General features: G+C 53.7%; 52 protein-coding genes and 1 riboswitch (2 of these 53 cut by a window edge). Of the genes, 22 read left to right on the top strand and 30 right to left on the bottom strand.

Features of this window, described 5'->3' with window-relative positions:
• Both ppa and fbp read right to left on the bottom strand, forming a co-directional pair.
• A protein-coding gene (gene ppa / locus D6M16_RS10945; RefSeq protein WP_027251823.1) for an inorganic diphosphatase crosses the window boundary here: on the bottom strand, positions 1 to 348 show its 5' portion. 183 nt of this gene lie to the left of the window's left edge; 348 of the gene's 531 nt are visible here — the first part of the coding sequence; it begins with the start codon at positions 346 to 348; the stop codon falls past the left edge of the window.
• 146 nt (positions 349 to 494) lie between these two features.
• Positions 495 to 1,511 carry a class 1 fructose-bisphosphatase gene (gene fbp / locus D6M16_RS10940; RefSeq protein ID WP_120511803.1) on the bottom strand — a complete coding sequence of 339 codons (1,017 nt, stop codon included), beginning with the start codon at positions 1,509 to 1,511 and terminating at the stop codon, positions 495 to 497.
• 193 nt (positions 1,512 to 1,704) lie between these two features.
• Here fbp and mpl point away from each other — a divergent pair, with 193 nt between their 5' ends.
• Positions 1,705 to 3,075 (top strand): UDP-N-acetylmuramate:L-alanyl-gamma-D-glutamyl-meso-diaminopimelate ligase, encoded by a 1,371-nt coding sequence (gene mpl, locus D6M16_RS10935; RefSeq protein ID WP_120511968.1) that lies wholly within the window; start codon positions 1,705 to 1,707, stop codon positions 3,073 to 3,075.
• Positions 3,065 to 3,685, top strand: a complete 621-nt coding sequence (locus D6M16_RS10930) for a flavin prenyltransferase UbiX (RefSeq protein WP_120511802.1) — start codon at positions 3,065 to 3,067, stop codon at positions 3,683 to 3,685. The genes mpl and D6M16_RS10930 overlap by 11 nt, the downstream gene beginning before the upstream one ends.
• 1 nt (position 3,686) lies before the next feature.
• On the opposite strand, the gene D6M16_RS10925 is transcribed toward D6M16_RS10930, so the two are convergent.
• From D6M16_RS10925 to argR, 4 genes are all read right to left on the bottom strand, one after another.
• Positions 3,687 to 4,127 (bottom strand): universal stress protein, encoded by a 441-nt coding sequence (locus D6M16_RS10925; protein ID WP_120511801.1) that lies wholly within the window; start codon positions 4,125 to 4,127, stop codon positions 3,687 to 3,689.
• A 71-nt stretch (positions 4,128 to 4,198) separates the two neighbouring features.
• Positions 4,199 to 6,802, bottom strand: coding sequence for a TRAP transporter permease (locus tag D6M16_RS10920; protein WP_120511800.1), 2,604 nt, complete (start codon positions 6,800 to 6,802; stop codon positions 4,199 to 4,201).
• Positions 6,803 to 6,962: 160 nt separating this feature from the next.
• Positions 6,963 to 7,931 carry a TAXI family TRAP transporter solute-binding subunit gene (locus D6M16_RS10915; RefSeq protein WP_120511799.1) on the bottom strand — a complete coding sequence of 323 codons (969 nt, stop codon included), beginning with the start codon at positions 7,929 to 7,931 and terminating at the stop codon, positions 6,963 to 6,965.
• A gap of 281 nt (positions 7,932 to 8,212) precedes the next feature.
• Positions 8,213 to 8,683: a transcriptional regulator ArgR gene (argR, locus tag D6M16_RS10910; RefSeq protein ID WP_027251817.1), complete on the bottom strand. Its 471-nt coding sequence runs from the start codon at positions 8,681 to 8,683 to the stop codon at positions 8,213 to 8,215.
• Between the two features lie 370 nt (positions 8,684 to 9,053).
• Here argR and mdh point away from each other — a divergent pair, with 370 nt between their 5' ends.
• Positions 9,054 to 9,992, top strand: a complete 939-nt coding sequence (gene mdh, locus D6M16_RS10905) for a malate dehydrogenase (RefSeq protein ID WP_046222209.1) — start codon at positions 9,054 to 9,056, stop codon at positions 9,990 to 9,992.
• 102 nt (positions 9,993 to 10,094) lie between these two features.
• Here the strand turns inward: mdh and D6M16_RS10900 are convergent, their stop codons facing one another.
• Positions 10,095 to 10,286, bottom strand: a complete 192-nt coding sequence (locus D6M16_RS10900; RefSeq protein WP_120511798.1) for a hypothetical protein — start codon at positions 10,284 to 10,286, stop codon at positions 10,095 to 10,097.
• A 208-nt stretch (positions 10,287 to 10,494) separates the two neighbouring features.
• Positions 10,495 to 11,466 (bottom strand): octaprenyl diphosphate synthase, encoded by a 972-nt coding sequence (gene ispB / locus D6M16_RS10895; protein ID WP_046222211.1) that lies wholly within the window; start codon positions 11,464 to 11,466, stop codon positions 10,495 to 10,497.
• Between the two features lie 277 nt (positions 11,467 to 11,743).
• On the opposite strand from ispB, the gene rplU reads away from it, so the two are divergent.
• The 6 genes from rplU (at position 11,744) to folA (ending at position 15,569) form a co-directional block, all read left to right on the top strand.
• Positions 11,744 to 12,055 carry a 50S ribosomal protein L21 gene (gene rplU, locus D6M16_RS10890; RefSeq protein WP_027251813.1) on the top strand — a complete coding sequence of 104 codons (312 nt, stop codon included), beginning with the start codon at positions 11,744 to 11,746 and terminating at the stop codon, positions 12,053 to 12,055.
• Positions 12,056 to 12,073: 18 nt separating this feature from the next.
• Positions 12,074 to 12,334, top strand: coding sequence for a 50S ribosomal protein L27 (rpmA, locus tag D6M16_RS10885; protein WP_027251812.1), 261 nt, complete (start codon positions 12,074 to 12,076; stop codon positions 12,332 to 12,334).
• Positions 12,335 to 12,525: 191 nt separating this feature from the next.
• Positions 12,526 to 13,707: an Obg family GTPase CgtA gene (gene cgtA / locus D6M16_RS10880; RefSeq protein WP_120511797.1), complete on the top strand. Its 1,182-nt coding sequence runs from the start codon at positions 12,526 to 12,528 to the stop codon at positions 13,705 to 13,707.
• A gap of 115 nt (positions 13,708 to 13,822) precedes the next feature.
• Complete coding sequence (locus D6M16_RS10875) at positions 13,823 to 14,602, top strand: threonine/serine exporter family protein (RefSeq protein ID WP_120511796.1); 780 nt, start codon at positions 13,823 to 13,825, stop codon at positions 14,600 to 14,602.
• Complete coding sequence (locus D6M16_RS10870) at positions 14,599 to 15,072, top strand: threonine/serine exporter family protein (protein WP_162940977.1); 474 nt, start codon at positions 14,599 to 14,601, stop codon at positions 15,070 to 15,072. Before D6M16_RS10875 ends, D6M16_RS10870 begins: the two co-directional genes overlap by 4 nt.
• A 14-nt stretch (positions 15,073 to 15,086) precedes the next feature.
• Complete coding sequence (folA, locus tag D6M16_RS10865; protein WP_120511795.1) at positions 15,087 to 15,569, top strand: type 3 dihydrofolate reductase; 483 nt, start codon at positions 15,087 to 15,089, stop codon at positions 15,567 to 15,569.
• A gap of 79 nt (positions 15,570 to 15,648) precedes the next feature.
• Here folA and D6M16_RS10860 read toward each other — a convergent pair whose 3' ends face one another.
• A complete protein-coding gene (locus D6M16_RS10860) occupies positions 15,649 to 16,266 on the bottom strand; it encodes a LysE family transporter (RefSeq protein ID WP_120511966.1) in 618 nt (205 codons plus the stop codon).
• Positions 16,267 to 16,389: 123 nt separating this feature from the next.
• Between D6M16_RS10860 and D6M16_RS10855 the strand changes: the two genes are divergently transcribed.
• Complete coding sequence (locus tag D6M16_RS10855) at positions 16,390 to 17,286, top strand: LysR family transcriptional regulator (protein WP_120511794.1); 897 nt, start codon at positions 16,390 to 16,392, stop codon at positions 17,284 to 17,286.
• Positions 17,287 to 17,313: 27 nt separating this feature from the next.
• Here D6M16_RS10855 and D6M16_RS10850 read toward each other — a convergent pair whose 3' ends face one another.
• The 6 genes from D6M16_RS10850 to lptD all read right to left on the bottom strand — a co-directional run bounded on the left by D6M16_RS10850 (position 17,314) and on the right by lptD (position 24,084).
• Positions 17,314 to 18,123, bottom strand: a complete 810-nt coding sequence (locus D6M16_RS10850; protein ID WP_120511793.1) for a symmetrical bis(5'-nucleosyl)-tetraphosphatase — start codon at positions 18,121 to 18,123, stop codon at positions 17,314 to 17,316.
• Between the two features lie 12 nt (positions 18,124 to 18,135).
• Positions 18,136 to 18,519 carry a Co2+/Mg2+ efflux protein ApaG gene (apaG, locus tag D6M16_RS10845; RefSeq protein ID WP_120511792.1) on the bottom strand — a complete coding sequence of 128 codons (384 nt, stop codon included), beginning with the start codon at positions 18,517 to 18,519 and terminating at the stop codon, positions 18,136 to 18,138.
• A 74-nt stretch (positions 18,520 to 18,593) separates the two neighbouring features.
• Complete coding sequence (gene rsmA / locus D6M16_RS10840) at positions 18,594 to 19,406, bottom strand: 16S rRNA (adenine(1518)-N(6)/adenine(1519)-N(6))-dimethyltransferase RsmA (protein WP_120511791.1); 813 nt, start codon at positions 19,404 to 19,406, stop codon at positions 18,594 to 18,596.
• A complete protein-coding gene (gene pdxA / locus D6M16_RS10835) occupies positions 19,403 to 20,395 on the bottom strand; it encodes a 4-hydroxythreonine-4-phosphate dehydrogenase PdxA (RefSeq protein ID WP_120511790.1) in 993 nt (330 codons plus the stop codon). Before pdxA ends, rsmA begins: the two co-directional genes overlap by 4 nt.
• Positions 20,382 to 21,686, bottom strand: a complete 1,305-nt coding sequence (gene surA / locus D6M16_RS10830; RefSeq protein ID WP_046222222.1) for a peptidylprolyl isomerase SurA — start codon at positions 21,684 to 21,686, stop codon at positions 20,382 to 20,384. The genes pdxA and surA overlap by 14 nt, the downstream gene beginning before the upstream one ends.
• A gap of 58 nt (positions 21,687 to 21,744) precedes the next feature.
• Entirely contained in the window at positions 21,745 to 24,084 is a 2,340-nt protein-coding gene (gene lptD / locus D6M16_RS10825; protein WP_120511789.1) for an LPS assembly protein LptD, read from the bottom strand.
• A gap of 295 nt (positions 24,085 to 24,379) precedes the next feature.
• Here lptD and djlA point away from each other — a divergent pair, with 295 nt between their 5' ends.
• Positions 24,380 to 25,240, top strand: coding sequence for a co-chaperone DjlA (gene djlA / locus D6M16_RS10820; RefSeq protein ID WP_120511788.1), 861 nt, complete (start codon positions 24,380 to 24,382; stop codon positions 25,238 to 25,240).
• Positions 25,241 to 25,252: 12 nt separating this feature from the next.
• Here the strand turns inward: djlA and D6M16_RS10815 are convergent, their stop codons facing one another.
• The 3 genes from D6M16_RS10815 to rapA form a co-directional block, all read right to left on the bottom strand.
• Entirely contained in the window at positions 25,253 to 26,206 is a 954-nt protein-coding gene (locus D6M16_RS10815) for a D-2-hydroxyacid dehydrogenase (RefSeq protein WP_120511787.1), read from the bottom strand.
• 123 nt (positions 26,207 to 26,329) lie between these two features.
• Positions 26,330 to 27,022 carry a bifunctional tRNA pseudouridine(32) synthase/23S rRNA pseudouridine(746) synthase RluA gene (rluA, locus tag D6M16_RS10810; protein ID WP_120511786.1) on the bottom strand — a complete coding sequence of 231 codons (693 nt, stop codon included), beginning with the start codon at positions 27,020 to 27,022 and terminating at the stop codon, positions 26,330 to 26,332.
• Positions 27,023 to 27,111: 89 nt separating this feature from the next.
• Positions 27,112 to 30,027, bottom strand: coding sequence for an RNA polymerase-associated protein RapA (gene rapA / locus D6M16_RS10805; RefSeq protein ID WP_120511785.1), 2,916 nt, complete (start codon positions 30,025 to 30,027; stop codon positions 27,112 to 27,114).
• Positions 30,028 to 30,314: 287 nt separating this feature from the next.
• On the opposite strand from rapA, the gene D6M16_RS10800 reads away from it, so the two are divergent.
• A complete protein-coding gene (locus D6M16_RS10800; protein WP_120511784.1) occupies positions 30,315 to 31,691 on the top strand; it encodes a PhoH family protein in 1,377 nt (458 codons plus the stop codon).
• A gap of 37 nt (positions 31,692 to 31,728) precedes the next feature.
• On the opposite strand, the gene thiQ is transcribed toward D6M16_RS10800, so the two are convergent.
• The 8 genes from thiQ to leuA form a co-directional block, all read right to left on the bottom strand.
• Positions 31,729 to 32,454 (bottom strand): thiamine ABC transporter ATP-binding protein, encoded by a 726-nt coding sequence (gene thiQ / locus D6M16_RS10795; protein WP_162940976.1) that lies wholly within the window; start codon positions 32,452 to 32,454, stop codon positions 31,729 to 31,731.
• Between the two features lie 3 nt (positions 32,455 to 32,457).
• On the bottom strand, positions 32,458 to 34,071 hold the full coding sequence (gene thiP / locus D6M16_RS10790) for a thiamine/thiamine pyrophosphate ABC transporter permease ThiP (protein ID WP_120511783.1): 1,614 nt from the start codon (positions 34,069 to 34,071) through the stop codon (positions 32,458 to 32,460).
• A gap of 16 nt (positions 34,072 to 34,087) precedes the next feature.
• Entirely contained in the window at positions 34,088 to 35,071 is a 984-nt protein-coding gene (gene thiB, locus D6M16_RS10785) for a thiamine ABC transporter substrate binding subunit (RefSeq protein WP_120511782.1), read from the bottom strand.
• A gap of 115 nt (positions 35,072 to 35,186) precedes the next feature.
• Positions 35,187 to 35,289: riboswitch (TPP riboswitch) on the bottom strand.
• A gap of 102 nt (positions 35,290 to 35,391) precedes the next feature.
• On the bottom strand, positions 35,392 to 36,171 hold the full coding sequence (locus D6M16_RS10780; protein ID WP_420812232.1) for a DUF547 domain-containing protein: 780 nt from the start codon (positions 36,169 to 36,171) through the stop codon (positions 35,392 to 35,394).
• Positions 36,172 to 36,322: 151 nt separating this feature from the next.
• A complete protein-coding gene (gene leuD, locus D6M16_RS10775) occupies positions 36,323 to 36,925 on the bottom strand; it encodes a 3-isopropylmalate dehydratase small subunit (RefSeq protein WP_120511781.1) in 603 nt (200 codons plus the stop codon).
• A 17-nt stretch (positions 36,926 to 36,942) separates the two neighbouring features.
• On the bottom strand, positions 36,943 to 38,382 hold the full coding sequence (gene leuC, locus D6M16_RS10770; protein ID WP_120511780.1) for a 3-isopropylmalate dehydratase large subunit: 1,440 nt from the start codon (positions 38,380 to 38,382) through the stop codon (positions 36,943 to 36,945).
• A 26-nt stretch (positions 38,383 to 38,408) separates the two neighbouring features.
• Positions 38,409 to 39,500: a 3-isopropylmalate dehydrogenase gene (gene leuB / locus D6M16_RS10765; protein ID WP_120511779.1), complete on the bottom strand. Its 1,092-nt coding sequence runs from the start codon at positions 39,498 to 39,500 to the stop codon at positions 38,409 to 38,411.
• Between the two features lie 2 nt (positions 39,501 to 39,502).
• Positions 39,503 to 41,053, bottom strand: a complete 1,551-nt coding sequence (leuA, locus tag D6M16_RS10760) for a 2-isopropylmalate synthase (protein WP_120511778.1) — start codon at positions 41,051 to 41,053, stop codon at positions 39,503 to 39,505.
• A 485-nt stretch (positions 41,054 to 41,538) separates the two neighbouring features.
• On the opposite strand from leuA, the gene D6M16_RS10755 reads away from it, so the two are divergent.
• The 4 genes from D6M16_RS10755 to D6M16_RS10740 all read left to right on the top strand — a co-directional run bounded on the left by D6M16_RS10755 (position 41,539) and on the right by D6M16_RS10740 (position 46,504).
• Positions 41,539 to 42,054 carry a phosphatase PAP2 family protein gene (locus tag D6M16_RS10755; protein ID WP_162940975.1) on the top strand — a complete coding sequence of 172 codons (516 nt, stop codon included), beginning with the start codon at positions 41,539 to 41,541 and terminating at the stop codon, positions 42,052 to 42,054.
• Positions 42,051 to 43,163, top strand: coding sequence for an MJ1255/VC2487 family glycosyltransferase (locus D6M16_RS10750; protein WP_120511777.1), 1,113 nt, complete (start codon positions 42,051 to 42,053; stop codon positions 43,161 to 43,163). Before D6M16_RS10755 ends, D6M16_RS10750 begins: the two co-directional genes overlap by 4 nt.
• 320 nt (positions 43,164 to 43,483) lie before the next feature.
• Positions 43,484 to 44,440: a transcriptional regulator LeuO gene (gene leuO / locus D6M16_RS10745; protein WP_120511776.1), complete on the top strand. Its 957-nt coding sequence runs from the start codon at positions 43,484 to 43,486 to the stop codon at positions 44,438 to 44,440.
• A 243-nt stretch (positions 44,441 to 44,683) separates the two neighbouring features.
• Complete coding sequence (locus tag D6M16_RS10740) at positions 44,684 to 46,504, top strand: AMP-dependent synthetase/ligase (protein WP_120511775.1); 1,821 nt, start codon at positions 44,684 to 44,686, stop codon at positions 46,502 to 46,504.
• Positions 46,505 to 46,860: 356 nt separating this feature from the next.
• Here D6M16_RS10740 and D6M16_RS22205 read toward each other — a convergent pair whose 3' ends face one another.
• Positions 46,861 to 47,052, bottom strand: coding sequence for a hypothetical protein (locus D6M16_RS22205; protein WP_162940974.1), 192 nt, complete (start codon positions 47,050 to 47,052; stop codon positions 46,861 to 46,863).
• 55 nt (positions 47,053 to 47,107) lie between these two features.
• Between D6M16_RS22205 and D6M16_RS10735 the strand changes: the two genes are divergently transcribed.
• From D6M16_RS10735 to D6M16_RS22595, 3 genes are all read left to right on the top strand, one after another.
• Positions 47,108 to 48,826: an acetolactate synthase 3 large subunit gene (locus D6M16_RS10735; RefSeq protein WP_120511774.1), complete on the top strand. Its 1,719-nt coding sequence runs from the start codon at positions 47,108 to 47,110 to the stop codon at positions 48,824 to 48,826.
• A complete protein-coding gene (ilvN, locus tag D6M16_RS10730) occupies positions 48,826 to 49,320 on the top strand; it encodes an acetolactate synthase small subunit (RefSeq protein WP_027251784.1) in 495 nt (164 codons plus the stop codon). Before D6M16_RS10735 ends, ilvN begins: the two co-directional genes overlap by 1 nt.
• A gap of 197 nt (positions 49,321 to 49,517) precedes the next feature.
• Complete coding sequence (locus D6M16_RS22595; protein ID WP_276131395.1) at positions 49,518 to 49,649, top strand: hypothetical protein; 132 nt, start codon at positions 49,518 to 49,520, stop codon at positions 49,647 to 49,649.
• Between the two features lie 96 nt (positions 49,650 to 49,745).
• On the opposite strand, the gene pykF is transcribed toward D6M16_RS22595, so the two are convergent.
• On the bottom strand, positions 49,746 to 51,158 hold the full coding sequence (pykF, locus tag D6M16_RS10725) for a pyruvate kinase PykF (RefSeq protein ID WP_120511773.1): 1,413 nt from the start codon (positions 51,156 to 51,158) through the stop codon (positions 49,746 to 49,748).
• 640 nt (positions 51,159 to 51,798) lie between these two features.
• Positions 51,799 to 54,147, bottom strand: a complete 2,349-nt coding sequence (locus D6M16_RS10720) for a winged helix-turn-helix domain-containing protein (RefSeq protein ID WP_120511772.1) — start codon at positions 54,145 to 54,147, stop codon at positions 51,799 to 51,801.
• Positions 54,148 to 54,369: 222 nt separating this feature from the next.
• On the opposite strand from D6M16_RS10720, the gene D6M16_RS10715 reads away from it, so the two are divergent.
• Genes D6M16_RS10715 through D6M16_RS10705 form a run of 3 tightly spaced genes read left to right on the top strand, consistent with a single transcriptional unit; the run spans position 54,370 to position 56,595 of the window.
• Positions 54,370 to 55,056 carry a cytochrome c biogenesis protein CcdA gene (locus tag D6M16_RS10715; RefSeq protein WP_120511771.1) on the top strand — a complete coding sequence of 229 codons (687 nt, stop codon included), beginning with the start codon at positions 54,370 to 54,372 and terminating at the stop codon, positions 55,054 to 55,056.
• Between the two features lie 11 nt (positions 55,057 to 55,067).
• Positions 55,068 to 55,571 carry a TlpA family protein disulfide reductase gene (locus tag D6M16_RS10710; RefSeq protein ID WP_162940973.1) on the top strand — a complete coding sequence of 168 codons (504 nt, stop codon included), beginning with the start codon at positions 55,068 to 55,070 and terminating at the stop codon, positions 55,569 to 55,571.
• A 34-nt stretch (positions 55,572 to 55,605) separates the two neighbouring features.
• Entirely contained in the window at positions 55,606 to 56,595 is a 990-nt protein-coding gene (locus tag D6M16_RS10705) for a peroxiredoxin family protein (RefSeq protein ID WP_120511769.1), read from the top strand.
• Here D6M16_RS10705 and pdxR read toward each other — a convergent pair.
• Positions 56,587 to 57,671, bottom strand: partial view of a MocR-like pyridoxine biosynthesis transcription factor PdxR gene (gene pdxR, locus D6M16_RS10700; RefSeq protein ID WP_120511768.1) — the 3' portion only. 391 nt of this gene lie beyond the right edge of the window; the window shows 1,085 of its 1,476 coding nt (coding positions 392-1,476); its start codon lies beyond the right edge, outside the window; the stop codon is at positions 56,587 to 56,589. The two genes, D6M16_RS10705 and pdxR, sit on opposite strands and share 9 nt — an antisense overlap.

Raw genomic sequence — 57,671 nt, 5'->3', positions numbered from 1 at the left:
TTTGGTCAGCTTGCTGTGCGGTACTGCAACCACTTTCGCATCTTCACCTGACTCATCAGTCATCTTCAGAACGCCAACCGGACGACAACGGATCACGGCACCCGGGTGCAGCGGGTAAGGTGTCGGAACCAGAACGTCAACCGGGTCACCGTCCAGAGACAGAGTGTGGTTAACATAGCCATAGTTGCATGGGTAGAACATAGGCGCAGACATGAAACGGTCTACGAATACCGCGCCAGAGTCTTTATCGACTTCGTATTTGATTGGATCAGCGTTTGCCGGGATTTCGATGACAACGTAGATGTCTTCTGGCAGTTCTTTACCTGCAGGGACGTTGTTCAGGCTCATGATGAATTCCTTAATAGTTTCAGATGATTTTGTCGCCGGGAATTATAACCAGTCGCTGTGAAAAAAACAGCTTCTAACACCAAGAGGGAGAGATGCGGGGTCAGACAGGAAAAATGCCCGGTGCTGTGACCGGGCATAACAAGGGATTACTCGGCGTCCGGGAAGGCTTCCAGGAAGCTTTCTACTTTGCGAACCATTTTGGTTGAGCCGACAAAGAAAGGTACGCGCTGGTGCAGTTCAGTCGGTTTGATTTCCATGATGCGATTTTTACCGTCAGAGGCAATACCGCCCGCCTGCTCGATCAAAAACGCCATCGGGTTGCACTCGTACAACAAGCGCAGCTTACCGTTGGGGTGGGTCGCTGTGCTTGGATACAGATAAATACCGCCTTTTAGCAGGTTGCGGTGGAAATCGGCAACCAGAGAGCCAATATAGCGCGAGGTATAAGGGCGGTTATCTTCCGGCACGTTTTCCTGACAAAACTTGATGTACTTTTTCACGCCTTGCGGGAAGCGGAAATAGTTACCTTCATTGATGGAGTAGATTTGGCCATCATCCGGGATCGTCATATTTTCATGCGACAGGCAAAATACCCCCAGTGACGGGTCATAGGTGAAACCATGAACGCCGTTGCCTGTGGTGTACACCAGCATGGTGGATGAACCATAAATGATGTAGCCCGCCGCTACCTGTTTGTCGCCAGGCTGCAGGAAATCTTCGATCTCGGCCGGGCCGCCAACCGGGGTAACGCGGCGGTAAATGGAGAAAATCGTCCCGACGGAAACGTTTACGTCAATATTCGAAGAACCATCCAGTGGGTCCATCAATACTACGTACTTTGCTTCGCGGTTCAGTTCTTTATTGAATACCACGAGTTCATCTTCTTCTTCGCTGGCCACACCGCAGACCTGACCGCGGGCTTCCAGTGCAGCTTTGAATTTCTCGTTGGCATACACATCAAGTTTCTTTTGGGCTTCACCTTGGACATTCTCGCTGCCAACGTCACCGATGATATCAACCAAGCCGGCTTTGTTGATTTCACGGTTGACGATTTTGGCCGCCAGTTTAATGGAACCCAATAGAGAAGACAGTTCACCGCTGGCATGGGGGAAGTCATGCTGATTCTCGACAATGAACTCGCCAAGGGTTCTAATATCGGACATATACAATCCTTGCATCGTGTTGTCATGGGGGGATAAATATTCGGTACAATGCCTCTTTTCGGGCAATTGAACTGTACCCTTGGCCATTGGCCAGTTATTGTTTGATGCAATTGTATCTAAAGATCTTTTTTATGGTAACGAAGTAACACTGAAGCGTGGTCGTGACCAATATTTATTTTATGAGCTGACAGTTATGCATATCCATATTCTCGGAATTTGCGGCACTTTTATGGGCGGAGCCGCCATGTTGGCCAAGCAGCTTGGCCATAGAGTGACCGGCAGCGATGCCAATGTCTATCCGCCTATGAGCACAATGCTGGAGTCTCAAGGTATTGAAATTATTCAGGGATATGATCCTTCTCAGCTGGAGCCCGCACCGGACTTGGTGGTGATTGGCAATGCCATGAGCCGGGGAAATCCATGCGTTGAGTATGTGCTGAATAAAAATCTGCGTTATACCTCCGGCCCGCAATGGCTTCAGGAATTTTTGTTACATGACCGCTGGGTACTGGCGGTTGCGGGGACCCATGGTAAGACCACGACAGCCAGTATGCTGACCTGGATTCTGGAAGACTGCGGTTACCAGCCCGGTTTTCTGGTGGGCGGCGTACTGGGAAACTTCGGTGTTTCCGCACGCTTAGGCGAGAGTTGCTTCTTTGTGGTTGAAGCGGACGAATACGACAGTGCTTTTTTCGATAAGCGTTCTAAGTTTGTTCATTATCGACCACGTACTTTGTTAATGAACAATCTGGAGTTCGATCACGCCGATATTTTTTCGGATCTGGCCGCCATTCAGCGCCAGTTTCATCATCTGGTCCGCACTGTGCCGGGCGAAGGCAAGATTTTGGCTCCTCACGGCGTGCCTGCCATTGATGAAACGCTGGCGATGGGGTGTTGGAGCGAGCTGGAATACAGTGGTGAAAACGGTGACTGGCAAGCGAAAAAACATCAGCCGGACGGCAGTGAATTTGATGTCATTTTTGGCGGTAAAACCGTGGGCACTGTGCGTTGGGATCTGATAGGGGATCACAACGTCAGCAACGCTCTGATGGCAATCGCCGCCGCGCGGCATGTGGGGGTGATCCCAGAACTGGCTTGCGAGGCACTGGCGCGCTTTGTCAATACCAAGCGCCGGCTGGAGCTGAAAGGGGAGCAGAATGGCGTTAAAGTGTATGACGATTTCGCCCATCACCCGACAGCTGTTGAACTGACTTTGGGCGGCTTGCGCGCTAAGGTTGGTGATGCACGCATCCTGGCGGTGCTGGAGCCGCGCTCGAACACCATGAAACTGGGCGTGCATAAAGCCGATTTAGCCCCGGCACTGGCAGCGGCGGATGAGGTTTTCCTGTTCCAGCCCGACACAATTCCCTGGTCGGTACAGGAGATCGCTGATCTTTGTCCGCAACCTGCGGTGTGTGACGCCGATATTGATGCACTGGTCGGGCACATAGTGGCTGCCGCCCGCCCTGGCGATACTATCCTGGTGATGAGTAATGGCGGCTTTGGCGGTATTCATGACAAGCTGCTTGCCGCTCTGGCACAGGGAGACAAAAATGCAGGATAAGCGTATTACACTGGCCTGGACAGGGGCATCCGGTGCCCCTTACGGACTGCGTTTGCTGGAGTGCCTGCTCGCAGCGGATTATCAGGTTTACTTATTGATTTCATCCGCAGCGCGTGTGGTTCTGGCTACCGAACACGGCCTGAAACTGCCTGCGGGTCCTGAAGCGGCACAGGCCGCTCTGGCGGAGCACCTGAATTACCGGGGTGATAAGCTGACGGTTTGCGGCAAGGAAGACTGGTTTTCTCCGGTGGCGTCTGGCTCTGCCGCTCCGAAAAAAATGGTGGTCTGCCCGTGTTCCGCGGGCACACTGGCCTCGGTGGCTCACGGTCTGTCGGATAATCTGCTGGAACGCGCCGCAGATGTGGTGCTCAAAGAGCGCGGTCAGTTGCTGATGGTGGTCAGGGAAACCCCATTTTCTTCCCTGCATCTGGAAAACATGCTCAAGCTCTCTAACCTGGGGGCGACCATCATGCCAGCCGCCCCTGGCTTTTATCATCAGCCCAAGTCCATCGATGATCTGGTCGATTTCATGGTGGCGCGCATACTGGATCACCTTGGCGTTGAGCAAGGACTGGTTCCGCGTTGGGGCTATGATCATCGCCCGTCCTGAATCATAAACCCGGTGGTTTAATTATCAGGATATTGCCGGGCGCATTTTCCACCACTTTAGCCGCCACTGAGCCCAGTACCAGTTTATCTATCGTGGATCGCTGGTGGCTGGGCATAATGATGAGATCGGCTTTCACCTGGCGGGCGTGATCCACTATGGTGGACCAGACTTTCCCTTCCGACACGGTTTCTATATGGCGGATATCGCCGGGAATATGTTGTTCGGCGAAATGTTTCAGTCTTTGCTGGGTGTCCTGCAGCATTTTACGCGCGGCATCTTTGGGAAAGTAGCTGGAAACTAAAGCCATATGAATACCCGGCAGGACGTTGAGCAAGTGCACAACAGCATCTGATTGTCGGGCATGCCAGACGGCAAGCTCAACCGCTTTATCACCAAAGCCGTCCTCATTAAGATCGACAGGCACCAGAATGTGGGTGTACATGGCATCCTCTCTGTCAGGCAGCCACAGGCCCGTGTTGGCTCCTGTGGCTGAATTACTGTGCTGACTAGAGTTTAGTCCTGTTCCGCATTTTTGTGTGTGTCACCTTTGACGACGGCATCAAGTTTGGCTTTTCGCCGCTGATTCCAGCCCAGTAAGGCCAGCAAAGCCAGCGTTGGTACGAATACCCACTCCTTCATTGGCCGGGCGGCTGGCAGGCTGACAGTGACAATTTCCCAGCCAAAATCAATACCTGCCTGCTCGGCCGGGCTGCCAAATTCAACCAGTTCAACCATCATCTTCTCGCCTTCCTGCTTGAGCATCAGACCGGTTGAGGCAATTTTTTCATTCGGATCAACCGCATCCTTATCAAACGGCAGCAGCACGTGCTTGGTCACTTCATCGCCCAGCAAATCCATTCCCGTTGCCTGCACTTCCAGAGGCTCACCAATAGCCAGTTTATCGGCAGCATCAACGATCAGGGTGCCCGGCATTTCGTGTTTGGGCGGATAGACCATGTCCCACCAGAAACCAGGGCGGAACAATGAGAAAGTGATCAACAGCAGCAGAATGCTTTCCCACCATTTTACTTTGGTAAACCACCATCCCTGGGTTGCCGAAGAGAAGGTCAGCATGGCAATAACAGCGGATGCCACGGTCAGAAACAGGTGCCACCAGGTATCAATGTCCATCAGCAAAAGCTGAGTATTGAAAATGAACATGAAGGGCAGAATGGCGGTCCGGATATCATAGGTGAACCCCTGAATACCGGTACGGATAGGATCGCTTTTCGCAATCGCGGCGGCAGCAAACGCAGCCAGGCCGACCGGCGGGGTATCATCGGCCAGAATACCGAAATAGAACACGAACAGATGCACGGCCAGCAGCGGAATGATCAGGCCATTTTCAGCTCCCAGGGTGACAATAACCGGCGCCATCAGGGTCGAGACCACTATGTAGTTCGCCGTGGTGGGCAGCCCCATACCAAGGATCAGGCTGATCACCGCGGTAAACAGCAGCATCAGCATGATGTTACCGCCCGAGATGAACTCGACGAAGTCGGTCATCACAAGGCCAACGCCCGTCAGCGTCACCACGCCAACAATAATACCGGCCGCGGCAGTGGCGACACCGATACCTATCATATTACGCCCGCCGGTGACCAGACTTTCCAGCAGATCGTGCCAGCCCTGTTTACCTGCCTCTATCAGCGTCTGCTCTTTGGTAAAGATTGCCATGAGCGGACGCTGGGTCAGCAGGATGAAAATCATAAACACCGTTGCCCAGAAAGCCGATAAGCCCGGCGAGAAACGCTCAACGGTCAGACACCAGACCAGCACAACGATGGGCAGCAGGAAGTACAAACCGGATTTCACTGTGGGACCGGGATCCGGTACTTCGGTCAGTTCCTGATCCGGATCTTCCAGCAGATGATCCCGATAGTTGGCCGCCAGACGCACCAGGGCGATATAAGCGATCAGGATCACTACCGCGATAATAGGTGTCGCGGCGGCGCCAAATACATCTTTGGTCCAGCCGATGCCGTAATAGACTATGGCACTGAGCACCATGAGGCCGACTATGGTACCAACAAAAGAGGTCAGCTTTTGCGCCAGGGTAGGCTGATAATGGCGGGGCAAGCCTGACATGCCGGCTTTACAAGCTTCCAAATGGACGATGTAAAGCAGGGCAATATAGGAGATCAGGGCCGGCAGTATGGCCGCCTTAATTACTTCGACGTAAGAGACACCGACATATTCCACCATCAAAAATGCTGCAGCCCCCATGATGGGCGGCGTGAGCTGGCCGTTGGTCGAGGCTGCTACCTCAACAGCCCCGGCTTTGTAGCCAGGAAAGCCGACCCGTTTCATCAGCGGGATAGTAAAGGTACCTGTCGTGACCACGTTGGCAATGGACGAGCCGGATACCAGGCCGGATAAACCGGATGCGACCACGGCTGCTTTTGCCGGACCACCGCGCATATGACCAAGTAACGAAAAGGCAACTTTGATGAAATAGGCGCCTGCACCTGCCCGTTCGAGCATCGAGCCAAACAGTACGAACAGGAAAACAAAGGCGGTAGAAACGCCCAGCGCCACCCCGAAGACGCCTTCAGTGGTCAGCCATAAGTGCGACATCGCTTTGTTAAGGCTGGCACCTTTGTGTGCAATGACATCCGGCATGTAAGGGCCGGCAAAGGTGTACAGCAGGAAAACAGAGGCAACCACCATCAGCGGAGGGCCCAGTGCCCGTCGTGTGGCTTCCAGAAGCAACAGCATGCCTACCACCGAAGTGACGACATCCAGCGTGGTCGGAGCGCCAGAACGGCCAGACAGTGCTTCGTAAAACAGGTAGATATAGGCGGCAGAAAAACTGGCCAGCAGCGCAAGAATCCAATCTTGCAGGGGAATGTGATCCCTGGGGGAGCCCTTCAGGGCAGGGAAGGCAGTAAAGGCCAAAAAAATGGCAAATGCCAAATGGATAGCACGCGCTTCGGTATCGTTGAAGATGCCAATATCAAAGATAAAAGGGAGGGGGGAGGCATACCAAAGCTGGAATAATGACCAGCAAAGAGCGACAACCCACAGAATTTGCCCCTGTAACCCTTGGGGGCTACGTGCGCCGGTATCCGCCTGTGCCACCATGTCCTGGACATCGTCATGGTTGGTTTTTGTCATGCTACTTCCTTATTTCAGGAGCGATCCGTAATTAACTGTTTGAGGTTTCAGTTTTTATTGTAGTCTGGCTAATTGATCTGACAGTGAGCATTTTTGTGCTCCGACAGACAAAAAGTGCACCGTCAAGACGGTGCACTTTGCAGGATGAACAGCTGTAGGCTTATTTGATCAAACCCACTTCTTTGTAGTATTTCTCTGCGCCCGGATGTAACGGGATAGAAATACCGGCTTTGACCATGTCTTCTTTTTTCAGGTTGGCAAAGCTTGGGTGCAGGCGAGTGAATACATGGAAGTTCTCAAACACGGCTTTGACCAGCGCGTAGACGGCATCATCCGATACTTTAGTTGAAGAAACTAAAGTCGCGGCAACACCAAAACTGTTGACGTCACTATCGGTACCACGGTACATACCGCCCGGTACGATGGATTTCGCATAGTAAGGATTATCGGCAACCAGTTTGTCGATAGCAGCACTAGTTGCTGGAATCAGCTTGGCATCACACGAAGTCGTCGCTTCCTTGATTGATCCGTTTGGATGGCCGACTACGTAGACAAAGGCATCGATTTTGTTATCACACAGTGCCTGAGAGCGCTCAGAACCTTTCAGCTCGGCGGCCAGTTTGAAGTCATCCTTATCCCAACCCATGGTGTTCATGACCACTTCCATCGTGGCGCGGTCGCCGGAACCCGGGTTACCAATATTGACGCGTTTGCCTTTCAGATCGTCCAGGTTATTAATGCCTGAATCTGTGCGGGCAATAATATTGAACGGCTCTGTGTGCAGTGAGAAAACAGCACGCATTTCTTTATACGGACCTAACTCTTTAAACTCACTGGTGCCGTTATAGCCGTGATATTGCCAGTCAGACTGCACCACGCCGAAGTCCAGTTCACCGGCACGCATAGTGTTCACGTTGTATACGGATCCGCCGGTTGATTCGACAGAGCAGCGAATGCCATTGGTTTTACGATCGTTGTTCACCAGCTTACAGATAGCACCGCCGGTAGGGTAATACACACCGGTGACAGAACCTGTACCTATTGTGATGAACTCTTCCGCTTGCGCCAATCCTGAGCTAAGAACGGCGGCAGATAGTGCGCTGACTTTTAACAGTTTTGTAAACGCCATTGTGATCCCTTCCTATTGTGTTATTTCTTATCAGTGGTGCAGGTACACGGCCCGCAATGCTTTAAACAAATCAAAGAGATAATAGCAAACGATCGGCGTATTATTGAAATAATGTAAAAACCTTTTTGTTAAAAAGTAATGAGAATGCGACAACTGACCATCTTTCAGAGCATAACTATCCACTGAAAAACTGGGTAACCAAGCAGGAAAAGACGGGGCGGGGAAGGGGGAGAAGCACGCCCTCTCAGGATGAACGGAGAGAGCGTTGCCTGAAGATTGACTTACTTACTGTAATCAAACAGCGAGCAGACAGAGTCGAAGAGTTCTTCGGCGGTTGTTGTCAGGGTTGGCGTGATGAAAATCGTGTCATCCCCCGCCACAACACCCAGAATACCTTCGGCGCGGCCCAGTGAGTCAAGCAGACGGGCGATCACTTGCGCAGCGCCCGGGCCGGTGTGAATCACGACCATGGCATGGTTATAACCCACTTCCATGACCAGTTCTTTCAACGGACTGCTGATGGTTGGTACGCCCAGCTCTACGGGCAGGCAATACACCATTTCCATTTTAGCGTTGCGGGTACGTACCGCGCCGAATTTGGTCAGCATCCGTGACACTTTCGACTGATTAATGTTATCGAAGCCCTGCGCTTTCAAGGCATCGACAATCTCACCTTGAGAGCTGAATTTTTCTTCCTTGAGTATGGATTTGAATGCTTTTATCAAGCGTTCTTGTTTATCAGAACTACGCATAAGTAAATTTCATGTACAGGGAGAGGGTCCGTATTTTGTCACAACCTGTTGGCTGGTAGCAAACAATGTTCATTCGAACTTGGAACTAGGTTACTGTTAATAGCTTAGCCGAGTGCATAACTATTAAATAAATCCACTGTTGAGACAGTGTCGAGCTTTTTCGGAGAAAGGAAAAGTCAACCCGCTCCCTGCGCAACTTCGCAAAGCTGAGGGGGTATGATTGTATTTCGTTTAGGCTTGCTATACCGTCTTGGTGCCCGAGAAACTGAGAGACATTAGTAAGGGTTTGAAACATTGGGTATATGGCCTGAATTCTATCTGAAGGGGTCTGTCTGATGAACCCTGACTTCTATCGTAAAGGAGAACGAAAATGAAAGTTGCTGTTATTGGTGCGGCTGGTGGTATCGGCCAGGCTTTGGCTCTGCTACTGAAGAATGAACTGCCTGCCGGCTCTGACCTGGCACTTTATGATATTGCCCCTGTTACCCCTGGTGTTGCTGCTGACCTGAGCCACATCCCAACTCCTGTTTCTATTAAAGGTTATGCTGGTGAAGATCCAACGCCTGCACTTGAAGGTGCGGATGTGGTACTGATCTCTGCTGGTGTCGCCCGTAAACCAGGTATGGACCGTGCGGACCTGTTCAACGTCAATGCTGGTATTGTTAAATCACTGGCAGAAAAAATTGCGGTTGTCTGTCCAAATGCCTGTATCGGTATTATCACTAACCCGGTTAACACGACTGTGGCTATCGCGGCAGACGTTCTGAAAAAAGCCGGCGTGTACGACAAGCGTAAGCTGTTCGGTGTGACTACGCTGGATATCATCCGTTCTGAAACCTTTGTTGGTGAGCTGAAAGGCCTGAACCCACGTGAGGTGAATGTGCCTGTCATCGGCGGTCACTCAGGTGTGACTATCCTGCCTCTGCTGTCTCAGGTTGAAGGTGTTGAGTTCACTGAAGAAGAAGTGAAAGCACTGACTCCTCGCATCCAGAATGCGGGTACTGAAGTGGTTGAAGCCAAAGCGGGCGGCGGTTCTGCCACTCTGTCTATGGGTCAGGCGGCTTGCCGTTTTGGTCTGGCGCTGGTGCGTGCCCTGCAGGGTGAGCAAAATGTGGTTGAGTGCGCTTACGTGGAAGGTAACGGCAAGCATGCTCGCTTCTTCGCACAGCCAGTTCGTCTGGGCAAAGACGGTGTGGAAGAAGTACTGGATTACGGCAGCCTGAGCGCGTTCGAGCAGAATGCACTGGACAGCATGCTGGATACCCTGAAAGGCGATATCGCTCTGGGTGAAGAGTTCGCGGCGAAATAAGCCGACGCCCCTGACAACAGGCCGCTATGGTCTGATGACAATGAACAAAGCGGCCCTCTGGCCGCTTTGTTGTTTCTGGCTCTGGCGATTAAGGGAGATTGTTCAGTAATAGTCGCCGCAGCCGCTGTGCAGTTGTGGTTCGTCGGTCAGTTCACTGCACGGGATATGGATCCTTTTATGATCCTTCAGGTTTTCGATCAATGCGGTGTCATGATCCTGATCTACCTCGATCACTTCCGCGATCCCCTGCGGGTATTCTACCCACATTCCTTTTTTCAGTTGATTGGCTTGCATGCGTCACCTCCGTCTTGGGAAGAAACGGTCAGGGCACAGGTATCCCTTTACCTTGTATAACTATAGCGTAAAGAGAATGGGAGCTCAGAGCTGAGAAATTCTGTGAGTGAAACGGGCCAGAACAGCTTGGCTGAAGGGCTGTGCAATAAGATTGTGCAATCAAAAACGGCCGGACAGGTGTCAGGCCGCTTTCGCTGCAAGGGCAGGTTTATTTGGTGCGATTGACCGACAGCCGGGCGACAGCGATCAGCGCATCTTTATATTCGCTCTCAGGCAGTACCGACAGGGCTGCAATGGCTTTGTCAGCCTCTTCTTCAGCGCGTTGCTGAGTGTAAGCCAGAGAGCCGTGCTCTTCCATACAGGCCAGAATCGGTTGCAGTTTATCCAACCCATTGCCTTGCTCTATCGCAGCGCGAATCATAGCGGTTTGCTCAGGATTACCGTGGTGCATGGCATGAAGCAGCGGCAGGGTGGGTTTACCTTCCGCCAGGTCATCCCCCACGTTCTTGCCCATCTCCTCGCCATCGGCGTTGTAATCAAGTACATCGTCGATGAGCTGGAAGGCGGTACCCAGATAACGACCATAGTCCTGCAGGGCTTTCTCCACTTGTTCTGGCGCTTCAGAAAGAATGGCAGCCACTTGGGTCGCAGCTTCAAACAGCCGCGCCGTTTTGGAGTAGATCACCTGCATGTAGCTGGCTTCGGTAGTGTCAGGATCATTGCAGTTCATGAGCTGCTGGACTTCGCCTTCGGCGATCACATTGGTCGCTTCGCTCATGATGTCCAGGATCTTTAAGGATCGCAGGCTGGTCATCATCTGGAAGGAGCGGGTATAGATATAATCACCCACCAGTACGCTGGCGGCATTGCCGAATGCGGCATTGGCTGTTGCTTTCCCGCGTCGCATATCAGATTCGTCCACCACATCGTCATGGAGCAAAGTGGCGGTGTGAATAAATTCGATAAATGCCGCTGCGGTGATGTGCTTTTCCCCCTGGTAACCAAGGGCCCGGGCGGCCAGAATGGCCAGAATGGGGCGCAAACGCTTGCCACCACTGCTGACAATGTAAAATCCCAGTTGGTTGATCAGGGCGACGTCTGAAGTGAGTTGGGCCTGAATCTTTGCGTCAACCGCCGCCATGTCGTCAGCGGTGAGTGCTTGGATAGCTTTGAAATCCATGATACATCCAGCAAAATTGTTAGCCGTATCGGCGCAATCAAAATAAGAATTATGCACGCATACTACACTAAAATCTTCCCGGCTTCCTAACCAACATTACAGCTATTTGGGCGACTTTTTCTGCTGAGCAGCTTTTCACCAATTTTCTTTAGCCAACGGCTTGCCATGTTCGGCGTTTTCCAGTAATATTCGCGCCCTATTGATGACAAGATTAAGCGCATACCCATTGCCCAATTTTGCCGTGGCAAATGGCCTATGCGGATAAGCGGAGTAAGACATGTACGCTGTTTTCCAAAGTGGTGGTAAGCAACACCGAGTAAGCGAAGGCCAAACCTTACGCTTGGAAAAACTGGACGTTGAAACTGGTGCGAACGTTGAATTTGACAAAGTTCTGCTGGTTGCTAACGGTGAAGAAGTAACAGTTGGTGCACCATTCGTTGCGGGTGGTAAAGTGACTGCTGAAGTTGTTACGCACGGTCGCGGCGATAAAGTAAAAATCGTTAAGTTCCGTCGTCGTAAGCATTCTCGTAAGCAAATGGGCCACCGTCAGTGGTTCACTGAAGTCAAAATTACTGGCATCAGCGCTTAATAATAGGAGAGTTTAGAGATGGCACACAAAAAAGCTGGCGGTTCTACTCGTAACGGCCGTGACTCAGAAAGTAAACGCCTAGGTGTTAAGCGTTTCGGTGGCGAATCTGTACTGGCAGGTAACATCATCGTTCGTCAACGTGGTACTAAGTTCCACGCTGGTAACAACGTAGGTTTGGGTAAAGACCACACTCTGTTCGCTCTGACTGATGGCAAAGTGAAATTCGAAGTGAAAGGTCCTAAAAACCGTAAATTCGTTTCTATCGAATCTGCTGAATAAGTTCAGTTTCGTTAAGAACGTGAAAGCCCTGCCTATTGGCGGGGCTTTTTGTTATGGCACAGGACAATATCAGTCTGAAGTGCCTGCGGGTGTAAAGCCCTGAGAATTATTCCGATTGGTATTACAATAAAGACAGTCAGGCGGTGACTACCCCTGGCTGGCGAAGTGAACGCCAGAGTGCGGAGAATAAGATGAAATTTGTAGATGAAGCGGTAATCCGGGTAGATGCAGGTGATGGCGGCAACGGTACTGTCAGCTTCCGCCGCGAAAAATATGTCCCCAAAGGTGGGCCTGATGGCGGTGACGGCGGTGACGGCGGTGATGTATACCTGCTGGCCGATGAAAACCTCAACACGCTGATCGATTACCGTTTCGAACGTTTTCATGCAGCTGAGCGCGGCGAAAACGGCCGCGGCGGTAACTGTACCGGCAAGCGAGGCGATGACCGGGTACTGTCTGTCCCTGTGGGTACACGTGCCGTGGACGAAGAAACCGGTGAAGTGATCGCCGATCTGACCCAGCACGGCATGAAGATCATGGTAGCCAAAGGCGGTTTCCACGGTTTGGGTAACACTCGGTTCAAGTCCTCGGTCAACCGTGCGCCACGTCAGAAGACAATGGGCACCAAAGGCGAGATCCGCCACCTGCGCCTGGAGCTGCTGTTGCTGGCGGACGTTGGCATGCTGGGTTTACCGAATGCCGGTAAATCGACCTTTATCCGCGCTGTATCGGCCGCTAAGCCAAAAGTGGCGGATTATCCGTTCACTACCTTAGTACCGAGTCTGGGTGTGGTACGGGTCGATAGCGAGCGCAGTTTCGTTGTCGCTGATATCCCCGGTCTGATCGAAGGCGCAGCTGACGGTGCCGGTCTGGGTATTCGCTTCCTGAAGCACCTGGAGCGTTGCCGTGTGCTGCTGCACATGATCGATCTGCTGCCGGCCGACGGTTCGGATCCGGTAGAAAACGCGTTCACTATCCTTAATGAGCTGGAACAGTACAGCGAAAAGCTGGTGAACAAGCCGCGTTGGATCATCTTTAACAAAGTGGATCTGCTGCCGGAAGAAGAAGCTCAGGCGAAGATCCAGGAAGTGCTGGAAGCCCTGGCATGGGATGAGAAGTACTTCTGTATTTCTGCGCTGAACCGTACCGGTATTAAGCCATTGACCTATGAGCTGATGGATTTGATTGATTCCATTCCTCAGGCACTGGTCGAAGAAGATGAAACCGAAGAAACCAAAGTCGATTTCAAGTGGGACGATTACCACGAGCAGCAGCTGAAGAAAAGTGCTGCGAAAAGTGATGACGACGACGATGACGACTGGGATGATTGGAACGAAGACGATTACGACGTCGAAATCATTTACAAGCCGTAATTGGCCGTCTGATATGAAAAACCGCTCTTTGGAGCGGTTTTTTTGTGCCTTATCAAATTGATCTTTTTCTTAGCGGAGATAATGATCAACTGAAAAAAGCGCTGAGGGAGTGAGGATGCAGCCGGTCACAGTTAAAACGGAACGGGAAATTGCCCGGATAGTCGCTCAGGTGGCTCAGCGGCTGTTACAACATGGCGCGGAATCGGCGGTGGTGGTGGATGTCAGTCAGCGTGTCGGCCTGGCGCTGGGCGTGGATGAGGTCAATATCGCGCTGACCGCCAATGCCATCATTGTCACTGTGCATGTGGAAGGGCATTGCCTGACGACCACGCGCCGCTGCCGGGATCACGGGATCAATATGGCAGTTGTCACCCGGATCCATCATTTGTGCATCATGGCTGAAAAGGGGCTGCTGGATCCTGCGGCCATGACGAAGCGTCTGTCTGCCATTCAGCCTCAACGCTATCCGCCGCTGCTGGTGATCCTGATGATCGGCCTGTCCTGCGCCGCATTCAGTCTCCTGGCAGGCGGTGATTTCACGGTCGCCCTGATTACTCTGCTCGCCGCATCCTCAGCCATGGCGCTGCGCCTGATGATGGCGCACCATCATTTCAATCCGCTGCTGACTTTTGCTGCTGCCGCCTTTGTCGCGACGGCTGTTTCAGCTTCTGCGCCTTTGTTTGAGTTGGGTAATCAGCCCTTTCTGGCTATGGCATCGTCCGTATTATTGCTGGTGCCGGGTTTTCCGCTGATTAATGCTGTCGCCGATATGGTGTCAGGTTATGTGAATCTGGGTATTTCCCGCTGGGTGATGGCCAGTTTGCTGACCTTGGCGACCAGTCTGGGTATTGTGGCGGCGATGAACCTGTTTAATGTCTGGGGGTGGCTGGCATGACGTTCTGGCAATGGGGATACGCATTGGCGGCAGATATGGTGCTGGCCGCCATTCCGGCTATTGGGTTTGCCATGGTGTTCAATGTGCCGGTCAGAGCACTGAAGTACTGCGCCCTGGCGGGGGCGCTCGGTCACGGCTGCCGGTTTGTGCTGATGCAACACGCTATGCCGATTGAATGGGCAAGCTTCTTTGCCGCTTTGCTGGTCGGGATTACAGGGATCATCTGGTCACGTCGGCTGCTGGCGCCGCCTCATGTGTTCACCGTTGCAGCCGTGATCCCCATGGTACCCGGTGTCTATGCTTTTAAGACCATGATTGCGCTGGTGGATCTCAATCAGCATGGCTTTTCTCCTGAAATCTGGCAGCGCATGGCCGAAAACGGGATCACCGCAGCCTTTACCGTGGCGGCGCTGGCCATAGGGCTGGCAATGCCCGGCTTAATGTTTTATCGTCGCCGACCAGTGATTTAAAAGGGAGTAGATGTGTGAAGATCAGTATGGTTGCCGCCATGGCAAAGGATCGTGTGATTGGCAAAGACAACACCATGCCCTGGCACTTACCGGCCGATTTTGCCTGGTTTAAAAAAGTCACCATGGGCAAGCCTGTTGTCATGGGACGCAAAACGTTTGAATCCATTGGTCGGCCTTTGCCGGGGCGCCACAATATCGTGATCAGCCGTAACCCGGACTTTACTGCCGACGGCGTGACTGTGGTGGCTGATCTCCATGCCGCACAGCTTGCTGCAGGGCAGGTCGATGAATTGATGATCATAGGTGGTGGCAGTGTGTATGCTGAATGCCTGCCTGTCGCAGACTGTCTCTATCTGACTTTTATCGATCTCAGTGTCGAGGGAGACACTTGCTTCCCGGACTGGGGAGACGGCTGGCAACAGACGCATAGCGAGCACTATACCGCCGATGAGAAAAATGCCCACAACATGGAGTTTGTGGTACTGGAGCGCCAGTAAGCAGGCCTGAGGTTGTTTTCTGTCGTCCGCTTCTAGCCGCTACCATGCCATAAGTTTGACATGGTAGCGTGTGTGCCTGCTAGCTGGCCATCGGTGATAAGGCCAGCGATGCCCCTAATAACATCAGAATACTGCCAATGGTTCGGTTAATCGGCCCTTGTTTGCTCAACATCTTGTGTCTCAGTGTTTGCTGCGAGAAGAACAAGGCGACCAGGCTGAACCAGATCCAATGTACCAATGCCATGAAAAAGCCATAGCCGCTTTGCAGCATGAATGAGGTGTCCGGACTGACAATCTGGGTGAAAGTGCTCAGCACAAAAAGCGTGGTTTTGGGATTCAGGGCATTGGTCAGTAATCCCTGTCTGAACGAAGCAGAGCCGGATAAAACCGCGATATTGTCAGTGGCCGGCGTGAGTTCAGTCTTGCTGCGCAGAGTACAGAAACCGATGTAAATCAGATACAGCGCCCCGACATACTTGATGACGGTGAACATTGCCGGTGAGGTGGCGATAAGAACACCCACCCCCAGTATGGTGTAGCCGACATGAATGAGTACCCCCAGCGCTATGCCCAACGCAGCACACAGACCCGCACGGCGACCGTGCAGATAGCTGTTTCGTGTCACCATGGCAAAATCAGCGCCAGGGCTGATCACCGCGAGAATGGTAATTAAAGTGACGGCAAAAAGTTCGGCCATGTGTGTATTTCCCTGAATAATAATGAGTAACAGATGGATGAATTGGTTACTATTGTTGATGAAATACAACCCATTGAATATTGATAAGTTGTCATCGAAATCCATGCAAAAAAGTCATCGATTATGAATCTGCCATCGTTAAACACATTGCGGGTGTTTGAAGCCGCTGCCCGTCATCAGAGTCTGGTCAAAGCCGCTGATGAGCTGTGTGTGACCCAGTCGGCGGTGAGCCGCCAGATCAAGCAACTGGAGAGTGTCCTTGGCGTCATTTTGTTCGAGCGACGTAACCGCGGGATCTTTTTGACCCCAGAGGGGCAGAAGCTCAAAACAGCCTGCCATGAAATGCTGTCGATTCTGAAAAATACCCTCAGAGAGTTGAAAGCGGAGGAAAGTCAGTCGCCTCTGGTAATTTCTTGTGAACCCACCATCATGATGAAATGGCTGATCCCCCGCTTGGCTGACTTCAAGGCTGCCCATCCTGATATTCAGCTGCACCTTAACGCTTCGGGGGGCCCGATCGACTTTGTGAAAAGCCAGACGGATGTTGCCATTCGTCGCAATGATTTCAATTGGAAGCAGGGATATCATGCCGAGCTGATAGGTCCAGAGTATGTCGGACCCGTGGTGCTGGCTGAGCAGTTTGTGCAAGGAGAAGCTTTTGCTTCGCCGACAACCCTGCTACATACCAAAAGCCGGCCGATGGCCTGGGCTGACTGGCAGCATCAGGCGAACCTGACTTTGAATGTGGCAGAAGATGTCTGGTTTGAGCATTTCTATATCATGCTGGAAGCGGTTCAGGCAGGCGGTGGCTACGGGTTAAGTTCCGTGTACATGGTGGGTAACGACATCAAACATCAGCGTCTGGTCGCTCCTGCTGGCTTTATTGCGGACGGCTCATCTTACTATCTGTTATCACCCATCGCGATCGAGGCCGATGAAAGGCTAGCGGCACTGCTCAACTGGTTACGTCAGGAAATGGCGACAACCTGTCAGGCGGTTTTTGCCGCTCTCGAGGGCTAGCGGGGGCAGGGCAGAGAAAGGCCCCGCTCAGAGCCTGTCTTGCTGGAACTGCTGCTGGTCTTCCCAGCGCAGCATGGTGAGCTGATGGCCCCAGACACACCCAGTGTCCAATCCGATTGCCTTGTCATCCTGGTAACCCATCAGTGAGGCCCAGTGGCCGAAAATAATGGTTTTACCCAGCGGCTGTGTGCGCGGAAAGCGGAACCAGGGCAGCAGATGGCTGGTGCCCGGTTCACCCGGTGGCAGTTTGCAATGCATCTCCAGCCTGCCATCGGGATGCAGGTAGCGCATCCGGGTCAGCGCATTGATGGTATAGCGTAGTCTGTCCAGCCCTGACAGGGCTGGATCCCACTGATCCGGCTCATTACCGTACATATTGCTCAGCAGCCACTGCTGATGTTCACTGTGCAACATGGCTTCGACGTCACGCGCACAGCGGCGGGCTTCGTCGAGCTGCCACTGCGGGGGAATACCGGCGTGCACCATGACAATTGGGTGTGCCGAGTGTTCAGCCAGCAGGGGCTGGCGGCTGAGCCAGTCGAGCAATTCGTCACTGTCGCTGGCCTGCAAAATCTGATCAATCCGATCTTTCTGCTTTGCTTTGCCGATGCCGTGGGCGACAGCCAGTAAGTGCAAGTCGTGGTTACCTAGCACACTGGTGGCACTGTTACCCAGCGATTTCACCAGACGCAAGGTAGCCAGAGAATCCGGACCGCGGGCAACCAGATCGCCGGCCAGCCAGAGTTCATCGTGTTGTTCACTAAAGCCTACACGCTCAAGAAGCGCACAGAGCTCGCGGTAACAGCCCTGAATATCGCCGACCAGATAGGTTGCCATTATCGACCCTGTTTAGTGCAGAATATTGGGGATAGCCAAACGGAAAGGTAAGATCTCGGCATTGAACTCGTTACCATTGTCGTCAATCATGACGTAATGGCCTTCCATCACACCCAATGGTGTTTCTATGATGGTGCCGCTGGTATAGGTGTATTCATCATTGGGGGCTATGGTAGGTTGTTCGCCGACAACACCTTCACCTTCCACCACCAGTTTCTTGCCATTGGCATCAGTGATCAGCCAGCGGCGGCGAAGTAGCTGTGCGTTGCCCTGGCCGAGATTGCAAATGGTAATGGTGTACGAAAAGACGTAGCGGTTCTGTTCTGGTTCAGACTGGTCATCAATGTAATGGGTGATAACCCGGCATTTGATAGTAGGGATAACGTTGTTGTTCACCTTGCTGCTTCCTTTCTGATACGACAATGCCTTTGTGCAAGGCAGTTGCCGGGCATCATGGCCCGGCACATGACTTAGTGGCTGTGGTTGGCATCCAGCCAGTTAGCCATAGACACAAACTGTTCAAGTGTCAGGTTTTCCGGACGTGAGCCAGGGTTAATGCCCAGACTTTCCAGCGTGTCCACATCCATGATGGCTTTAAAGCAGTTACGTACTGTTTTACGGCGCTGATTGAAGCCATCGCGGCAAACACGATCCAGCCATTTCAGGTTAGTACAAGGATGCGGTAATGTTTCATACGGCGCCAGTCGCACCACTGCAGAATCCACTTTAGGGGCCGGTTTGAAGGCACTTGGCGGCACTTCAAGCACTGGCATCACTTTGCAGTAATATTGTGCCATCACGGTCAGGCGGCCGTAGGCTTTGGTGCCCGGACCGGCAGCCAGACGGTTGACCACTTCTTTCTGCAGCATGAAATGCATATCTTCAATATGCTGATGAAAACTGAACAGGTGGAACATCAGCGGAGTTGAAATGTTGTAAGGCAGGTTGCCAAAAATCCGCAGTTTGTTGTTTTCTCTGATCAGCTGAGTGAAGTCGAAACGCATGGCGTCGCCTTCATGGATTGTCAGCTTGCTGGCCAGATCCGGGTGATTGCGTAAACGCTCGGCCAGATCCCGATCCAGCTCAATCACAGTAAATTTATCAACCTGTTTACCGACAGGCTCGGTCAGTGCGCCCAGACCGGGACCGATTTCAACCAGATTCTGGCCTGGCTTCGGATTGATCGAGGCGACAATGTTGTCGATGATGTATTCGTCGTGCAAGAAGTTCTGGCCAAAGCGCTTACGGGCGCGGTGGCCTAAATGGACCTGATCACTGCTCATTGTTTTTTATCTACCATTTCGATGGCGTGGGTAAGCGCTGTCCAGAGGCTCCCTGTGTCCGCCTGTCCGGTACCGGCGAGTTCCAATGCGGTACCATGATCAACTGATGTTCGGATAAAAGGTAATCCCAGGGTGATATTGACGGCATTACCAAACCCTTTGAATTTCAGCACTGGCAGACCCTGATCGTGGTACATTGCCAGCACGGCATCGGCTTCGGCCAGGTATTTATCCTGGAAAATCGTATCGGCTGGCAACGGGCCAACCAGATCCATACCGTCCTGCTCTCTCAGAACATTCAAGGCCGGCGTGATCACTTCGATCTCTTCCCGACCCAGGTGGCCATCTTCACCGGCATGCGGGTTGAGGCCACAAACATAAATTTTCGGCTGTTTGATGCCAAATTTGCTGACCAGATCGGCATGCAGCACCCGAATCACCTGATGAATACGATCTTCAGTCACTGCTTTAGCCACATAGGCCAGCGGGATGTGAGTGGTAACCAGAGCGACACGCAGCCCTTCTGTCGCCAGCATCATCACCACCTGGTTGGATTGTGCCTGCTGGGCGAAAAACTCTGTGTGACCGCTGAACGAGACGCCCGCACGGTTAATGATGCCTTTATGAACCGGCCCGGTCACCAGAGCGGCAAATTCGCCGGCCATATTGCCTTCGGCAGCACGGCGGAGGGTGTCCAGCACATAATGACCGTTGTGCTCGTCAAGCTGGCCAGGGATCACACTGGCTTTCAGCGGATGGTTGTCCACCACCAGAGTGCCCGCACGATGCGGCTGTGCCGGGCGACTTGGATCATAGTTGATGATTTCCAGCGGTAAGCCCAGCTGGGCCGCACGTTCTGCCATAAGTTCGGCGTTGGCACACACTACCAGCTCGTGCGGCCACGGCTGTTGCGCCATCGCCACGACGAGATCCGGGCCAATACCCGCCGGTTCTCCCGGCGTGATGGCAATACGTTTAACCTTGTTCATCATCAAATCCTGGTTGTTCAATATAGGCGCCGGCCCGCAGTTCCTGCAGCCACGCCTGGGCTTCCTCGTTAAATTTACGGCTGAAGAGAATCCGGTAAGCACGGTTCTTCGCGGCCGCATCGGTGCGGTCAACCTGACGGCGATCCAGCACTTCCACAATATGCCAGCCGTGTACCGTCTGGAACGGTTCACTGATGGTGCCTGCAGGCAGGGTTTCAACCTGCTGTTTGAATTCAGGAACGTAAATATCTGGCGTCTGCCAGCCCAGTTCACCGCCATTGGCCGCAGAGCCCGGGTCGGCACTCAGTGCCTGAGCCGCATCAGCAAAGCTGCGTTGACCTGCGATAATATCCTGGCGAACCTGCTCGAGCTGTTTCTTCGCTCCTTCATCGCTGAGGATGACAGAAGTTTTCAGCAGGATGTGACGGGCATTGATTTCGGTGACTGAGACAGTCTCCTGGCCTTTCACATCATTGATTTTGAGAATGTGGTAACCCACACCGCTGCGGAATGGCCCTATGATAGCACCTTTCCCCTGACCTTGGATCTGATCGGCAAAGATAGTCGGCATTTCTTCCGGGCTCATCCAGCCCCAGGCCCCACCTTGCAGGGCTTTGGGCCCGTTTGACGCGCTGTAGGCCAGGTTGGTGAAATCCGCCCCCTGGTTCAGTTGCGTGAGCAGTTCGTTTGCTTTGCGCTCGGCCGTCTGGCGCTCAGACTGACTGGCGCCTTCGCCCAGGCGGATCAGAATATGGCTGATATTGTATTGCACACTTTCCTGTTGCTGCTGGCCCAGTTGGGTCACCAGGCTGTCTACTTCCTGCGGTAAAATATTGATCCGGCGGCGCACCATAATAGTACGGGCTTCGCTGGCAGTCAGGTCGCGGCGGATTTGTTCGCGGAAAATCGGGTAGCTGATGCCACCGGCTGCCAGCTCCTGCTGGAGCTGAGTCACGGACATGTTTTGCTCGGCAGCAATCTGGCTGATTGCCTGGTCGAGACGATTGTCATCAATGCGGATGCCAAATTGTTCTGCCTGCTGCAGCTGCAGGGTTTCCATGATGAGTTTTTCCATCACCTGATTGACCAGAATGCTGTCGTCCGGCAGGGGCTGTCCCTGACGCGCGGCATTGAGATGGACGGTTTTCAGCATCGCATCGACGTCGCTTTGCAGGATAACGCTGTCGTTAACAATCGTGACCACTTTGTCCAATGGCTGCAGGGCGGCCTGTGAACCGGTTGTCAGGCCCAGAAGAGTCAGGCCGAGAATAAAAGACTTCCACATTTTCATATCCGTATCCAGGGCGCTTCAATGCGCGGTTGGTTAGGGCGGGCCTTGGCCCGGCCTGTTAATTGTTCAGGTAGAAAGGTCGTCCGTAGGCAATGGCATTACCACTGGCTGACGACGCGCCGACGGAGGAGACTCCTGCCAGACCAAGTAGCGAGAACGAGATACTGAAGTTCTGTTCGTACTCAACCGGCTGGGTGTTGACGTTGCTGCGTGCCACCATGTACTGGTTGTAGCCCAGCGTGATCATCCAGCAGTCTGAACGGTAATTGAGTGAGACCTGGCCTTCCACCATCTGGTTTTCCGTTACATCGTGGTAGTAATCCCCCCGCACACTCAGTCCGGCGTGAATCGGGAAACCGGCTGAGAAGCCAACCTGAGAAATACCTTCTTCGGTGTAATTATCTATCTGGTTGTTATCCGGCAGGCTCTGCTGAATATATTCTTTTGACACGTAGCGGTAATTCAGCTGACTGAACAGGCTGCCTTCGCGGTATTCCAGCGCGGCGTTGGCAAACTGCATGTCCTTTTCACTGGCATCATATTGCAGGCCACCGTGGAAGAAGAGCCAGTCATTAAAGTTGAAATCAGACTCAAACGCCGAGGCAGAATAATTCGGCTGAGATTCGCCTTCTTCCTGTAAATTCCGGCCGGAATCGTTGAGGTAAAAAATCTGGCCAAAGGCAAGGTTGAAGCGCTCTTTCAGGTTGCTGTCGAAAAACCGGGTGGTGGCACCAACGGTAAACTGGTTGGCAGCGGCAATGCGGTCGACGCTGGAATAGCGGCGATCACGGAACAAACCGTAATAATCGGTTTGCAGGATAGTGGTGTCGTATGAGCCGTAAATGTCGCTCTGCTCCACATCCTTGATGTACAGGTACTGGAGCTGAGGCTCCAGACTCTGGACATAGGCATCACCGAACAGGTCGGTATCCCGCTCGAAATACAAGCCTGTGAGCATCCGCAGACTGGGCACAGTCCGGGACGCCGTTTCTTCCAGATCTTCCAGACCGGCGACCGTGGGATCGAACTCCTGATTGTAGTAGGTGTACATCAGCTTGGCTTCCGTGGTCATTGACCACCAGGGGGTCGCGAACGGCAGCGTCAGAGACGGCTCTAAATGGACACGGTCGGCGGATGGTTTCGTCGAGTCGTCATTTTCAAACCGGCTGATATGGCTCAGGAAGCCAAAGTCCAGATCATAGCCCAGCTCAGGCTCGTAATAATTGAAGGTCAGCTGCGGCATCAAACGGTAGTTGGACGACACACCTGGCGTCAGCGGCTGGAAATTCCTGACCCGCAAGGTCGAGTTCCATTTTTCTTCCTGGTAGGTCACTTCGCCCGTTTGCAGCAGGTTGTTGTCTTCCCGGCGGCCGATTTCTGAATCGACATCCGAGAAATAGGTCACGTCACTGACTTTGCTGTAATCAACGTTAAACAGCCAGTTATCTTCATACCGGCCGCTGTGGGACCAGTTGTAGGCCCAGCGTGCATCGTCAGTATCGGAGGCTTCGTCGTTGCCGAGATATTCCCCTTTCAGGCTGCCTTGTCCCAGATCCGTGAGATAACGGAACTGGCTGTTGAGCTGCAGACCGCGGTTACTCATGTATTTTGGGGTAAAGGTCAGATCGTAGTTAGGGGCAATGTTCCAGTAAAACGGGGTTTCCAGCTCAAAACCGTCACGGGAACCGTAACTGATGGTCGGGTAGAGAAAACCGGTCAGGCGCTCATCACCGACAGGCACACGCAGGTAAGGCATGTAGAACACCGGTACATCCAGTACTTCAAACCGGGCGTTATACAGATCGGCGAACGGCGAGTCGGCCTCACGTTCAATGCTGGTGGCGGTAAACTGCCAGCTCTTATCACCGGGAGGACACGTGGTGTAGGTGCCGTTACGCAGGCGATAATAGGTCATGCCCTGTTTTTCAATTTTAGTGGCTTCGCCACGGCCGGCTTCACAGGTCAGGCTGTAGACGGCGTTATTGATTTCGGCGTCGTCGGTATCCAGGTTGTTTTGCATGCTGTCAGCGTAGACTTCTATGGTGCCATCGTGGAAATACACGTTGCCTTTGGCACTGACAGTATTGTTCTGCTGGTTCATGGTCGCGACATCGGCAGCCACTGTCCGGTTGGATTGCCGGACGACCACATCGCCGGAGTAGGTCACGCTGGCGTCGCTGTCCGCCTCTGCCTTATCTGCGGTGATTCTGATCGGGGCATTATTGGGATCACCTTCACTGGGATCCGGTGTCAGGCACATGCCTTTGACCAGGGCAAGTTCTTCCTCTGCCGTCGGGCTGGCTTCATTCTCAATGAGGGCATCATTGGCGAAAGCTGACGGGCCATATAAAGCTATGCTGATCATGGTCGCCAATAAGCTGCGAGAAGTGAATGACATTGAGATTTAATTTCCTGTGTTCATGATATAGCGCAAAGGTGTCCAGACCGGCCCTGCCGTCCCTTTAATCAAGGCTGCTATGATAAAGCAATTTCTGCTTATCGGCATCTCTATGGGACCCTGTAATCATCGGACCGGATAAATTCATTATTGTTTTTTCTGCTATTATGCCGCGAGGTCTTTATCAGACGGCACTGTGCTTTATGGCAGCAAGTCACGCTGAGAGACTTATCTCTTTTCGTAAGACTAGACGGCATTCGTGGGCACAATTTAGCAAATTACCAGAGAGTATAACATGCAGGTGTTGGGCAAGATTTTAGGGGCATTTTTTGGTTTCCTTCTTGGTGGACCTATCGGGTTGTTATTAGGCATCTTTTTGGGTCATAAGTTCGATCGGGCGCGTGCCGGTGTGTATCAGGGCGGCAGTTTTGGCCGTTTTAGCCAGGGTCAGGCCGATCAGCATGAACGCCAGGCGGCGTTTTTTCATGCGGCATTTGCTGTGATGGGTCATATGGCCAAGGCGAAAGGCCGGGTGACTGAGGAAGAAATCCGCGTTGCCAGCGCCATTATGGACCGCATGCAGCTGCACGGTGATGCTCGCCGGCTGGCTCAGGAAGCCTTTCGTGACGGTAAGTCAGAAGATTTTCCCCTGCAGGAAGTGCTGACCCGGGTTCGTCAGCAAGGTACGGGACGGCTCGATTTATTGCAGTTTTTCCTGGAATTGCAGATCCAGGCCGCGTTTGCCGACGGCAGCCTGCATCCGAAAGAGCGCCAGTTACTGTTCGTGATTGGCCGTGCGCTGGGTTTTTCCGATCAGCAGCTGGAAAGACGTCTGCATATGCAAGAAGCGGCCTTTCGCTTTCAGCAGGGAGGCGGTTTCTATCGCCAGCAGTCACAGTCGCAGCAACAGCAGGGCGGTTTCCGGCGGGCGCCTGCCCGGGATCAACTCAATGATGCGTATGAACTGCTGGGGGTTGAACAAGAGGCCAGCCCGAAAGATCTGAAACGCGCTTACCGCAAACTGATGAACGAGCACCATCCTGACAAACTGGCGGCCAAAGGCTTACCGCCAGAGATGATGGAGCTGGCGAAGCAGAAAGCCCAGGAACTGACGGCAGCTTACGAACTGATAAAGAAAGAAAAAGGCTTTAAATAAGGGGCCAGGCCCTCAGACACAGTGCTGAGGGCGGCCGGCAACAAAGCCTTCCAGGTTATCGATCAGCTGATTGGCCAGCGCCTGAATCGCCGAGTCCGCTCCCCAGGCGACATGGGGCGTCAGCAGCAGGTTTGGCAAATCTGCGTTTGCCAGCAGCGGGTTGGACTCGTCGGCGGGCTCCCGGGTAAACACATCGCACCCGGCACCGCCCAGGTGGCCGGATCGCAGTGCTTCAACCAGATCCTCTTCGTTAACCAGCCCGCCGCGGCCGGTATTGATCAGCAGGCTGCCGGGCTTCATTTGGGCCAGCTCAGGTGCGGCAATCAAATTTGTCGTTTCCTCACTGAGCGGACAGTGCAGCGTAATGGCATCGGCGGTTTGAAGCACCTGCTCAAAAGGCAGGTAACCGTCGCGGCATGACGCTGCGCCTTTGCGCTCCGCAAACACTACCTTCATGCCAAGGGCTGAGGCCAGTTTACCGACGGCCTGTCCCAGGCTGCCGCTGCCGATCACTCCCAGTGTGCTGCCGGCCACATCGCCAATCGGGTGGCTGAAAAAGCAAAATTGCTTCTTCTCCTGCCAGACGCCGGCCTGAATATCTTTGTGGTACGCGAACAGGTTGCGCTTGAGCGCAAACAGCATGGCAATGACATGCTCTGGCACCGAGCCGGTGGCATAACCGCGAATGTTACTGACCACTATGCCGTGCTCGCGGCAGTAGTCCAGATCGACATTATTGGTGCCAGTGGCGGCAATGGCGATCATTTTCAGCTGCGGCAGCTGACGCAGAGTGTCGGCATTGAGCACGACTTTGTTGGTGATGGCTATGGTGGCCTGTTGCAGCCGTTCGACAATTTGCGCCTGAGAGCTGGTCGGGTATTCCTGCCATTGGTGCGCAAAGGCCGGACGGGGCAGCGTGATTTGATGGGGTATGGTGTCGCGGTCGAGAAAAACGATGTGATGCATCACTCTGGCTCCCTGCTGATACGTGTGCTTGATGGCACACAGTAAACACCAGCGGGTGGCCGGCTGCAAGCCGGGTAAACCAAACTGCCGACGACAGGGTCGGCAGGTAAGGCCGGTCAGTGCTTAGAGCGTCCGCTCGGGCGCGTCGGGATAGAATTCGCAGGGTGCGAACACATGACGTGCTTCGTTGCTGTAGGGGTGGAAAAAGCGCAGTTCCGCCGCGTGCAGTTGCAGGCGGGGGGCCAGTGCTTTGGCTTGATCGTGAGCATAGAAGCCATCGCCCAGGATCGGGTGACCCAGCGCCAGCATGTGAACACGAAGCTGATGAGAGCGCCCAGTGACCGGACGCAGTCTGACTAAGCTGCTCTGGCCGTCACTGGCGATCACCTCATAATGGGTCACCGAGGGTTTGCCGTCGTCAAAACAGACTTTCTGCATCGGGCGGTTGGGCCAGTCGCAAATCAGCGGTAAATCTATGGTGCCGCTGTGTTGTTCCGGTGTGCCCCAGACCCGGGCGTAATAGACTTTTTCAGTCTGGCGCTCACGGAACTGTGCCTTGAGGTGCCGTTCGGCATCCTTGTTCAGTGACAGTATGATCAGCCCGGAAGTCGCCATGTCCAGACGATGCACAATCTGTGCTTTGGGATGCTCGGCAAGGACGCGGTTAAACACACTGTCAGCATGAGCCGGATCGCGGCCGGGATTAGACAGCAAACCGGAAGGTTTGTTGACGGCTATGATATCGCGGTCAACATACAGAACATCCAGCCAGGGGGTTGTAGGCGGATTATAGTCCAGCGGTGGTAAGGGGTTCATGTTGGTGCTATCTCAGGTTGTACGCACAGGCAGCGGTGAAATGGTAACACAGGGCGGCAGCGAGTACCTACCGCCCAGAGGGGAAGCTATCAGTTATGGCTGACCGCAATAACACGCAGCGAATCGAGCTGAATCTGGGCTTTGCTGATGTAAGCGGTGAGATCCTGAATCTGGCTCTGCAGCAACTCCAGCTCATCATCCCGGATATTAGGGTTAACGGATTTCAGGGCCTGCAGACGGGCCAGCTCTGCCCCTAAGGAGTTTTCCATCTCCTGTTGCGCGGTCTGGCGAACTTTGGCCAGCTCCGGCTCGACCAGCTGATCACCGGCGGCGATCAGAGCATGGATGTCTCTCTGAACCGAGTTGACCAGTTTACTGCCCAGATGACGGTTGACCGGGCTCAGCTGGCGGTTGAAGCCTTCGAACTCGACTTTATCCGACAGGTTGTTGCCTTTGGCATCGAGCAGGATACGGATAGGTGTATGCGGCAGGAAGCGGCCGATCCCGGATTGCTTAGGTGCCTGGGCATCGACCACGTACACCAGTTCCAGCAACAGTGTACCGGCAGGCAGTGCCTTGTTCTTGAGCAAAGACACCGCCGTGGTGCCGACACCTTCCGACAGCAGCAGGTCAATCCCGCCCTGAATCATCGGATGTTCCCAGCTGATAAAGTGCATGTCTTCCCGTGACAGCGCGGTATCACGGTCAAAGGTGATGGTGCAGCCATCCTGCGGCAAGCCCGGGAAACTCGATACCAGCATGTGCTCAGACGGGGTGATCACCAGGGCGTTTTCGCCTCTGTCATCCTGATTGAGGCCCACGGTATCAAACAGCCCCAGCGCGAAGGTCACCAGATTGGTGTCGCCGTCTTTGGCAGCAATCTGCTCGACCAGTTCACGGGCGGCATCGCCACCGTTGGAATGGATCTCCAGCAGACGATCGCGGCCCTGCTCCATTTTGCTCTTCAGCTCAGTGTGCATGCGGGCACTGTCGGCGATCAGTGAGTCCAGCGCCTCAGCACTGTGATTTTCACTGGCCAGCAGGGTGATCAGCTGTGGCTGAATCGCTTCATACACGGCGCGGCCAGTCGGGCAGGTCTCTTCAAAGGCATTGAGGCCCTCGTTATACCAATGCGCCAGCAGCGCCTGCGAAGTGCCCTGCAGGTGCGGCACGTGAATCTCGATATCCCGTTGCTGGCCGATGCGGTCCAGTCGGCCGATACGTTGTTCCAGCAGATCCGGATTGTTGGGCAGGTCGAACATCACCAGCTGGTTGGCAAACTGGAAGTTGCGGCCTTCAGAGCCGATTTCTGAACACAGCAATACTTGCGCGCCGTCTTCAGCCTGAGCGAAATAAGCCGCCGCTTTGTCGCGATCCAGAATCGACATGCCTTCGTGAAACACAGTGGCGCGGATGCCTTCTTTTTCACGCAGCGCCTGCTCCAGATTGAGCGCCGTTTGCGCCCGGGAGCAGATCACCAGCACTTTTTCATTGCGGTTTGCTTTGAGGAAATCCAGCAGCCAGGTTACCCGCGGATCAAAGTTCCACCAGGTGGCCGATTCACCTTCAAACTCCTGATAAATATCTTCCGGGTACAGCAGCTTGAGCACTTTTTCTTCTTCGCTGATTTTACCCATCATCATACCGGCCACACGCATGGCGGTGCTGTACTGGCTTGGCATGGCCAGCGGGTACAGATTCAGGTGACGCTGAGGAAAACCCTGCACCGCTGCACGGGTATTACGGAACAGCACGCGGCCGGTGCCGTGACGGTCCATCAGGTTGTCGATCAGCTCCTGACGGGCAGCACGCTGAGTCTCTTCATCGCTGCTACCGGCCAGGGTATCGAGCAAGGGCCCAATATCCTGCTCTGGCAGCAGGTTGATCAGTGTCGAGCGGCTTTCTTCGTCCAGTTTTTTACCGGCCAGCAAGTCTGACACGGCATCTGCGACCGGGGCGTACTGGCGCTCTTCATCCAGAAAGGCGTTGTAATCATAGAAGCGATCCGGGTCGAGCAGACGCAGCCGGGCGAAATGACTCTGGTGGCCCAACTGATCCGGGGTGGCGGTCAGCAACAGACAGCCCGGCGTTTTCTCGGCCAGAGCTTCCACCACCTGGTATTCCCGGCTTGGTGCCTCTTCACTCCACACCAGATGGTGGGCTTCATCAACAACCAGCAGATCCCAGTCGGCGTCCAGTGCCTGCTCGAAACGGCGTCGGCTCTTGCGCAGAAAATCCAGTGAACACAGCACATACTGCGCGGTCTCAAACGGATTGGCCGCCTCGGCAATGGCTTCGACACAGCGCTCTTCATCGAAGATAGAAAAATACAGGTTGAAGCGGCGCATCATTTCGACCAGCCACTGATGCTGCAATGTTTCCGGCACCAGGATCAGAATGCGTTCGGCGCGCCCTGCCAGCACCTGCTGGTGGATGATCATGCCGGCTTCAATGGTTTTACCCAGGCCCACTTCGTCGGCCAGCAAGACACGGGGGGCGAAGCGGCGGCCCACCTCATGGGCAATAAACAACTGGTGAGGGATCAGGCCGGCACGCATACCACACAAGCCGCGCAGCGGGCTCTTGTGCTGCTGATGCTGGTTTTTCAGGGCGCGGTAGCGCAGGGCGAAACGGTCCATACGGTCAATCTGACCGGCGAACAGCTTGTCCTGCGGCTTGTTAAAACGGATCTGGTTACTGAGGAAGATTTCGCGCAGCGACACATTTTCTTCCCCGGTATCGGTACGGGTACCGACATAGGTCAGTACCCCTTGTTGTTCTTCCACTTGCTCGACCCTGAGCGACCAGCCCTCCTGGCTCTCAGTCACATCACCGGCGTTGAACATCACACGCGTGACAGGGGCATCATGGCGGGCATACACGCGATTCTCTTCGCTGGCGGCAAACATAAGGGTGACAGTACGCGCATCCATTGCGACCACAGTTCCTAACCCTAAATCACTTTCAGTATCACTGATCCAGCGTTGACCCAAAGCAAATGGCATAGTGGACAAAACCTTCTAAATATTTGAAATCAAGGAGAATTGGATCCCGGCGACGATGAATATATCAACTACACTGAAATTAAGTGTAAGCCACAAATGGCGCCGGCAAAAAAGGGGGCTAATGGTACTGCATGATGGGAGCCAGGTCACGAGCTAAGTGATGGGCCCACCAAGTGAGAAAATTGTCACAATATTTTCATTTTTTGCGGTCATTAATGAAAAGCGGGTTTAGGCTTATTAATGATAGCCTTTGCCAATGGCTATTTCAGGTGAACAAGGAGACGTCTATGGACGATGCTGATAGGAAAGTCTTTGTACTTGATACCAACATCCTGTTACACGAACCCCTCGCCATCTACTCTTTCAAAGAGCACGACGTCGTGATTCCCATGACGGTTCTGGAAGAACTCGACCGGATAAAAGACAGCAAACGTGACGTTGCCCGCGATGCCCGTGTTGCTATCCGCGCCCTCGAAGATATCTTCCACGATGCCACACCGGAACAAATCTCAGCCGGGATCCCCCTGACTGACCAAGGTGATCACAAAGGCCGTATCGCGATTTTTGCTGATTATGAAATTCACGAAACCGTGCATGCCTTTGCCGACAAAGCCGGTGACAACCGTATTCTCAATGGGGTGCTCTACCTTCAGAATCATTATGCACCGCGCAAGGTGGTGCTGATCACTAAAGACATCAATATGCGCCTGCGTGCGAAAGGCGCCGGGGTGTTTTACGTCGACGATTACCGGTCAGATCAGCTGATTGATGACGTCAGCCTGCTGACCAAAGGATTCCACCGCTATCCGGCCAGTTTCTGGGAGCGTGTGGGTGAGTGCCATTCTGAAAAACGCGGCCGCTCGACGTTGCATACGCTGCCGCAAGAGCTGTTTGAGTCGCCCTTCGTCAACCAGTACCTGATTGATGAAGACACTGATTTTGCGGCCCGGATTCAGAGCCTGGACGGGGAAATGGTGACCCTGAAAGATCTGGGGCATGAGCGCCTGATGCATCGCCAGGCATGGGGCATTCATCCGAAGAACATTTATCAGGGAATGGCGATGGACGCGCTGCTTGATCCTGATATCGATCTGGTGATCCTGACCGGCCCGGCCGGGTGTGGTAAGACGATCCTCGCCATGGCTGCCGCACTGGAGCTGGTGATCGAAAAAGGCATGTACGACAAGATCATTGTGACCCGTAATACCCCGGACATAGCCGAATCTATCGGTTTCCTGCCCGGCACGGAAGAAGAGAAAATGATGCCCTGGCTGGCGGCGGTGACAGACACAATGGAGGCCTTGCACAAGCACGATGTCTGCACGGACGGTTCGATGAAATATATCTTCGAAAAAGCCAACATCCAGTTCAAATCGATTAACTTCATGCGCGGCCGCTCTATCCAGAACGCATTTGTGCTGCTGGATGAGTGTCAGAACCTCACGGCTTCACAAATCAAGACCATCATCACCCGCTGTGGTGAAGGCACTAAGCTGGTCTGTTCCGGTAACCTGGCACAGATCGATTCCACTTACCTGTCGCCTGTCACATCAGGCTTAACCTATATCGTTGAGCGATTTAAGAACTTCGAGGGCAGCGCCAACATTTACCTCAATGGTGTGGTTCGCAGCCGTCTGGCGGAGTTTGCTGAAGAAAACCTGTAATTCACCGGGCGGGATTCGCCGAGCGGATCTTAAGCATTCATCGCCCGAGATACTTCCTTAACCTTTCATCTTCCGGCTCCCCCAGCACTTGCTGGGTGGGGCCGCATACCCGGATTTCACCCTGATCGACAAAAGCGCAGTGATCGGCAATTTTCAGTGCATCGTCCGGACTGTGGGTGATCATCAGCACAGTGATCCCGGCTTCCTTAGCCAGCCCGGCGACCAGAGCCAGCATTTCCTGCCGCAGTGCCGGATCCAGCGCGGAAAACGGCTCATCCAGCAACAGCAGGGGACGGTGTCTGATCAGGCAGCGCGCCAGAGCAACTCGCTGTTTCTGGCCGCCAGACAGTTGTTCCGGCAGGCGATCCAGATAATGGTCGATGCCGACCCGCATTGCTGCCTCTTTGATCTGAGCTTTGTCAGCGGCACTGAGGCGCAGCCCGGGATGGATTCCCAGAGCGATATTGTCGAACACGCTCAGATGCGGAAACAGGTTGTGATCCTGAAACAGAATAGACAACGGCCGCTCGGCCGGATTCTGCCGGTCGATCACTTCCCCGTTGATCCTCAGTTCACCACTGTCCGGCCGGAGAAAACCGGCGATCATGGCCAGCAGGGTACTTTTACCGGCTCCGCTGGGGCCGATCACCGCCAGAATATCGCCTTGCGCGACCGACAGATCAAAGCTGAGCTGCATCGGCTCCTGATTATGGTGACGGTAGCAATGGCTCAGTTGAGACAAAGAGAGCATAGGTGCAGTCATAAGTTATCCGTTAGCAGTGCGGGCAGACGAGGAAGACCGGGACATTAGCAGGCTTTCCACCACAGTGAAAATGCCCAGACTGAGCAAAAGCAGCAGCAGGGCAGCAACGGCGGCGGCCTCCATCTGATAACTGTCCATCAGCTGGAACAGGTAAAGGGGCAGGGTCTGAAAATCCTGGCTGCCGAACAGGGCAATAGCCCCCAGATCGCCCAGCGATAACACGAAGCTGATCGCCATGGCCTGGGCGACAGGCTTACGCAATGCCCGCCATTCCACCAGGTACAGGCGCGACAGGCCGCGCATGCCCAAACTCTGGCACAGCGGATTGTATTGCTGGGCGAGATGCAGCATCGGCTGGCTCAGGGTTTTGATCACATAAGGCAGTGCCATCAGGGCATTCACAGCCACCACCACCCAGAAGGCCGAGGCAAAGACGTCGGTGACTTCGCGCAGCAGCAAAAACAACCCTGTGCTGATCACCAGCCCGGGGGTGACCAGAATAATGGTGCCAACCAGCTCCAGCCCGTCGGCAGAGAAACGGTAGCGCTGCAGTCGCCAGTAACGGCTGGCACAAAGGATAGCGATGCCGCTGATCAGTGCCAGCAGGCAGGCCAGCAGCGCGATTTGCAATGAATGGCTGATCGCCTGCCACAGGGCGGGGGTGCTCAGCAGCTGCGGCAGCTGGGCATTGAGTCCGGCGCCGAGCACCGCCAGCATAGGCGGCAGTACCAGCAGCAGCACTAAGCCAATCCAGCATCCGTCCCACAATCTGGCCGAGCGGCTGTCGAGATAATTCGGATGGCCCTGCTGAACCCGGCCACTCAGGGTTGTCAGCGGTCGGGCAAAGCGCTGGCCGAACAGGACCAGCGTGCAGCACAGCAGCATCTGCCATAACGCCAGCATGGCACCGGCGGCCAGATCAAAGTCGTATCTCAGCGCCTGATAGATAGCCAGCTCGATCGTGGTAGCTTTCGGACCGCCACCGAGCGACATAATGACCGCAAAGCTGGTAAAACACAGCATGAATACCAGCCCGGCCACCTGCGGCAGTTGCTGGCGCAGCCGCGGCCAGGCGACCAGCCGGAACAGCGGCCAGCCTTTCATGCCCAGATGGGCCGCCAGCTGATGTTGTTCCGCCGGAATGCCTTCCAGGCTTTGCAGCAGCAAGCGGCTTGCCAGCGGCAGATTGAGGAAAACATGGGCGAGCAGAATACCGTTCAGGCCGTAAATGCTGAACGGCAGGGTCATGTCCAGTCCTGCCAGCAATTGTGCCAGCAAACCACTGTTGCCGTAGATAGCCAGCAAACCAAACACCGCGACCAGCACTGGCAGAACCACTGTCATGGCAAACAACCTGAGCAATACCGTCCGGCCCGGAAAACGGCGCCGCGACAGGGCGTAAGCCACAGGGATCGCCGGAATCACACTGAGCAGGGTCGATAACAGGGCCTGTTCAAAGCTGAAGGCCGTGACATGGCGCAGGTAAGGATCCTGCCATAAGCTGAGTGGTTGCAGTTCAGTGGCCTGGCTCAGCAATGCGCTGAGCGCCCCGCCGACCACAAGCAGTATCAGCCCGGCGCTTAACAGGCCGGGCAGGCTGGAACGGGAGAATAACAAGATCTGTCCTATTGCCTTACTGGGTCAGGGCAGTCTGCCACTCGCGGATCCAGCTTTTACGCTCTTTCGCGACTTGGTCGGCGGAAAATTCCAGCGACTTGGCAGGCAACGTCAGGGTACTGAACCCGTCAGGCAGATCCTGGGCGGTGACCGGATACATCCAGTTGCCCGTTGGAATGTGCGACTGGAAGCCCGGGGTCAGGATGAAGTTAAGAAACTGCTCGGCCAGTTCACTGTTGCGGCTGTTTTTGAGCTTGGCGGCGACTTCCACCTGCATATAGTGGCCTTCGCTGAAGTTGGCGGCTTTGTATTTATCTTCTTGTTCGGCAATCAGGTGGTAGGCCGGCGACGTCGTGTAAGAGAGCACCAGATCGGCCTCGCCGTTGAGGAACATATTATACGCCTCTGACCAGCCTTTGGTCACAGTCACGGTTTTCTTCGCCAGTTGCTGCCAGGCACCGGCCGCTTGATCGCCATAGACAGATTTCACCCACAGCATCAGACCCTGTCCCGGCGTCGAGGTGCGGGGATCCTGGTAAATCATGGTCAGATCGTTGCGCTCAACCAGGGCTTTCAGGCTGTCTGGCGGGTTATTCAGTTTCTTGCTGTCGTAAATGAAAGCGAAGTAACCATAGTCGAAAGGAACAAAGGTATCGTCTTTCCAGCCGCCCGGAATGGTGACCGCCGCGGTATCCACTTGGTGTGTGGCCAGCAGCCCGGTTTTTTTGGCTTCCGTCATCAGGTTGTTATCCAGCCCTAACAGCACATCGGCTTTGCTGCTTTTGCCTTCCAGACGAACCCGGTTGAGGATCGACACACCATCGTCCAGGGCGACAAACTGCAGATCGCAGCCGCATTCTTTCTCAAACGCGGTTTCGATGGCCGGACCCGGTCCCCAATCTGCGGTAAAAGAGCTGTAGGTGTAAACCGTTAAAGTCGGCTGGGCGGCGGCGGACGTCGCGGCAGCCAGCAGGGGTAAGGTTATCAGTAGGTGTTTCACAAAGCGCTCCTGAGTTCCTGTCAAACAGGGAATTCCGATTTCTTCAAGGCGCGGGGTTGAGTGAGAGGGAAGGTATCCCGGAAGGCACGAAAGGGGGTAAAGGCGTGCTTTCCTGACTCTCAGTTTTTCTCAATTCCTCCGCCAGCATGATCTGGTTCAGGTTCAATGGGTCCCGTACAGCGTACGATCTCAGCCCTAAGACTCCCCATGAGAACGGCCCTCATTGTAAACGCGGCTGGCACTGGTTGCCAGCCACAATTGCGGCCGGCGGGCAATCCTGAGGCGCTAGTCAGTTGTCAGTTGTCAGTTGTCAGCTGAGGCTATTTGAGCTCATTGAGTCGCCAGTCGTAATCATAGCTAGGGGATGTCAGTGTCACCGGCCGCGTGAGGTATTGATTCAGGTGCTTTTGCAGCTCAGCCAGGGTGCCGAAATCACTCTGATACCAGTCATAAATTGACGACAGGCGAACACGCTGGCCGCGCACAGCAACCCCTTTGTCGCTGTTGATAAAGCGTCTGGCGGCTTGGTCCAGTTGCTCGTTCAGTTTATCGGCCTGCATGACGTCAGGGAGCAGATCCGGGCAGCCTAAACTGGCGCAGTTCACCACATAGTGAATACGCTCGTCCTGCCAGATAGGGCGCAAAATTCTGTGTTCAATATCGTTGAGCGACAGTTTTTGTCCGCTGATGGTGATCAGCTTTTCATCCCAGGGACCGAAGCTGAACATGCCGCCGAGTTTGGTGATCGAGCTGACCGGATAGTTGTCCAGGATGACTTTGACCGTCAGGGCGTTATACAGGTTTACCCAGTAGGCAAATTGCTCATTGCGGCTGTAGCGGCGCGGATCCAGCGAGGCAAGTCGGGTCAGATAGCGGGACAGCGCTGCTTTATCTTGCTGCCTGACGGCGGCATAACGAAAGCGGGTCTGTTCGGGGGCGACCAGCAGATAGTCGTTGATCAAGCCTTGCCAGATGGCGTGGTCAATTGTTGCGGTACTGGCCGGGTTACTGGCTTGCCAGAAAGGCCAGAGATCGGCTTTGGGCGCGGCCAGTGTCGTTGAAGACAGGCTGAGCAGTATCATCAGGAGCAAGACGGTCAGGGTTTGGCGTAACGGAGACATGTGAACACCTCTGTAAAAAGATTGATATTCAACAGACCGAAACCGGAGGCGTTTCTTTCCGATGGCGGGCGCTTAACAAAACACCCTGCCGGAGCAGGGTGTCTGAGCCAGCCAGCACTGACAGTATAGATCAGGCCAAAAAGGCCGGGATCTTACTTTCATACTCGGCGATTTTATCTTCGTGCTGCAGGGTCAGGCCGATGTTGTCCAGACCGTTCAGCAGGCAGTGACGACGGAACTCGTCAATCTCGAAGCTGTAGGTTTTGCCGTTGGCGCTGACCGTCATGCTTTCCAGATCCACAGTCACCTCTGCGCCTTGGTTGGCCTCGACATACTGGAAGATCTCATCGACTTCGGCATCGGTCAGGCGTACAGGCACCATTTGGTTATTAATGGAGTTGCCGTAGAAAATATCGGCAAAGCTCGGCGCAATGATAATTTTGATGCCGTAGTCAGCCAGTGCCCAGGGCGCGTGCTCACGTGATGAGCCGCAGCCGAAGTTTTCGCGGGCCAGCAGAATACTGGCGCCCTGATAGCGCGGTTGGTTCAGAACGAACGCCGGATTGGGCTGTTCGCCTGCGTCATCGAGAAAGCGCCAGTCGTGAAACAGGTGCTTACCGAAACCGGTGCGGTTCACTTTTTGCAAAAACTGCTTTGGAATGATGGCGTCAGTGTCGACGTTCGCGGCATCCAGCGGCACCACCAGTCCTGTGTGTTGTTTGATTCCTGCCATGTTTGTTCCCTCTCAGATTAGGCGGTGGCGACGGTGGCTTGGTCCAGCTCGCGGATATCCACGAAATGACCGGCACAGGCGGCGGCAGCGGCCATCGCCGGGCTCACCAGGTGAGTGCGGCCATCGCGGCCCTGGCGACCTTCAAAGTTACGGTTACTGGTCGAGGCGCAGCGCTCCCCAGGCCCCAGACGGTCGTTGTTCATCGCCAGACACATAGAGCAGCCTGGCAGGCGCCATTCAAAACCGGCTTCGATGAAGATCTTGTCCAGCCCTTCCTGCTCGGCCTGTGCTTTGACCTGCTCAGAGCCGGGCACCACCAGCGCCTGTACATGGGGAGCCACTTTGCGGCCTTTGGCAACAGCGGCGGCGGCTCGCATATCTTCAATGCGGGAGTTGGTGCAAGAACCGATGAAGACTTTATCAATCGGGAAATCGGCCAGTTTTTTACCTGCTTCCAGGCCCATGTAGGCCAGTGCTTTGGCGGCAGAAGAGCGCTCAACCGCATCGCTGAAGCTGTCCGGTGCCGGAATCGGCTCATCAATGGCAATGACCTGACCCGGGTTGGTGCCCCAGGTGACCTGAGGTTTAATGTCTCTGGCATCCAAGGTGAACACCTGGTCGAACTGTGCGTCGGGGTCGGATTTCAGGGTCTTCCAGTATTCCACGGCGGCGTCAAAATTGGCGTCGGTGGGTGAGAAGTGACGGCCTTTGATGTAGTCAAAAGTGGTTTGATCCGGTGCAATCAGGCCGGCTTTGGCACCCAGCTCGATCGCCATATTACAGACCGTCATCCGGCCTTCCATGCTCAGATCGGTAATCGCTTCACCGCAGAACTCCACCACATGACCCGTACCGCCGGCAGCTGTGGTCTTGCCGATGATCGCCAGAATAATGTCTTTGGCTGTGATGCCAGGGGCGACTTTGCCTCTGACTTCAATCTTCATGGTTTTGGCCCGGGCTTGTTTCAGGGTCTGGGTCGCCAGCACGTGCTCAACTTCAGAAGTCCCGATACCAAAGGCCAGCGCGCCGAACGCACCATGGGTGGCGGTGTGGGAATCGCCGCACACGATAGTCATGCCCGGCAGGGTAATACCCAGCTCAGGCCCCATGACATGGACGATGCCCTGGTATTTGTGGTTCAGATCATACAGGGTGACGCCGAAATCTTTACAGTTCTTGGCCAGGGTTTCCATCTGGATACGGGCCATCTCGCCTGACGCATTGATGTCTTTGGTCTGCGTCGACACGTTATGATCCATGGTGGCGAAAGTTTTGCCTGTCTGGCGAACCTGGCGGCCTTTCTCACGCAAACCGTCAAAGGCCTGCGGTGAGGTGACTTCGTGCACCAGGTGGCGGTCGATATACAGAATCGGGTTTTCACCTTCGGCAGCCACCACGACATGGGCATCATAAACTTTTTCGTACAGCGTTTTGGCTGTGTGTGTTGTGTTTGACATTGCTCGTTTGCTCCTCGTCGTTCGGCTTACGCCTGGCGGATGTAGGCGGCGATTTTATCGCCCATGGCGTCGGTTGACAGGGCTGGGCGGTTGCCGGCCAGATCGGCGGTCAGCTCACCGGCTTCCAGTGCCTGGGAGACGGCTTGCTCAATGGCGCGTGCCGCTTCTTCTTGTTCCAGACTGTAGCGCAGCATCAGGGCTGCAGACAGGATTTGTGCTACCGGGTTGGCGATGTTTTTACCTGCGATATCCGGCGCTGAACCGCCGGCAGGTTCGTACATACCGAACTTGTCCTGGTTCAGGCTGGCCGAAGGCAGCATGCCCATAGAACCGGTGATCATGGCGCATTCGTCGGAGATAATGTCACCGAAGATGTTGGAACACAGCATGACGTCAAACTGCGACGGATCTTTGATCAGCTGCATGGTGGCGTTGTCTATGTACATGTGGCTCAGTTCGACATCCGGGTACTCTTTGGCGATACCTTCCACCACTTCGCGCCACAGGATAGAGCTTTGCAGCACGTTCGCTTTGTCGATGGAGCACACTTTCTTGCGACGCAGACGGGCAGATTCAAAGGCGATCCGGGCGATACGCTCGATCTCATAGCGATGATAGACCTCAGTATCATAGGCCTTTTCCATCGCACCTTCCCCTTCGCGACCCTTCGGCTGACCGAAGTAGATGCCGCCGGTCAGCTCGCGCACCACCACTATGTCAAATCCACGCTCGGAGATGTCGGCACGCAGTGGCGAAAAGGCTTCCAGACCATTGTGGATCTGCGCCGGACGCAGGTTACAAAACAGCTGGAAGTGTTTGCGCAGCGGCAGCAGCGCACCGCGTTCCGGTTGCTCATTGGCTGGCAGGTGCTCCCATTTCGGGCCGCCGACCGAGCCGAACAGCACAGCATCGGCAGCTTCGCAGCCTTTCAGGGTGTGATCCGGCAGCGGCGAGCCGTGCTTGTCGATGGCAATGCCACCTACATCATACTCTTCACGCTCCAGGGTGAAGCCAAACCGGGCTTCAATGGCATCCAGCACTTTGTGTGCCTGACGCATGACTTCCGGACCGATCCCGTCGCCGGATAACACGGCAATTTTATAGCGTTGACCTGCCATGGTTATACTGTCTCCATTTTTGTTTTCTGTTTAATTTCTGCAATCTGCTCGGCGCGATGGATGCTGTTGATCACATGCAGCAGAGCCTGTCCGGACGCTTCAACAATGTCGGTTGCCAGACCGGTCCCGTGGTACTTGCGGCCTTTGTAGTTGGCAATAATATCCGCCTGACCCAGGCCGTCTTCCCCTTCGCCTTTGGCGGTCAGGTCAAACTTGTCCAGAGCGATTTCATAGCCGGTTAAACGGTAAATACACTGGTACAGCGCATCGACCGGACCATTACCGACCGCGGCTTCACATTTCTCCTCGTCACCGCACTGCAGCTTGATGCTGGTGGTCGCCATGACGCTGCCTGACTGGACGCTCAGGTAGTTCAGCTTGAAGTAGTCGTCTTCCTCGCGCATGTTGGCGAAGTACATCAGGGCTTCCAGGTCGTAATCGAATACCTGGCCCTTGCGGTCGGCCAGTTTCAGGAAATCGGCATACAGGGTATCCAGGTTGTACTCGTTGTCGTTGTAACCCATGCTGTCCATGTGGCTCTTGACGGCCGCACGGCCGGAACGGCTGGTCAGGTTCAGCGCCTGGTTCTTCAGACCGATAGATTCCGGGGTCATGATCTCGTAAGTGTTCTTGTTCTTCAGTACGCCGTCCTGGTGGATACCGGACGAGTGACTGAAGGCATTGGCACCGACAATGGCTTTGTTGGACTGAATCGGCATGTTGCACAGCTGGCTGACCATCTTGCTGGTGCGGGAAATTTCTTCGTGCTTGATATTGGTGGTGACACCCAGCAGTTCGGCACGGGTTTTGATGATCATGGCGATCTCTTCCAGCGCACAGTTACCCGCGCGCTCGCCAATTCCGTTAATCGTGCCTTCTACCTGACGGGCACCGGCCTGAATGGCAGCCATGGAGTTAGCGACCGACATGCCCAAGTCATCATGGCAGTGTACCGAAATGACGGCTTTGTCTATGTTTGGCACGCGGTTGAACAGCTGGGAAATAATGCCGCCGAACTCACTGGGCAGAGTATAGCCGACAGTATCGGGGATATTGACCGTGGTTGCGCCGGCTTTGATGGCCGCTTCGACCATGCGGCACAGGTTGTCTATCGGGGTACGGCCGGCATCTTCACAGGAAAACTCGACATCGTCGGTGTACTTGCGGGCACGGGTAACGGCAGCAACGGCCATATCGATAACATCATCGTAGCTGCGGCGCAGTTTGTCCTGAACATGAATGGTAGAGGTGGAGATGAAGGTATGGATTCGGAAGGCTTCGGCAACTTTTAACGATTCGGCGGCGACATCAATGTCATTGGCTACAGCACGGGACAAGGCACAGACGCGGCTGTTTTTGATGTGCCTGGCGATGGTCTGCACCGACTCAAAATCGCCCGGCGAGGACACCGGAAAGCCAGCCTCAATGATATCTACACCCAGACGCTCCAGTGCGTAGGCAATCTGCAGCTTCTCTTTGACGGTTAAGCTGGCGGACAAGGCCTGTTCGCCGTCGCGCAAGGTGGTGTCGAATATAATGACCTGATCGTTCATGATTGCTTCCTTTTTAGTTGGCCTGCCTGTCTATGATGGCTGGGTCGCGTCCTGTACGCCGGGCCTTTATACGAAAAACCCGCGCTTGGGCGCGGGTTAATCTGAATGTTTAGCGGTGAATTTCACCCATCAGCTACCCACGCGACTGGTCACGAGAAGGAGTAGGCTGAGTAGAAGAGTGAATTGTGTTTGCATTGTAATTTTTGATCCGCTGTGTTGTTGACCAAAGGAATATCAAATTGTACAGACTAGCGTCAAGCGATAATTGTATCTTTATGCATTTTCAATAGGAGAGCAGGGGAGCCAGACCCGCTTTGGTACTAGTCGAGCAGTGGCTGTCACAGACCCGTGGCTAGCGCACAGCCGTACCTGACCCCACCGCCAGCGCAAAGACGGCGATTGTCATTATCCTTCCTCGAAATCGTCACCCGGATGTCATATCCGCTTCTTAATCTGGCTGCACAGGTTAAGAGGAGAATAGTGCTATGGCAGTGACTGTACTAGTACCTATCCAGCGCTTTGATTACGCCTTTTCCAGTTTATGTCTGTGTCACCGCTTTAATCAGCCGGTGGCGACACTGAGCCGGATAGTCTCCCGTTCGGGCGACGGGCCTTTGTACTTACTGTTCGGCTTGCTGGCCTGGGTGTTTGACCGGCAACAGGGCAGTCAGGTATTAGGCCTGGGATTACTGGCATTCCTGTTGGAATTGCCTGTCTACCTGCTGTTGAAAAACACCTTCAAACGCAACCGTCCGGCGCAGCTACCCAGTTTTATTCAACCTTCTGACAAATACAGCCTGCCGTCCGGGCACACTGCCGCTGCTTTTCTGATGGCGTCTTTAATTTCTACCTATTACCCGGCCGTAGCCTGGCTGGTCTGGCCCTGGGCAATCCTGATCGGATTTTCCCGTGTGCTGCTGGGTGTGCATTTCATTACCGACATTGTGGCAGGCGCTTTGCTGGGCATGATGTGCTTTGATATCGTCAAGGGGGCGATATGAAGATACTTTACGGCGTACAAGGAACCGGTAACGGCCATATTTCCCGGGCCAGAGAAATGGCCAGAGCTTTTTCTCAGCTTGGCGTGAGTGTGGATTTCCATTTCTCCGGCCGTCCTGCTGAACACTATTTTGATATGGCGTGTTTCGGCGATTATCACACCTCCCAAGGGCTGACTTTTATCACAGAGCACGGCAAGGTGAGCCACTGGAAAACGTTCCGGCGTAATTCACTGCGGAATTTCTGGCGGGAGGTCAAGGCCATGGATTTGTCCGGCTATGATCTGGTGATCAATGACTTTGAGCCGGTTTCCGCCTGGGCCGCCCGCCGGCAGGGGATCCCCAGCCTGGGACTCAGTCATCAGAGCGCGTTTTTGTATGACGTGCCTAAAGAAGGGGAAAACTGGCTGGACAGAAAGCTGATCCGCTATTTTGCGCCGACGGATCAGCCATTGGGTCTGCACTGGTACCATTTCGGCGCTCCGATCCTGCCGCCGATTGTGCCTCAGCATACCGCTGTACCGGCACAATCCGATGGCTCAATACTGGTGTACCTGCCTTTTGAAGCGCTGGATAAAGTGCTGGAGATGTTGTCCCGCTTTTCCGCGGTGACGTTTTACTGTTATCACCCGTCTGTGCGGCACAATTATCAACAGGACAATGTACAGGTCTGCACACTGAGCCGGACAGGTTTTCATCAGCGATTAGCCGTGTGTGACGGTGTGATTGCGAACGGCGGCTTTGAACTGCCGTCCGAAGCCATCGCACTGGGCAAGAAATTGTTGCTCAAACCCTTGCAGGGCCAGTACGAGCAGCTGAGCAATGTGGCGACGCTCGAGATGATGGGGTTGGCGGTTGGTATGCATTCACTGGATGCCGCTGCGTTACGTAACTGGCTTGACAGCCATTCGCCGGGTCAGGTTATCTGGCCGGATGTAGCGCTGGCGGTTACCCGTTGGTTACAGGAGGAAAACCGCCCGCCAGTAGACGCGCTGTGCCAGTCACTCTGGGAACCTGTCAGCTTCCCGGAGCCTGTCCTTGAAACCGTGGCGGATTTTGGCTCAGACGGCGGGATATCCAGTGAGCGTTCATTAATCACTGGGAGTTATTGATCACCTTTTCTTCCTGGCGTGGCTGGCGCGTCAGGAGTCTGATTCCCTTCTAAGTAATTGAAATTCATCTTTAGTCATATTGTTTTATATCCTTTTAGATATTTTTATAACGAATTTATCTGCTTGTTTTTGTTTGGACTATCGTTCAATATTGACCTATATCATACTGTTAGAACCCGGTTGGTCACTCTCAGGGTATTGGTGTCATCATTCTTTTGAATAATACTGATTACCCCCAGTTTTCTAATGGGTATGTGAGGGTGTTGTGCCCTGGTTAGCGGGAGCAAGACTCTCAGGATTATTCGAAGAAGAGGTCAGAAATGGCGCGTAGAGGTATGTCTTTCCAAGCAGCAGAAAATCTTTCCATGGGCCTGAGCCTACGGAATGTGGATCTGAATTTGCTGACAGTATTTGATGCGGTGATGCAGGAGCAGAATATCACCCGAGCAGCACATAACCTGGGTATGTCTCAGCCAGCGGTGAGTAATGCCGTTGCACGACTGAAAACAACCTTTGATGATGAGCTGTTCATTCGCCATGGAAGAGGCATCCAGCCAACCACCCGAGCCAAGCAATTATTCGGCCCTGTGCGTCAGGCGCTGCAGCTTATTAAAAATGAACTGCCGTCTTCGACTTTCCTGCCGGAAACCTCGAACCGCTTGTTCCGCCTGGCGGTGTGTAATCCGCTGGACATCCGTTTCGCCCCTCACATCCTGCGGCAGCTGGGCGATCTGGCGCCCAAAGCACAGGTGGCCCTGGAAGCGGGAATCGAAAGTGACATGGTGCAGAAACTGCGCTATCAGGAGCTGGATTTCGTAATCGATTATCTGCGCTTTGATGATCAGGGCTTCACGTCGACTGAATTATTTAAAGACGAGTTGGTTGTGGTCGCTGCCGGTAACCACCCGCGTATTCAGGGGGCGCTGAGTGCCGATGAGTTTGTAGCTGAAAAGCATGCGGTGCTGCAGCCGGTGCAGGGGGCCCGCGGGTTTGCCGAAGCCGTCTATCATCAGGTGCCGGGCTGCCAGATTGCCTATCAGGGCGGCAGCCTGAGCAATATGATGTATGTCGTCGGCCAGTCTGATCTGATTGCCGTGATGCCGAAGTGGCTGGCGCAATCCATGGCGGATACCTTGTCGCTCCAGTTGATGACTCTGCCGTTTGCAAATAAGACCATCAGCGGCTACCTGAGCTGGCATGACTCGTCGCAAAAGGACAAGGGCCATCAGTGGCTGCGCGAACAGCTACTGGCTATCTGTGATCAAGTTATCTGTTAAGTTTCGCTAAGCTTACTGTGCTGAATACGGCTATTTCTCTCCGGAGAAACAGCCGTTTCTTTTTTTGGCTCTGAATGTGAGTGCGGATTGTCGCCGAATGGGTTTATGTCATCTTAAGGAGTGAGAGCCATGCAGCATTCTGCCTTTCACGCAGATGATCTCTGTTGCCTTTTGACGTCCGATCAGTAGACTTTCCGCTCCTTCAGCGAACAGCTGTAAGCTAATTTCATGACAGAGCCGTTTATGTCACAACTTGACTACCACATAGTTCACCGTATTCAGCACCAGATCGCCCGTTTAGGGAGCCGCATTGCGCTGCGTTATCATCACGATGGCCAGTGGCGGGATATCAGCTGGCAGACACTGGGTGAACAGATTCACCAGCTCTCATTGGCGTTGCTGGCTCAGGGCGTCGGCGTTCAGGATAAGGTCGGGATCTTTTCGCCCAATATGGCCCGCTGGACGGTTGCCGATCTGTCAACCTTGTTCCTGCGCGGGGTGACGGTGCCGATTTATCCGACCAGTACCGCTCAGCAGGCAGCCTATATTATCAATAACGCCGACATCAAGGTGCTGTTCGTGGGCGAAGCTGCTCAGCTGGACGCGGTATTGCAGATAGCGGCAGAGTGCCCGCAGCTGGAACGTATCGTGCTGATGGATGGGGCCAATGACCATGCCGATCATGCTCTGGTGTGTGATTACGAGCAGTTTGTCGCCCAGGCCACAAAAGGGGATGAAGAGGCGCTCCAGGCCCGTCTGGCAGAGTGCCGGATGGATGATTTGCTGACGCTGATCTACACCTCAGGTACCACAGGCACGCCCAAAGGGGTGATGCTCGATTATGCCAATATTGCCGCGCAGCTGCAGGGCCATGATCAGAAGCTGGCACTGAGCGAAGGGGATGTCTCCTTGTGTTTTCTGCCATTATCCCATGTGTTCGAACGTGCCTGGACTTTCTATGTGCTGCACCGCGGCGGTATCAACTGCTACCTGACCGACACCAATGCTGTGCGAGAGGCGCTGGTGGAAGTGCGTCCGAATGTGATGTCGGCGGTGCCGCGTGTTTACGAGAAAATCTACAGTGCAGTGCAGGCCAAAGTGGCCAAAGCCCCGTTGCACCGCCGGGCGCTGTTTCACGCCGCACTGGCTGTTGGTCACCGTATGGCGACTTGCCGCCAGCAGAACCGCCGATCGGCGCTCTGGTTAAACATCGCCCATAAAGCGGCTGACAAACTGGTGCTGTCAACGCTGCGTGACGTGCTGGGCGGACGCATCAAGTTCATGCCGTGCGGTGGTGCCAAGCTGGATGCCGGTATCGGACGTTTTTTTCATGCTATAGGCATCAACGTCAAACTGGGTTACGGGATGACGGAAACCACGGCGACCGTCTCCTGCTGGGATGATATTGGTTTTAATGCCGATTCAATTGGCACCCTGATGCCCGGCGCGGAAGTGAAAATCGGCGACAACAGTGAAATCCTGGTGCGCGGGCCCATGGTGATGCGTGGTTACTACAAGCTGGCGGAAGAAACCGCGACGAATTTTACCGCGGACGGCTTTCTGAAAACCGGTGATGCCGGGAAATTTGATGAACAGGGAAATCTTTTCATCACCGATAGGATCAAGGAGCTGATGAAAACCTCAGGCGGTAAGTATATTGCGCCTCAGGTGATTGAGGGCGCGATCGGCAAGGATTCGATGATCGAGCAGATTGCGGTGATTGCCGATGCCCGCAAATTTGTTTCTGCCCTGGTGGTGCCTTGTTATGAAACACTGGAAAACCACGCCCGTGAATTGAATATTAAGTATCACAACCGTCTGGAGTTGCTCAGGCACAGCCAGATTGTGGCCGTGGTCGAGAAGCGCATTGCCGAGTTGCAAAAAGATCTCGCCAAGTTCGAGCAGGTAAAAAAGTTCACTTTACTGCCCGAAGCCTTCTCCATGGATGAAGGAGAATTGACGCCAACGCAGAAGCTGCGCCGCAAGGTGATTCAACAGCGGTATCATCAGCAGATCGAAGCTATGTATCACGAGAACCAGCGCCAGGACTCACCGAAGCGCTAAGCGGTACAAACCGGCAATCTTTTCCGTCAGCAACGGCCTGCCTGCAGGCCGTTGTCTTATCTGCGAGACTCAGCCCTGTCTTTTTCATGATTTTCTGTCAGCATGCCAGCATTACAAAGCCCGGGATGGGTGCATATGCTGATTTGTTACTGTGATACTGGTTCATTATCCTGCTCAATTTCTATTCGTTGGCCGTTAATAAGGTCATTTACAGTCAGTACAGAAAATAACCACGAAATAGCTGTGGGGAATGGACGTCAGCGGTTAAAAAACGTTAAGGTGGCGACTGGGTTACTGCTGGCGGGAATGTCCGCTGGCAGTCACATAGTACGAAAAACACACTGGATTTCTTTAGGCTAAAGATAAGCCCTAACTATGTTATACCCGTCTGTACCACTGACACTGTTGGTCTGCTCCCTACCGCTGTCCTGCTGACGGCGACGATTGTTAAGCAAACCCGTTCGGTATTCTGGCGTAACCCGGTATGACTGCCCTTCTGCTGCTTCGGCACAGAAAGACAGCCCCAGCTTGCCATAATTTCCCGGCACATCAGGTCAGATGCTCCGGTACAGACGCAGGTATACGCAACCTGGAGACAAGAATATGGAAATGTTGTCCGGCGCTGATATGATCGTTCGTTCGATGATCGACCAAGGCGTGAAGCATATCTTCGGTTACCCCGGCGGTTCTGTTCTGGATATTTACGATGCGCTGCATGAAAAGAGCGACATCGAGCACGTATTAGTGCGCCATGAGCAAGCAGCTGTTCACATGGCAGACGGCTACGCCCGTGCCACGGGTGAAGTCGGCGTTGTACTGGTGACATCCGGTCCGGGTGCAACCAACGCCATTACCGGTATTGCCACCGCGTATATGGATTCTATCCCTATGGTGGTGCTGTCCGGTCAGGTGATGAGCCACCTGATTGGTAACGATGCTTTCCAGGAATGCGACATGGTCGGTATTTCCCGCCCGGTTGTTAAACACAGTTTTCTGGTGCAGCGCACCGAAGACATTCCGGCCATCATTAAAAAAGCCTTTTACATTGCAGCCAGCGGCCGTCCCGGACCTGTGGTTGTCGATATCCCTAAAGACATGCTGGATCCGTCCAAAGCCTATCCGTACCAGTACCCGGAAGCGATCAGCATGCGTTCGTACAATCCCACCCTGCAGGGCCACAAAGGTCAGATCAAGCGCGGCGTGAAAGCCTTGCTGGCGGCTAAAAAGCCGGTGCTGTACGTGGGTGGCGGTGTCATCATGTCGAACAGTGAGCAGCAAGTGCTGGCACTGGCAGAAAGCCTGAACATTCCTGTGGTCAGTACCCTGATGGGACTGGGCGCTTTCCCGGGCACGCACCGCAACAGCGTGGGCATGCTGGGTATGCATGGTACCTATGAAGCGAATATGACCATGCACAATGCTGATCTGATTTTTGGTATCGGCGTGCGTTTTGACGACCGTACTACCAATAATCTGGAAAAATACTGTCCGAATGCCACCATCATGCATATCGATATCGACCCGTCGTCGATCTCCAAGACAGTCAAAGCAGACATTCCGATTGTTGGTTCTGCCGATGCAGTGCTCAACAGCATGCTCAAGTTGCTGGAAGAACAGCAGTGCAGTAACGATAAAGCCGCGATGGATGAGTGGTGGAGTGAGATTGAATCCTGGCGGGCGCGCAAATGCCTGAGCTACAAAACAGACAGCGACCGCATCAAGCCTCAGCAGGTTATTGAAACCGTTTATAAATTAACCAATGGCGATGCCTATGTGGCATCGGATGTGGGCCAGCACCAGATGTTCGCGGCCCTGTACTATCCGTTCGACAAGCCGCGCCGCTGGTTGAACTCCGGTGGCCTGGGCACCATGGGCTTTGGCCTGCCGGCGGCGATGGGAGTGAAGTTCGCTTTTCCTGATGCGGAAGTACTCTGTGTGACCGGAGACGGCAGTATTCAGATGAACATCCAGGAATTGTCGACCGCGCTGCAGTACGACATTCCGGTGAAAATCATTAACCTGAACAACCGTTTCCTGGGCATGGTAAAACAATGGCAGGACATGATTTATCAGGGCCGTCACTCGCATTCCTACATGGATTCAGTGCCTGATTTTGCCGCTATTGCAGAAGCTTATGGTCATGTCGGTATCCGAATTTCGGATCCGGCGAAGCTGGAAAGTGAGCTGGAACGCGCTTTAGCAATGAAAGATAAGTTAGTCTTTGTCGATATCAGCGTGGATGAAACAGAGCACGTTTACCCAATGCTGATCCGAGGCGGATCCATGAGTGAAATGTGGCTGAGTAAAACGGAGAGAACCTAATGCGCAGGATTGTATCAGTATTATTAGAAAATGAACCAGGTGCACTTTCACGCGTGGTGGGGCTGTTCTCCCAGCGTGGTTACAACATTGAATCGTTGACTGTGGCACCGACGGACGACCCGACGCTGTCGCGGCTGAATATTACTACCAGCGTGGAAGATGCGGCGCTGGAGCAAATCGAGAAACACTTGCACAAGCTGATCGATATTTTAAAAGTCAGCAATGTGACTGATTCAGAGCATGTTGAGCGTGAGTTAATGCTGGTGAAAGTCAAAGCCAGCGGTTATGCCCGTGCAGAAGTGAAGCGGACATCGGATATTTTCCGAGGTCAGATTGTGGATGTCACCAGCCAGATTTATACCGTTCAGCTGGCCGGCACCAGTGACAAACTGGATGCGTTTTTGGACGCCGTCAGTGAAGCGACTGAAATCATTGAAGTTGCCCGCAGTGGCGTAGTCGGTATTGCCCGCGGTGAGCGTTCACTGAAGGCCTGATTCTTCCAGCAATATACCTTCCTTTTCAAGCCCGCCAGGCATCACCTGGCGGGCTTTTTCGTAGTGGCCTTTTCCTCAGACATTAGACTAAAGTCTAATAAGAGATGTGGAGACATTTTCGGTTGACCGTGTGGCTGTGCCATAGGATTTGACATGTTTTCAACTTGGCAGACAGCATGCGAGGAGAGGGCAGATTGATGTTAAATACCGTTCTAGTTCGTTGTATGGCGCTGATGCTGTGCTGGCTCGGCTTTCACGTCAGTGCGTTGTATTTTCTGCTGGCGGTCTTATTGCTCAATACGCATCACAAGGAAATGTTTGGCTGGTGAGTGTTTTGAACAGTAATGCAAAAAAACGTCGGGCAGATAAACAAAACGGGAGCCAAAGCTCCCGTTTTCTATCTGCGGTTGTCGCGACTGCTGAATTTACAGTACGTGTACCGAGGCAGTGTTAGTGGTGCCTGACGGTACCAGTGCACCGGAAACCATGACCACGATATCGCCTTTTGCACCCAGACCGGATTCCAGCGCCAGCGCCTTACCGCGTGCATAGAAGGCATCAGTGCTTTCTATGGCATCGACCACCACTGGCGTAACGCCTTTGGTCAGGCACAGCTGAGCTGCGGTTTTGGTGTTAGTGGTGATAGCCAGAATATTGGCCGTCGGGAAGTACTTACGTACAGAACGGGCAGACTTACCGGCTTCGGTTGCCACAACGATCAGCGGCGCATTCAGCTTCTCTGCTGTGTCTACCGCACCTTTACAGACAGCTTCGGTAATACGCAGGCGAGGGCTGTCCAGACGCGCACTCAGTGAAGCACGCATGGCTGAATCGGTGCGGGCACAGATTTGCGCCATGATGGTGACAGCTTCAATCGGGTATTTACCTTTCGCCGACTCGCCAGACAGCATCACGGCATCAGTACCGTCCATGATGGCGTTGGCAACGTCACCGGCTTCCGCACGGGTCGGACGCGGGTTCTTGATCATAGAATCCAGCATCTGAGTGGCAGTGATGACCACTTTACGGGCACGGTTACATTTCTCGATCATCATCTTCTGCGCGAAGATGACCTCTTCAACCGGGATTTCGACGCCCAGGTCGCCACGGGCAACCATGATGCCGTCAGAAGCTTCCAGAATCGCGTCGAAGTTATCAACGCCTTCCTGGTTTTCGATCTTAGATATGATCTGGATCTTTTCGCCGCCGTTCGCGTTCAGCAGTTCACGGATCTCGTTAACGTCTTCTGCTTTACGGATGAAAGAAGCGGCAACGAAGTCAACGCCTTGCTCACAACCGAATTTCAGGTCGGCTTTGTCTTTCTCAGCCAGTGCCGGCAGCTTGACAGAGACGCCTGGCAGGTTAACCCCTTTGTTTTCGCCCAGATCACCGTTGTTCAGGACACGGCATTTCACTTCAGTGTCGGTCGTGGACAGCACTTCCATTTCGATCAGGCCGTCGTCAACGAGGATAGTGTCGCCCGCGGTCAGATCGTTGGCGAAACCAGGGTAAGTCACGGCCACGCGGTCTTGGTTACCGACAACAGTGGTGTCTGTGGTGAAAGTAAAGTCCTGACCAGCCGTCAGTGAAACGTCTGCGCCGCCTTCCAGTTTGATGGTGCGGATTTCAGGACCTTTGGTATCCAGCAAAATGGCAACAGGTTGACCGGTTTTCGCCATGACTTCACGAACGTTCTGGATACGCTGACCGTGCTCGGCGAAATCGCCGTGCGAGAAGTTCAGACGCATAACGTTCATACCAGCGTTAACCAGTTTGGTCAGCATTTCAACAGATTCAGTCTTAGGACCAATCGTGCAGACGATTTTGGTTTTTTTCATTGAGGATATTCTCCGAGAACTTGAAGGAAACTTCTGGCGCTGTTATACCTCAAAGGACTGATCTATTGATGTTGAATCATAGCTACAAAATGAGATCATGATCGTGTTTTTATCAACAAAGTCCTGAAAGGTATCACTGAGCCATACAAATTGTTTGGCAACATTACTTGCTTTATAAAAGCAGTTGCATTGCTTTGATAAAGCTGATGAAAAGGGTGTACAGACTGACTGAATCGTCGACACGGTAGTGGTGGAGATTCGCTGGCCAGTGCCACAAAGTGACTGAATTAACAAGGTCGTAAGTATAGCAGAGTTTCTATCCCTTACCAGCGTGTGAGTTGGGTCATGCTTTTTGTCTGATCAGCGTTCCATCATTCTGATTCTTCTGCGAAAGCCTTTTCTGATCAGCTATTCCACCTGTTACCAGAATGAATGGACCGCGTGATCAGCCATATAAAGTTTTTTATCAAATAACCAATTTTGTTGAAAACAGGTTGCTGTTTGATGACAACTGGCAAATTTTTCCATTGCGCTTATATGTGTTTTGTCGCTACGCAAGCATCTGTTGTCAATGTTGTGCTCAATGGCGTCATGAATACATCACAAGCCTGTTCGGGCACATGGGCTTGAGGAGTAAACCTTACAGCCAGCCGCTTTCGCAATAGACGAGGTGCGGTTTCGGATCCGCAGACAGTACGACTGAACGGCCTTGTAACGCCTGTTGGTAGTGTTGCTGGCGTTGTGTGTCTTCAGGTAGCCACTGCTCGGGAAAATCGGCCTGAAATTTTGCCAACGTCGCCATCGCCCGGTTTGGATGTCCTAACTCAAAATGTGCCCGGGCGGTGTATATCGCTTCAAGCCGGGTGATCGGCGTGACACTGCCCAGTGCAATGACGGCAGCATAGTCACCCCGCTCTAAATGAATCTGCATCTTGCTGTAGCGAATATAGCTCTGGGTCAGTGGCAGATTGAGTGTTTGTGCAACTTGTTCTGCATGATCCAGATGCGTCATTGCCAGCGACAACCGCTGTTGATCGGTTGCGATCCAACCTCGGAATAAAGCGATATTGGCTTGTAGCAAAGGGGAGACATCTTTTTTCAGCAGCTCTGAAAAGGCTTTCTCAGCACGTGCCAGCTGGTGGGGCTGCTGTTCATGCTTGCCCAGCCACTTCAGATCTAACCCCTGATCCATCGTCGCAAAAGCCAGATAGAATTCACTGTCGAGTAACAGGCGTTGTGCACCAAGCTCTTCAGCCAGCGTTTTGGCCTCGCTGAAATAGATTTCAGCGGCTCTGCCCTGATGGGACTGCATCAGATAAAACCCTTGATATATCAAGGCCAGTGCCAGTTCATAAGGTTGGTCGAGTTCACGGTACATCGCGATGGCATCGCTCAGGGAAGATTCGCGGATCGGCGGGTCTATCTGATCGTTTTGGGCGATGGCCAACAAAGTTGCGGCCTGGCGTGGTTGATCATGAAGCTGACGGTAAAAGTTCAGGGCCTTAAACAGTCGGACCTGATTGGCCGCAAGGTCATTGCCTGGGCTTCTTTCCAGCCCGACACTGGCTGGGCGGCCGAGGTAAAACTGCTGATCCGCATCCTGACGTAATGCCTGTCCTTTTCCTAAAAAAGCAATGAGTTGCTGAGTCAACTTATCATGGGTTGCCCAGTCCATTTCATTCCATGCCAGCTGCGCCCGTAGCTGATAAGCCATGATGCGAATCTGTGGATCGTTTGACTGGTCTGCAGCCTGCACGGCCTCATCGACCAAAGCTGATGTCTCCGAGTCGCCCCGTCGGTAGCTGAGTTCAGCCAGCCAATAGCGCTGTGCGGCATACAATGCCGGTTCCTTACGAATCAGTGCATCCGGAAGAGATCGAAGGCGATGTGTTGCTTGTGGCCACTGTCCCAGAAGTACTTCCGTACCCGCCAGCTGGATCTGGGTCCATAAGCGTTCGGGCTCCAGAATATGGGCCGCTTCGAAGTATTTCCGGGCTGCCAGAGCCCCCTGTGTTTGCAGTAGTGATCGTCCCTGTGCCAGTGTCTGCACGGCAATGGCTGGTGCTTTTTTCGGCTCGGGCTGGATGTCGCCAGGGCTGAGCAGCCGGTTCAGTTGATGACTGACAGAGTGCATGGCGGAGGCGAGTTGCGGGTAGCTCATGCTGCCTTGCTGTGTTCGTCCGTCCGCATAAATGACTTGAAATGTCAGCACTTGCTGCTTGTTGTGCAGCCGGATGCTGGCAAACAGTGCGGCTTCTAAGCCCCGTTGTTTGAGCAGCGTACGTATCTGAGCCGGAAGGGCAGGCCAGCTGAGCTCTGCATCCAGAAGCCAGGCTTTTGCAAGGGCTGGCGGAATGACGGGCTGTAGCCCGCTTTGAGTTAATTGAACCGACAGCATATCGGCCAGCCCGAGCTGGACCCAGTCAAACTCTGCTTTGCCGGTGTCATTGATCATGGGCAGCACAACCAGCCCTGAACTGCGCTGCGCGGCGTGTTGCCGCGGGTTTTGAGAACTCAGAGATGATGGGCTTTGCATCAGCCACAATACGGTGACGAGCGCCAGCACAGTGAGCAGGCCAGAGAGCAGAACAGGCTTGGAAACGTGCCGGAGCTGTTTCACTGATGCTGTTTCATCTCGTGCTGATGATAGTTCGGCCTGTTGTGTCGGTTCAGTGACCGGACAAATCCACTGATATCCCCGCTGAGGATAGGTCCGGATGAACCGGGGATTCTGGGCGCTGTCGCCTAATGCTTTTCTCAGTTCACGAATACTTTGTGTGAGTGAGTTTTCCCGGTATTCGCTGTGGTCCCATAAAGCGTCTAACAGGGTGTCTTTACTGATGACCTGATCTGGACGAGTCAGTAAATATGCCAGTAATTGAGACACTTTGTGGCGCAGGTGAACTTCGGTTTGACCTGCGGACGTCTGATGGCACAACTGTCCTGTTTCGGGATTAAACGTAAAAGCAGCAAACTGGTAGCAGGCCATAAAGTATCCGGTTGAGTCTGAATTTATGAGGCTTCATTGTACGGACAACCCGTCTGAAATCAATCAGATAAGGCGAAAGGGTGCTGTGTGTAAATTATTGATTTTATGTGTTTTATAATAATTTTATGTCGATTTTACCGCCATTTTAGACCGATTTGAGAACGCTTTTCCCGTTGTCCGATATAACCGTTGCATCTTTATCAACAAAGGATGCGACCTCCAATGGAAACCGCTATTCAAACTGCGCTTTTTAATCAGCAATTCGGGTTGTGGATTGTTGGCGCAATATTTTTGGCCGGGCTGCTGACCAGCCTAACCCCATGCGTTTACCCCATGCTGCCGATCACAGTCTCCGTGGTGGGCAGTCATGCGAAAGGGCGTTGGCAGTCCTTTGGGCTGTCCGTCAGTTATGTGCTCGGCCTTGCCGTTATTTACGCCTTGCTCGGTGTGCTGGCCGCGACTACGGGACAGCTGTTTGGTGTGGTCGCCAGCCATCCGATCACACTGATACTTGTGGGAGGATTCTGTTTCGCCATGGCCGCCTGGATGCTTGGCTGGCTTCAACTCCCGGGGTTCTCAATAAACCTGCCCCTGCCTCAGTTTGTCCGACAGCCGCTCATCGGCACTTTTCTGGCCGGTGCCTTTTCCGGGCTGGTTATGGCGCCTTGCACTTCCCCTGTCTTGGGTATGCTGCTGATGTACGTCGCATCCTCCGGCAATGCCTATTGGGCCGCGTTGCTAATGTTTGTGTTTGCTCTCGGGATGAGTGCGCTATTGGTGCTCGCGGGCACTTTCGGTGGCCTGCTGTCATCGCTGCCGCGTTCAGGCCAGTGGATGAACCGGGTGAAATGGCTGATGGCCGCATTGATGGCCGGCGCCGGCACTTTCTTTTTCTTTCAGTTACTTTAGTTGGAGATGATATGAAAACTTCTGTGTTAATCAACAAAGGGTGGCAAGCCATAGTGCTGGCAATTGCCCTGTCAATGCCTGCTGTCCAGGCCGCGGAAATGGAACAAACCGTACCGTTGTTTGAGGCAAAAACCTTGTCTGGACAAGATTTCAATTTATCGGATTACCTTGGCAAACAGCCGGTCTACCTTAAGTTCTGGGCGACGTGGTGCAGCTTCTGCAAAGCTGAGATGCCGCATCTGAATGCTATCGAAGACCAATATGGCGACCAAATTAAAGTGATTTCTATCAATGTTGGTTTTAATGACTCAGTGGCAAAGATTCAGCAACTTTTCCGTCAGGAAGGGTATGACATCCCCACTATTTTTGATGCCAATGGGGAGATTACCCAGAAGTATCAGGTCGTGGGCACACCGCACCATATTCTGATCGATAAGCATGGCAAGATTGCCTACCGCACTTTTCTGGCTACGGATCAGCTGGATCAGATCATTGAACGCTGGGTTCAGCACTGATAAATCAAATACACTGAATTAAAAGGATAAAGGCATGAAAATATCGACCTTTTTGTTTACTTTTTCTGTGCTGATCTGCTTGCTGGCACCGGCAGTCTCTCAGGCTGAATCTGGTGTGGCATTGCTGGAACGGCAGCAAACCATATCCGGTCAACCACTAGACATCTCTGATGAGGAGCGGACCCATCTGGTCTTTCTGGATATCTGGACCAGCTATGCCGGTGAAGGTGCAGATGCCTTCGTCGGGCGGTTGCCTGAATCTTTCAGGCAAACTACCCAGCAGATCTGGATACAACCGGAATTTAATGTGACGCTTGCTCAATTGCAGGAGTTCCAGGGATATTTCCCGCAGGTTGCCCCTATCGTGCTCGATAATCAGCAACAATTGCTGAAAGCATTTGGCTTCTGGCAGACGCCAGCGCATGTGCTGATTGAGCAGGGCAAAGTGGTGTTCAGTGGTGATAACGATGCCTTGCTGGCCTATCTCAATCTCGAACAGGATGCGGCGTATGAGCTTGAAGCGGCCAGCGTTCCAGCTGAAACGGACGCTTGGAAAACACTACAACCGCCGGTTGAATCAGAGCAACTTGTCAAAAAACCTGTACCTTATCTTGTGCCCAAACTCGGCGATACTGCGCCTGTGTTTGAACGAGAAACCTTAACAGGTCAGACCGTTTCGCTGACGGCACTGATGACAAAGGCCAAAGACAAGCAGCCAGTCTCGCTGTTCTTTATTGATGCACTGTGCCCGATGCCGCATTTTCCGGGTTGTGAGGACAAGTTGGCAAAGTGGCAGCAGCAGGTTGAATCGGATACATCACGGCAGTGGGTGGGCGTGATCAGCGGGTATTACATTGATGCTGGTATCGCAGCGGGTTTTGCTGAGAAATTTGGCCTGACAGCCCCGCTGATCTTTGATACAGAGAATGCACTTTATAAAGCTTATGGCGTGCATGCGACGCCCTACCAGATAGATGTCGGACCCCAGGGGCGCATTCAGTATCGCGGCGACCAATTACGCTGATTCCGAAGAGGTTGACCGTTCTGGCTGGTGGTGAAACAGTGCGGCCAGGCGGGCAATCAATGTATCGATCGCATCAGTGGCGACATTGCCAAAGCCGAGCACCGCACCCTGCCAGTCTCTGGTGGGGTGTGCTGCGGGCTCGTAGTAACTCAGCGGTCGCAGCACTATCCCGGCGGCTTCTGCCTGCTGCGCCCAGTCATCTTCACCGATTCCACCTTGCCACCTGAGCGTGATGTGCAGTCCGGCAGGCTGGCTGAGCACTTCCACCTGATCCCCGAAAAAGCGGCTGATGGCATCCAGCATCAAGCGATGTTTGTCTTTGTACAGCCGACGCATTTTGCGGATATGGCGCAGCAAATCGCCTTCCTGAATGAAATCAGCCAGTGCGGCCTGAGTGTGCGCCTGGGTGTCGCCGGTCAGTGCATCTTTGATCATCAGGCAGCGTGATACCAGCGAGGAAGGCACCACCAGATAACCCAGCCGCAGGCTGTTGAACATCACTTTGCTGAACGAGCCGACATAAAGGATCCGATCATCACAGCCCATCTGACCGGCCAGCCCCTGCAGACTGGTATAAGGACGATGGGCAAACTGAAATTCACTGTCGTAGTCATCTTCGATGATCCAGCGTTTCCCCGCTATGGCCCACTCAATCAGCTTCAGCCGCTGCTCAGTGTTCAGAGTTGTCCCCATAGGATATTGATTACTTGGGGTTAAATAGAGTGCCTCTGACTCACTGGTCAGTACGGAATTAACGTCCAGCCCCTGATATGGCTGTATGTTGAGTGTTTGTAACTGATACCCCTGCCAGTCGATGATCTTGCGCATCTGGGTGTAGCCAGGCTGCTCCATCAGGATCCTGTCACCCCGATTGAGCGTTGCCAGCAGGGCAAGTGACAGCGCCTGCTGTGCCCCGGCGGTAATAATGATCCTGCTGGGATCGCAGTGAACCGATCGGCTGGAGGCCAGATAATCTGACAACGCCTGTCGCAGCACGGCTAATCCTTGCAGATCCTGATTCCCCATCAGCGACTGCCGGCCGGCGTGGCGCTGCAATAAACTTTGCCATTTGGCCG

The sequence above is a fragment of the Photobacterium salinisoli genome, assembly GCF_003614885.1.
GTDB classification, from domain to species: domain Bacteria; phylum Pseudomonadota; class Gammaproteobacteria; order Enterobacterales; family Vibrionaceae; genus Photobacterium; species Photobacterium salinisoli.
Note: the sequence above shows the minus strand (reverse complement) of the source record. Positions and strands in the feature narration are given on the sequence as shown.

Coding starts and splice junctions, on each gene's coding strand:
- D6M16_RS10715 (WP_120511771.1), top strand. CDS start 54,370: ATGGAAACCGCTATTCAAACTGCGCTTTTTAATCAGCAATTCGGGTTG.
- rsmA (WP_120511791.1), bottom strand. CDS start 19,406: ATGAGCAGTGATCAGGTCCATTTAGGCCACCGCGCCCGTAAGCGCTTT.
- D6M16_RS10915 (WP_120511799.1), bottom strand. CDS start 7,931: ATGGCGTTTACAAAACTGTTAAAAGTCAGCGCACTATCTGCCGCCGTT.
- leuA (WP_120511778.1), bottom strand. CDS start 41,053: ATGAACGATCAGGTCATTATATTCGACACCACCTTGCGCGACGGCGAA.
- D6M16_RS10855 (WP_120511794.1), top strand. CDS start 16,390: ATGAATCTGCCATCGTTAAACACATTGCGGGTGTTTGAAGCCGCTGCC.
- argR (WP_027251817.1), bottom strand. CDS start 8,683: ATGCGTAGTTCTGATAAACAAGAACGCTTGATAAAAGCATTCAAATCC.
- D6M16_RS10920 (WP_120511800.1), bottom strand. CDS start 6,802: ATGACAAAAACCAACCATGACGATGTCCAGGACATGGTGGCACAGGCG.
- ispB (WP_046222211.1), bottom strand. CDS start 11,466: ATGGATTTCAAAGCTATCCAAGCACTCACCGCTGACGACATGGCGGCG.
- D6M16_RS10870 (WP_162940977.1), top strand. CDS start 14,599: ATGACGTTCTGGCAATGGGGATACGCATTGGCGGCAGATATGGTGCTG.
- D6M16_RS10735 (WP_120511774.1), top strand. CDS start 47,108: ATGGAAATGTTGTCCGGCGCTGATATGATCGTTCGTTCGATGATCGAC.
- pykF (WP_120511773.1), bottom strand. CDS start 51,158: ATGAAAAAAACCAAAATCGTCTGCACGATTGGTCCTAAGACTGAATCT.
- thiQ (WP_162940976.1), bottom strand. CDS start 32,454: ATGACTGCACCTATGCTCTCTTTGTCTCAACTGAGCCATTGCTACCGT.
- lptD (WP_120511789.1), bottom strand. CDS start 24,084: ATGTCATTCACTTCTCGCAGCTTATTGGCGACCATGATCAGCATAGCT.
- leuC (WP_120511780.1), bottom strand. CDS start 38,382: ATGTCAAACACAACACACACAGCCAAAACGCTGTACGAAAAAGTTTAT.
- rapA (WP_120511785.1), bottom strand. CDS start 30,027: ATGCCATTTGCTTTGGGTCAACGCTGGATCAGTGATACTGAAAGTGAT.
- djlA (WP_120511788.1), top strand. CDS start 24,380: ATGCAGGTGTTGGGCAAGATTTTAGGGGCATTTTTTGGTTTCCTTCTT.
- D6M16_RS22595 (WP_276131395.1), top strand. CDS start 49,518: ATGTTAAATACCGTTCTAGTTCGTTGTATGGCGCTGATGCTGTGCTGG.
- rluA (WP_120511786.1), bottom strand. CDS start 27,022: ATGAACCCCTTACCACCGCTGGACTATAATCCGCCTACAACCCCCTGG.
- leuD (WP_120511781.1), bottom strand. CDS start 36,925: ATGGCAGGAATCAAACAACACACAGGACTGGTGGTGCCGCTGGATGCC.
- rplU (WP_027251813.1), top strand. CDS start 11,744: ATGTACGCTGTTTTCCAAAGTGGTGGTAAGCAACACCGAGTAAGCGAA.
- D6M16_RS10755 (WP_162940975.1), top strand. CDS start 41,539: ATGGCAGTGACTGTACTAGTACCTATCCAGCGCTTTGATTACGCCTTT.
- D6M16_RS10925 (WP_120511801.1), bottom strand. CDS start 4,127: ATGTACACCCACATTCTGGTGCCTGTCGATCTTAATGAGGACGGCTTT.
- D6M16_RS10800 (WP_120511784.1), top strand. CDS start 30,315: ATGGACGATGCTGATAGGAAAGTCTTTGTACTTGATACCAACATCCTG.
- cgtA (WP_120511797.1), top strand. CDS start 12,526: ATGAAATTTGTAGATGAAGCGGTAATCCGGGTAGATGCAGGTGATGGC.
- D6M16_RS10740 (WP_120511775.1), top strand. CDS start 44,684: ATGTCACAACTTGACTACCACATAGTTCACCGTATTCAGCACCAGATC.
- D6M16_RS10875 (WP_120511796.1), top strand. CDS start 13,823: ATGCAGCCGGTCACAGTTAAAACGGAACGGGAAATTGCCCGGATAGTC.
- fbp (WP_120511803.1), bottom strand. CDS start 1,511: ATGTCCGATATTAGAACCCTTGGCGAGTTCATTGTCGAGAATCAGCAT.
- D6M16_RS10860 (WP_120511966.1), bottom strand. CDS start 16,266: ATGGCCGAACTTTTTGCCGTCACTTTAATTACCATTCTCGCGGTGATC.
- leuO (WP_120511776.1), top strand. CDS start 43,484: ATGGCGCGTAGAGGTATGTCTTTCCAAGCAGCAGAAAATCTTTCCATG.
- mdh (WP_046222209.1), top strand. CDS start 9,054: ATGAAAGTTGCTGTTATTGGTGCGGCTGGTGGTATCGGCCAGGCTTTG.
- D6M16_RS10815 (WP_120511787.1), bottom strand. CDS start 26,206: ATGCATCACATCGTTTTTCTCGACCGCGACACCATACCCCATCAAATC.
- pdxA (WP_120511790.1), bottom strand. CDS start 20,395: ATGAACAAGGTTAAACGTATTGCCATCACGCCGGGAGAACCGGCGGGT.
- D6M16_RS10930 (WP_120511802.1), top strand. CDS start 3,065: ATGCAGGATAAGCGTATTACACTGGCCTGGACAGGGGCATCCGGTGCC.
- D6M16_RS10900 (WP_120511798.1), bottom strand. CDS start 10,286: ATGCAAGCCAATCAACTGAAAAAAGGAATGTGGGTAGAATACCCGCAG.
- D6M16_RS10705 (WP_120511769.1), top strand. CDS start 55,606: ATGAAAATATCGACCTTTTTGTTTACTTTTTCTGTGCTGATCTGCTTG.
- D6M16_RS10710 (WP_162940973.1), top strand. CDS start 55,068: ATGAAAACTTCTGTGTTAATCAACAAAGGGTGGCAAGCCATAGTGCTG.
- surA (WP_046222222.1), bottom strand. CDS start 21,686: ATGAAAATGTGGAAGTCTTTTATTCTCGGCCTGACTCTTCTGGGCCTG.
- rpmA (WP_027251812.1), top strand. CDS start 12,074: ATGGCACACAAAAAAGCTGGCGGTTCTACTCGTAACGGCCGTGACTCA.
- D6M16_RS10850 (WP_120511793.1), bottom strand. CDS start 18,123: ATGGCAACCTATCTGGTCGGCGATATTCAGGGCTGTTACCGCGAGCTC.
- leuB (WP_120511779.1), bottom strand. CDS start 39,500: ATGGCAGGTCAACGCTATAAAATTGCCGTGTTATCCGGCGACGGGATC.
- mpl (WP_120511968.1), top strand. CDS start 1,705: ATGCATATCCATATTCTCGGAATTTGCGGCACTTTTATGGGCGGAGCC.
- D6M16_RS10720 (WP_120511772.1), bottom strand. CDS start 54,147: ATGGCCTGCTACCAGTTTGCTGCTTTTACGTTTAATCCCGAAACAGGA.
- ilvN (WP_027251784.1), top strand. CDS start 48,826: ATGCGCAGGATTGTATCAGTATTATTAGAAAATGAACCAGGTGCACTT.
- D6M16_RS10750 (WP_120511777.1), top strand. CDS start 42,051: ATGAAGATACTTTACGGCGTACAAGGAACCGGTAACGGCCATATTTCC.